The sequence below is a fragment of the Vibrio sp. 14N.309.X.WAT.E.F5 genome, assembly GCF_030397615.1.
In the GTDB taxonomy this organism is placed as follows: domain Bacteria; phylum Pseudomonadota; class Gammaproteobacteria; order Enterobacterales; family Vibrionaceae; genus Vibrio; species Vibrio lentus.
This window is the reverse complement of sequence record NZ_JAPNXR010000018.1, coordinates 1-57,671: the sequence shown is the minus strand read 5'-3', so window position 1 is coordinate 57,671 and position 57,671 is coordinate 1. Positions and strand designations below refer to the sequence as shown.

Below are 57,671 nucleotides of genomic sequence, written 5' to 3'. Positions count from 1 at the left end.
GATGAACTTTTTTCCGAGTGTTGGAATGGTGCTATCGTATCCGATCAATCACTCACGAATACAATCAGTACACTAAGGAAAGCACTCAATACGATTGGAATCGTCAATATTAAGCTGACAACCATCAGTAAAGCTGGCTATTTACTGGAAGATACAACCACGGATGAACAAGCCGATGAGTTAGGTCAGCTCAGAATAGAAAATCACGACTCGGCTGATTGCCAAACTCAAGAATTACAGTTCTCCGAAAAGCAGAATGCTAACAAAGACGTTTCGCCCGAACGCGACAAAAAGTATGCACGCCCAAAAAAGTTAATGATGCTAATGCTCGGCATTACTTCTCTATCGTTAATAAGAGGTTGCTACAACACGAACAGCATTGACAAGAGCATGAATCAACGTTCGGTATCAACTGAAAACATTTCATACAACCTTGTCGATTATACTGAAACCATAGATCTTGAAACTATTGAGGGAATAATAAGATTAAACTCATACAAAAACTGTAAGGCTAGCCATATTGATATCACGATAACTCAAAACAAAAATGGCATCTTCGAAACGGATTTTTCGATCATCTACAAAAATAAAGCGCGTAACTATTTACAGTCATACAAGGTAAGGAGTGACAGCTCCGAAGTTCGCATCGTACAGCTATCGAGAATACTTAGCTTATGCAAGCTCTCGTTTTAAATAGGTGTTATTTCTCCCTTATCCGTTGATATAAATGAATTAAATATTTTAGTTTGGTTTTCATTATCTATTTGTTTGAACAAAACCTTAAGGATCTAGCTAGAGTGCGCTCGGCTTAAACACAGGGCCGAATCAAACAAATTCAAGAGACTAAACATGAAAAAAACGCTAACTACGCTAGCTGCACTAATACTTACAATGACAACAACAGTTACCGCTGCGGACTACCTAACCACCAGCGAGACGGCTCCGACAGGCAAAGACAACACACTGACCCTGTTCCACGACACAACACTCAATCTAGTTGGTAACAATTTGGCTGTGGGTGATGACCTACCTTCGGTCACATTGATGACTAACCAAAATCAACCATACGACACCACGGCAAAAACAGACAAAGTTCGTATCTTTAGCGTTTTAGCATCCGTTGATACACCGGTATGTGACCAGCAAGCACAGGATCTATCTAACTTTGTAGAAGCGAACCCTGCATTAACAAATAACATTGAATTCATCGGTTTAAGTGCAGATACAACGTTCGCTCTAGATCGATTCAAGAAAGAGAAAGGCATTACCGACAAGCTCACTTTGCTTTCAGATGCAAAAGACCACGTATTTGGATTTGAGTCAGGCACGCAAATCAGCGAACTTGGCTTACTTGCTCGTACGACTTTCGTTGTCGACAAAAACAATAAAATTATTCATATTCAGCGAGTTCCGGAACTCACTATGGTTCCAGATCTGAACAAAGCGATTGAAGTAGCGAAAGAGCACTTTTAAACACTGCTCTTCAGTGGGCTGGCTGAGGCTGGCCCACTTAACCCTCTCTAGAGCAAAACATCGAACAATTGATAGAGATAATCAATTATCACGAGTTCATTTGTAAGCATTACCAATACACAACTTACAAAAGCTTACTAAGAGGCAATACCATTTCTTGTAACATGCAGGCTTTATTGCTTGCAGATAACTTGGTTCCCTATGGTATACAAACTCACTATTCCAACTCTTGTTCTGACTACGATGCTCACTGCGTGCGGTGGTGGCAGTAGCGGTGGCAAGACCGCTAACGCCTCAAAGGGTGTCATCGACGCATCAAGCGCAAGCTCCGTTGTTACCTTAGGGAGCAACTATTCTCTGCACTTGAGTGTTAAGTCGATTACCCCAGGTACGGACAAAAACGTGAACATTGATATTACTCAGTATGGTAATACACAGAAAGCGAACGGCAGTTTCGCGCAAGTTCACGGTATTCCTGAGCGCAATTATAAAACCCAAAGCGATGCAGATATCACCTTCTCCGTCACGGCAACAAACTCATCAGGCAAAACGTTCGACGTCGAAAACTTCAATATTTATTACGAAGACTTTAGATCAACAACAACACCTGAAGACCTTGCTATTGCTGAAGTTGAGAACAATATAAACAACGTTGTTTTATGGAAAAAAGATGACACCGTGCCCATCAATAAGCAATTCATTCTTGATGCTACTGGTGTCAAATTTAACATCGACCAAATGAGACCAATGAACCTCTATGTTCGAGTTGGTAGCACTTTGAGCAATGGGATTCAATTTGTTCCATCTTTCGCTCAAAGTAACTCCGAGACATTCGCCCGAGTCTCAACAAATGACTGTTCAGTTATCTCCAACACGACTGGTGACCTGCTCGCGAAAGGCATCAAACAACGCACATGCGTAGAAGCACACGGTTATAAGATCCCATTGTTGATTGAAGATAAAGCTGTAAACAATTCGGAAGCAAAGGTCGCGCATGTTAAGAACATCATGCAGTATTACCTTGATAGCTTCCCCGCTGAAGTGACTAAGGCAATTTACGACAGCAAGGCGACCATGGGTTTCTTTTACGATGAAGATTGGTCTGACAGAGATGGTGGTGACTTCTTAGATGAGAATTACCGTTTCCAAGATCTGTTCGCGACTGAAACTACAGACACGACAACAGGCGAGAACAAGCCGGACTTGGCAATGAAAAGAGACGCCGCGTTTGAAGAAATCATCCACTTTGTACACGATTACGGTGTGATGAATTTAGCGGTTCAGTCACCTTCATCAAAATGGGGCGTGATGCAAAAAGAGTTAGATGAACTGAATGAGAAAGCGATTCTTTCGGGCTCTTACTTTCCTAACGGCCAAGACTCGACGATTGTTGAAGCTGATCTAGACGCAGAGTCGTACGACCAAGAATACCTAGCCTACTCTCTTTATGCCTACTACGACCTCAACTTTAAGGGTTACAACGCGCAAGAGTTAAGCTCAGCGACGTTCACAGAGCTGCAAGCTAACGACCCTGAGATGGTTAAATTTATGGAGCAGTACTTCCCTACTCGCGCAGCACTTAAAGCTAAATTCCTAGGCTACCCGAACAACTAGTTTGGATTCATACCTCTAACTAGCACGCACAAAAAAGCCGAATGTGATAATCACATTCGGCTTTTAAATAACAAGTTAGCGCTTACAGCTTGAAGCGGCTAATTTCGCTTTCTAGCTCGTGAGACAGTTCAGACAGCTGCGCTGCTTGCTCTGCCGCTTGGTGTGCTTCGTCTGCTAGCTCGTTAGACACGTCACGGATTCCCTCAGTGTTACGAGTAATCTCAGACGTTACTGATGCTTGCTCTTCTGCAGCAGAAGCAATCTGTGTTGCCATGTCGCTAATGCGTTCAACGGCAGCATGAATTTGCGTTAGGCTTGCAGCCGCTGAGTTAGCGTCATCAACACTGGTTTCAGCAAGCGTACGGCTATCATTCATGATGTTAACCGCTTTGCCTGTAGTACCTTGCAGCAATTCGATAGTTTGTTGAATCTCTTGCGTTGAACCGTGTGTACGTTGGCTCAGAACACGAACTTCATCAGCAACAACCGCAAAGCCACGACCTTGCTCACCCGCACGTGCAGCTTCAATAGCGGCGTTTAGTGCAAGTAGGTTCGTTTGTTCAGCGATACCTTGAATGTTCGACAAAATAGCGTTGATGCTGTTGCCGTGCTCTTCAAGCTCAAGAATCACGTTCGTTGCGATTTGAACTTCTTGAGCAAGGTTTTGGATTGAGCTTTGAGTCTGTGTCACTTGACCAGTACCGTGCTCACACGCACCAACCGCTTCAGATGAGTTCTGTGCAGTGTGGTCAGCGTTACCCGCGATTTCTTGTGTTGCTGCAGCCATTTCGTTAACGGCTGTTGCGACCATGTTGATTTCGTCTTGTTGCATCTGGATGCGAGCACTACGCTCTTCAGCTTGTGATGCCGTTTGACGCGCTTGGTTACCCAACGCAGCAGACACTTCACTTAGCTTAATAACCATAGTGTGCATGTTGCCCACGAAACGGTTGAAGTTTGCAGCTAACTGACCAATCTCGTCATCGCTTTTAGGCTCAAGACGTTGAGTAAGATCACCTTCACCTGAAGCAATTTCTTCAAGTGCAGCAGAAACACGGTTTAGGTCGCGGAATAGGAAGCTCACTAACCAAGAAACTAATACGATCACGATAAGCGTAATTACAACAGCCGTCATGATTAGCTGAGTAAGCAGTGTTGAGTGGTTCGCTTCTTCAGTCGCTCGGTCCATCTGAACCGCGAAGATCCAGTTAGTGTTAGGAACTTTAGTGAAGTAAAGCAGCTTCTCAGCGCCACGCTCTTTGATGATCTCGATGCTACCAGTACGCACTGCGTTCTCAATGATAGGCATAGAGATGTCATTTGAAAGCTGGCTTACCGGCTTAAGGCTCAATGCTGAATCTGGGTGTGCTAGGAATGTGCCGTCAGAGGCATCAATTAGCATCGCGTTTGCGTTGTCACCAACATCTAGGCTGATTACATCGTTAACCAATTGATCGATCAGTACGTCTGCACCTACTACACCAACAAGTTTGCCGTTATGACGCACAGGTTCTGCAATTGTTACTAGCAATGCTTTAGTGATCGCATCTTGGTAAGCAGTCGTGATGATTTGCTTACCCGCTGCGTTTGCTTCTTGGTACCAAGGACGTTGACGAGGATCGTAACCTGCGCGATTACGTTCAGGATGTGAACGGTACATTCCGCCTTCTGGAGTACCTAAAAAGATATCGTCAAAACCACCCGCTACACGAGCTTGTTTAAGGAAAGGAACAACATCATCCTCTCGTGAAAAGTCATTAAATGCTGATGCGATATCGGTACGGATATCAATCCAGTTTTTAATACCTTCAGATGCTGCTTCTGATACGCTTTCAGCTCGTAGGTATACGCCATTACGAGTCTGTTCAAATAATTGGTTTGCTGACAACCAAGTCAACGCTGTAGCCATAACGACAACAGCAGATAGGCTAGCACCTATCAACTTCTGCTTTAGTGTTAGTTTCATGTCAAAGTTTCACGAGTGGTGGGAAATCTCGCGCATACTACCCAATATCAGTATTAAATTCGAGCGATTTCACAATTTAATATTGGAATATATTTTTATGTAAACCATGGCCTTAGCTTATGCCAATTCCTTGGCTTTTCGCCAAATTCACGGCGCTATTAAGTGTATGGTTATTAGAAAATATGTCAGCTTCAATACGGTAAAATAGGTATTGGAATAGATAGAAAAATAGATGTAAAAAAGGCAGGAGAGTTTCCTCACCTGCCTTCTTATTATTTAGCATTCGACCGTCTATAAATCGCGGTCAACTTTAGCTTTAAAGGTTAGCGTTTTTCTGTACGCATACCCATTAGCAAGCTCACACACATCAGTAATAGAATGATGGTGAATGGCAATGCTGTCGAGATAGCACCTGCTTGCAGAGCTTGTACTGCTTCTGTACCGCCAACCCACAATAGAGCCACAGCGATCGCACCTTCAAGGAACGCCCAGAACACACGTTGAGGCACTGGCGTATCAACTTTACCACCTGCGGTGATGCTGTCGATTACTAGAGAGCCTGAGTCAGACGATGTAATGAAGAATACTAGAACCAAGATAACCGCAATGATTGATAGCAACGTACCGAACGGTAGAGCATCAAACATCTGGAACATCGCTAGTGATACATCAGTCAAACCATCTTGACCAAGAATACCCACGTTATTCACGATTTGGTCAATCGCCATGCCGCCAAATACTGACATCCAAATGATAGTAACAGTCGTTGGAACAATCAGAACCGCTGTGATGAACTCACGAACAGTACGACCTTTAGAAACACGAGCGATAAACATACCTACGAATGGTGACCATGAAATCCACCAAGCCCAGTAGAATACCGTCCAACCGTGCATCCACGCTTCATCTTCACGACCATGAGGGTTACTCAGCGGAATGATGTTTTCAACGTATGCCATAAAGGTTGTTGGGATAGAACCTAAACTCACCGCATAGCCAATTAGAGCCACTAAGATAAGCAGTAGGAAAGCAACCAACATGTTGATGTTACTGATAACTTTAACGCCACCATCAATACCGCGAAGCACTGATACGACCGCTAATAAGGTTACTACGGTAATAACAACAACTTGTAGCCCTAAGCCAGCCTCGATTCCGAAGACATGTTGGATACCACTTGCTGCTTGTTGCGCACCTAAGCCCAGCGACGTCGCCAAACCAAACAGCGTTGCAAGAACCGCTAGAATATCAACAATGTGACCAGCCCAACCCCACGCTCTATCACCCAAGATTGGGTAGAAAATAGAACGAATAGAAAGAGGCAAACCTTTATTGTAAGAGAAGAAAGCAAGTGACAACGCTACAACACCATAAATAGCCCAAGGGTGCAGTCCCCAGTGATACATGGTTGCACCTAGTGCTAGCTTAGCCGCTTCTGGTGTATTCGCTTCAACACCTAACGGAGTCTCATACAAACCGGTGTAATATGCTGCTGGCTCTGCCACACTCCAGAACATCAAGCCGATACCCATACCTGCGGCAAACAGCATCGATAGCCAAGACATAAAAGAATAATCTGCGGTTGCATCAACGCCACCAAGGCGGATTTTACCGTATGGCGAAACAATCAGGCCTAAACAGAAAATAACAAAGATGTTACCAGACCAGATGAACAACCAATCAAACGAGTTGATGATTTGGCCTTTAACACCATCAAGTGCTGCTTTTGCTGATGCGGTATCTGTAATAAGAATACCGATCAAAAACAAAGTAATTAGGCCTGCGCTAATACCAAATACAGGGTTATGAACATCAAAGCCCCATTTTTGGACGTTATCTTGACCGACAGTGTAATCCGTACTGTCGATACTGTATTTATCTATACCTTTAGTCATTATCCCTCTCTACGGAATACTAATACGGTCTGTTGACCTCATATCCCTTACTTACCTGCGACTTAATTACAAACTCGAACCTACAATCCAAGTAGTACAAGTTGTTGTCACAATAATTCAAATACTTGGATGTCTGAAGTTTAGCAGGTTAACTTATTGTTTTCAGTAAACCTGAATCAGTTCGATGGGTTTTCATCCAATATTCACGTAATTACTCAAATTGCTGGCGAAAAAAAAGGCCGAACAAGTCGGCCGTTGTTTCAATAATACTTTTAACTCAAAGCATTTTGGTGCTTAACCAATTGATTTTCAGTTCGTAAACCAAGCAATAAGCTTAGGCACATAAGCAATAATATGAATGCAAATGGCAGCGCCATAGAGACCGTTCCAGCTTGTAGTGCTTGAATAGATTCCGTGCCACCAACCCACAGTAGAACCGCTGCAATTGCACCGCCCATCAACGCCCAAAATACACGTTGTGGTACTGGCGCATCGACTTTACCGCCCGAGGTGATGCTATCGATAACTAACGAACCTGAATCCGAAGAAGTGATGAAGAACACCATAATCAGACCAATCGAAACGACTGAAAGCACAGAGCTCATTGGCAGCGCATCATAAGTGTGGAAAAGAGAAAGTGTAATATCTTGCAGACCATTGACACCGATCTCGCCCACCTTGTTCGCCACTTGATCAATCGCGATGCCACCGAAAATAGCCATCCAGATGATGATTACAGTCGTTGGGATGAACAATACAGCAACGATGAATTCACGAATCGTACGACCTTTAGAGATACGAGCGATGAACATGCCTACGAATGGAGACCAAGACATCCACCACGCCCAGTAGAATACTGTCCAACCTTGCATCCACGTTTCATCGTCACGACCATGAGGATTACTTAAAGGAATGAAGTTTTCAATGTAGCCCATCAATGCCGTTGGGATAGCTTTAATGCCCGCCATGCCACCAGCGATGGTAACGAAGATAAGTAAGCCCAAAGCAACCAGCATGTTCACATTACTCAGAAGCTTTACGCCACCGTTGATACCACGAACCACTGACATTGTTGCTAAGAAAGTAACCACTGCGATAACAATCAGCTGCATGCCAATACCGCCATCGGTACCAAATACATGGTTAATACCACTGGTAGCTTGTTGAGCACCTAAGCCCAATGAAGTTGCAAGGCCAAATAGCGTTGCAAGCACAGCGACGATATCAACGATATGACCAAACCAACCCCAAGTTCTATCACCCAAGATAGGGTAGAAAATAGAGCGGATTGATAGAGGTAAACCTTTATTGAAGGTGAAGAAGGCAAGCGCTAGAGCAACAACCGCGTAAATCGCCCAACCGTGAAGACCCCAGTTGTAGATGGTTGCACCAAGAGCCAACTTCGCCGCTTCAGGAGAGTAAGCTTCAACACCTAATGGCGTTTCATACCAGCCTGTGAAGTAAGCCACTGGCTCAGCCACACCCCAGAACATTAAACCAATACCCATTCCCGCGGCGAATAACATCGACATCCAAGATAGGTTTGAGTGCTCTGCTTTGGCATCATTGCCACCAATACGTATCTTGCCATACGGGGAGACAATGAGGGCAAAACAGAAAATTACGAAGATGTTTGCTGCCCACATGAAGAAACCATCGAAGTTACCGATGACTTTCCATTTAATTCCATCAAGTGCTGATTTTGCGGTTTCAGGGTCTGCGACTAAAAGTGCGACTAGGAAGAGAATAATCGCTCCAGCGCTGATTCCAAATACTGGGTTATGAACATCAAAACCCCATTTCTGAACGTTATCTTGTCCTACTGTATAATCGGTATTATCAATACTATACCTATCTTTTACAGGCTCCATGCTTCCTCTCTAATTTGTAGCGCACAGTTTGCAACATTGCATTCGGCGCTTAAATTTCGAAAAGAAGAATATCAACCTGTCGCAAAAATACTAAAAAAACCTCCAAAAAGTAGGCATAAATGGCAAAGTTAGTAATTCAATTACACTTTTCATGTAATTTAGCGTAAGATCAGTCCACAAGCCCCAAATTGATAGCATACTTAGCCAACTCTGCAGTTGAGTGAATATCAAGCTTATGCTTAATGTTTTGTCTGTGTGTTTCTACCGTTCGGTAACTGATATTTAATCCCTTCGCGATCTCTTTACTGCTCTCCCCTTTTGCCACCAATTTCAACACCGCTTCTTCACGTCTGCTCAATGGATTCTTGACAGATTGAGTCGGAGTAATCGGTTGAGTAAACAAATTCTGCGTCACTTTTTCACAGAAATAGGTCGAGCCTTGATTGACCGTTTTGATCGCCTGCACCATTTTTTCAGCGGAAATCTCTTTCAACATATAGCCGACTGCGCCCGACTGCATCACCTTCATGATGTATTCACGGTTGTTATGCATGGTCAGCATCAGCACCTTCGCATCAGGGTCTTCTTCTTTAATCAGGTGGGTGGCGTCAATGCCGTTCATAATAGGCATGCTAATGTCCATCAAGACCACATCGGGACGTAAAGACTTAACAACCTCTACCGCTTCTAAACCATTACTGGCGGTACCTATCACACAAATATCTGGCTCGAGTTCCAATCTCGCCATAAAGCCATCCAGTACCACTTGGTGATCGTCAGCGATCACAACTCGAATAACTTCACTCATTCATTAATCCCTCTAGTGTCAGTAACACTGTAATTTCCGTTCCGAGGCCAATCTCACTCATCAGTTCAAAATCACCACCGATGAACTCCACTCGCTCTCTCATATTACGCAGACCGATCCCTCGTTTTTCCATCGCTTTATAAGTGTTGAAACCGACACCGTCGTCTTGGATCAGCAGTTGCAATACATTGCCAATTTGCTGCGCGATAACCGTCACTTTGGTCGCTTGTGCGTGCTTTTCTATGTTGTTCAAAGATTCTTGCACCACTCGATACAAGGTCGTTGCGGCTTCTGATTTGAGCTTGCCGGGTTGAGTGCTGAACAAAGTCTCGACCTCAATACCCGAGTGAGCCTGAAAATCCAACAACAACGAAGACAATGCCGCTTCTAAGCCGATATCATCCAGTGAACTTGGGCGAAGTTGATGGGAGATGTGCCTCACCTCTTCGATTGCCCGCATCAGTGAATGCTGCGACTTATTCAAGTGCGCCTTGAGATCTTCATTTTGTAACTTATTACCAAGCAGTTCTAAATGGCAACGACTTGATACTAATAATTGATTAATACCGTCATGTAGCTCTCGCGCTAAATGCTTCTTCTCGTCTTCCTGAAACATCACCGTTTTATGGGCGAGCTCTTTTAAGTTGTTATCCGCGATTCGATGCTCGTGCATGTTGATGGCTAAGGTCAACACGATGATCACCGCCACGGTCACGCTTAAAATGACCACAATGGAAAAGAACGTGGTTTCAATATTTTTGTTGATCGCGGCCTGCATCGAAGCCACTTCTTGATGCACGTCTTCAATATACAAACCCGTGCCAATCATCCAATCCCAACGTTCTAACCAAGCCGCATAGCTCAGCTTAGAGACCACTTCGCCGGTTGAAGGCTTTTGCCACAGGTATTGGTGAAACCCTCCTCCGGTTTGCGCTTCTTTCAACAACGCTTCGATTAGGAAATCGCCATCTTCATCTTGCAGTTGAAGTAGGTTTTGCCCTATCAACTCTGGCTGAATTGGATGAACCAAATTGGTTCCGTGGCGATCATATGCAAAGAAGTAACCGTCAGAGCCATACCTAAGTTTAGACAATATGGTTCGAACTTCTCTTTTGGCTTGGGCTTCTTGGATATCGGGATCGTTGTAGATATGTTCGATGGCATCAAATGCGAGATCGACGGTGTCTTTGAGGGCGTTTTCACGCGACTTGATTAAGCTGTCTCTGAAGATCTCGACCTCTTTCGCACCCAACGTCTTGGTTTGATGCAACGAGATCCAACTAATGCTCGCCGTTACTAGCAGCAACGGGAGTAACGTCAGCAAAATCAGCTTAGCTTTTAGAGGCATTCCTTTCCCTCACAAAAAACGGCTTACTGAACATCAATAAGCCGTTTTACTTTATCAATTTATAGATAGCCGTTGAAACATATCATTCACATTCTAGGCTTCACTCACATTCCATAGAAAGATGGGAAAGCGAGAAGTGATCCAAGTACGAGGATTTGAATCAGAATGAACGGCATCACGCCTCGGTAGATGTCCTTTGTGGTGACGCCTTTCGGTGCTACCCCTTTCAAATAGAACAAACTGAAGCCAAATGGCGGCGTTAAGAATGAGGTTTGCAGGTTCATTGCAATAAGGATAGCAAACCAAGTCATGTTGATGCCCATCAATTCAGCCACTGGCGCAATGATTGGGACTATGATGAAACAGATCTCTACGAAGTCGATGAAGAAACCCAAAATCAAAATAACCAACATGGTGATGATCAAGAAGCCCCACTTCTCACCTGGCAGCTGCAACATCCACTCTTCAACCAGATAATCACCGCCCGTGTAAGTGAACGCCATCGAGAATGCCGTCGCACCAAGCAAGATAGCAAAGACCATCGCGGTCACTTTAACGGTCTCTTTCGACGCAGCAAACACCATCGACCAACTAAATTGACCGTATAACAGTGCAAGAACCAATGCACCTGCACCACCTAGCGCTGCCGACTCGGTCGGAGTTGCCACACCAGCAAAGATAGAGCCCAGTACAACAATGATCAGCGCTAAAGGTGGAAGAATCGCTTTAAGCGCATTAAACACTTCTTGCTTACGGCTAATAGAATCATCACGCTCAATAGGTTGAGCCGATTCAGGGTTGAGCTTTGCGTATATCAAGATATAAACAATGTAAGCACCCACTAGCATTACGCCCGGCCAAATTGCCGCTTGGAACAAGTCCCCAACCGGTACACCCAATACATCACCTAATAAAATCAGGACGATGGATGGCGGAATGATTTGCCCTAACGTACCAGATGCACAGATGGTGCCGCAGGCTAAGCCTTTGTCGTAGTTGTACTTGAGCATAACAGGCAGAGAGATAAGCCCCATTGCCACCACAGAAGCACCCACTACACCCGTTGATGCGGCAAGTAGTGAGCCCACCAGCACGGTCGAGATAGCAATACCACCTCGAACACCACCAAACAATCGACCCATTGACTCAAGTAACTGCTCAGCAAGCTTGGTCTTTTGTAGAACAAGCCCCATGAAAACGAACAATGGAACGGCCATCAGCACCGTATTTTCCATGATCGATTGAATTCGATATGGCATGAAGGCGAACATTTCGATGCCTTCAGCCCAAACACCAAAGATTAACGCGATACCACCAAAGGTGAACGCAACCGGGAAGCCAAGTAAAAGTGCAAACAAGGCTACGAAAAACATTACTATTCCAATCATGTTCAGCCTCTACTTATTCTTTGTATGAGTATTGTTTGCATGGATAAGGTGTGGATTAAAGATCTTGTTCAGTGAATGCAGGATTAAACCGACGCCACTGAGTGCCATTAAGAAGAACGACAGCGGGATCATGGCTTTGATGATCCAGCGATATGGCAAGCCACCCGGGTCACCTGAGGTTTCGCCAAGGTTATAACTTTCTTTCGCAACATCGATTCCAAACCAAGCCACTAGCAAACAAAAAGGAAGCAGGAAGACAACGGTACCTATTAGGTCAATAATCGCTTGTGCCTTGAAACTGAGTTGTTCGTAAAAAACATCAACTCGTACGTGGCCACCCGCTTTGATGGCATAAGGAACACCTAGCAAGAATACGGCTGAGAAAAGGTGCCATTCCATCTCTTGGAAGGCGATAGACACATCGTTAAAGGCATATCGCATCACAACGTCATACACAACGTTCGCAACAAGAAGGATAAACAACATACTGGAAAGCCATCCCAGTGCATCACCGATACGATTAAATAGGCGTTCAATATAAATTAGACTTCGCATTCCCGACTCCATGGAATTTGAAAAGACATCGCGCAGTAAAACGAGTAACAACGAAAACTAAAACGAGTACCACTCATAAAACGATTCAGTTTCTTATTAGCTACACGCACGACGTAGAAAGGGTTCTTAGACGTATTACAGGATTTATCCTGCTTAATTATTATGGTTAAAATGAACCCGCTGCTTATCTGCTTATCTGCTTATCTGCATAGATACTCAGATACTTAAGCCCTTAGGCACAAGTGATGTAACAGTGCGTTTGCTTTGGGTTCATTTAACTTTTAGGTCAACCGCTGTTGACTATTTCGCTTGGCTATTTAAATAAGCTCTGTGTGAAATATCCGTCCATGAACGCACTTGCTCTAGGTAGCTTGCTTGTGAAGCTTGGATTTCTTTTGCCAGTGCATCTTTCTCAGCATGTGCCGCAAGTAGGCGATCGTTCGCTTCTTTCAGTGCCGACATGACTTCTGGTGGGAAATCTTTCACTTGAACGTCTGGGTATTCTGTTTTCATTGAAACCCAGTTTTTGCCGCTTTCATGCGTTGCTTGTGTATACATGTCGTAAGCCGCTGTACGCATTGCAACACGCAAGATTTCTTGTAGATCTTCAGGCAGCTTGTTCCAAGTACGTTTGTTTACTAGGAATTGAAGCTCTGAACCCGGCTCATGCCAACCTGTGTAGTAGTAAGGCGCGATCTTGTGGAAACCCATTCGTAAATCAAGAGATGGACCCACCCACTCTAGTGCATCGATCGTGCGACGCTCTAGAGACGTGTAAAGCTCACCTGGGGCAATATTGGTAGGTTTAGCGCCTAGCTCCGCTAGAATCTCACCAGCAAAGCCAGGGATACGCATTTTCAGACCTTGTAGGTCTTCAACGCTGTTGATCTCTTTTTGAAACCAACCGCCCATCTGGATATCCGTGTTACCACCTGGGAATGACATTAAGTTGTGTGGAGAGTAAACCTGCTCCATCAACTCCATACCACCACCGTGATAGAACCACGCGTATTGTTCTGCAGGCGTCATACCGAAAGGCATAGAAGTGAAGTAAAGAGTGTTTGGAACTTTACCTTTCCAGTAATAAGAGCCTGAGTGACCCATGTCGTATTGACCAGACTTAACCATGTCAAAAACGCCAAGTGGTGCTTTATGTTTGTTTGCTGAATCGATTCTGATTTGCAGTCGACCATTCGACATTTTTTCAGCCATCGCAGCCATGTTCTTCGTCGCGTCACCGAATACAGGGAAGTTTGGTCCCCATGTTTCCGCCAGCTTCAAGCGATAAACCTTATCAGCAGCAGTTGCACCAGTAGCGACCAAAGCTAAACAAGCCGCTGCAGTTATCGCAACGTTTTTAAAAACTCGTGTGAGGGAGTTAGAAATGAGACTCATGTTCACGTCCTTTTGTTGGGTTAACACTCTTTCTTTGAGTATTTTTTATGATTCAACATAAGAGTGCACCTTGATGAGGCAACTAGATATCAGGGAGAGCACGCACGACGGACCCACACAAACTGCGTATTAGACCAAAGGATTACGTAGAACTACGTAGGAGATAATTGAGCAATGTCGATTTTAAAGGACTTAGATTATTCACCTGAAGAATACTTGTTGATAAATACCTAAGTATTAATAATTAAACATCGTTAACAATTGATTGCCATCTCGTGATGGAGACCTATTTCATTATGCACCAAATATGCACCCAAGCGCATTAATCTATAAAAATCAAGGTTTCAGAGAATCAGACGCCCTACTTTGGGGCTTAATAAATATTGGAATGAAGAAGCTGGAAACTAGAGAAGAAAAAGAAGAAAGAAGATGTAATCCAGACCACGAGCTAAAAGGCACAAGATGAAGTATTTACCGTCAACCACAGATCAAACGTCAGACATAAAAAAAGCCTCGATAATCGAGGCTTAAAAACTTTAACGAAGCGAATATAATCCCGCGGGATTAGATAGCTTTGTAGATAACCTTGTTACCTGCAAGTTGCTCTTTCGCTACTAGGTTTTCTTCAAGAAGTTTTTTCAATGCGCCTGTTGCCCATGAAGCTGCTTTCGCGTCTTCTTGACCAGCTGCTAGGCCGATACCTTTAGGGTTAATGCCTTCAGCATTGCTAACAACGATGTCTAGAACTTGTTGTTGCTTAGGAGTCAGTGCTACTGCAACTTCTTTTGTTGCTGCTACTGCTTTCTCTACCGCTGGTTTTGCTGCTACAGTTTTTTCTGCTACAACTTTCTCTGCGACAGGCTTCGCTTTTTTCGGCGTTGCCACTGCTTTAACTACAGCCGCTTTAGTGCGTTTCTGCAGTTTAGCCTGCACCTTACGCTTATGAGCAAGTCTCATTGAATATTTCTCCAGTTCACTGCTCTTTTCGCAGTGGTGAAAATTTGAAGCGCGATTTATACCAAAAAACGGGAGCTATTTGTAGAGTGAAGCGTCGAAAGTCGACGAAAAATACCGATATTGTCTACTACCGTCTATTATTTAAACATAGACTTATCAATTTAGGGTCATATACACTGGTTATCCATCCAGACAAAAATATGAAAACTTGGTGTTGCCTATGGACACTCGTCACCTTACAAATTTCTCTTTGCCTGCATTTACGCAATCATATCGAATTATTGCCATCATTTTAGGATTCGCTTGTCTAATCATGGCGTTATACATTGATAACTCAAAATTACTGATCGTGGGTGCATTTTGTATTAGCGCGCTTTTGGGCACGGGCTATTATTTGATGCTTCGTAGCAGAGTGATGTTCACACTCACCCCCACTCACTTTCAACAGCATTTTTATAAAGGTGGCTGGGTTTTAAAGTGGAGCAATATTGAAAAGATTGGCATGTGTACCTACGAACAAGAGGGGTGGCATCAACCTCTCCCTTGGGTGGGCATTAAAATGAAAGATTACTCGCCCTACCTTGACTCTATCTGCCCCAAAATAACCTGCGAATTATTGCTGAGCCAGCGAGCACTTTTGTATCTGGGCGCCAAGCAAGCGGGTAAAGAATCACACTTTGAAGATATGGTGCTCGACTCATCGCATTACCATGCACGTTGCACAGAAAGCGGCTGTGTTGAATTGAGCCAATATAAAGAGTCAGAGAATATCGACGACGATAACGTCAGTGATTACCAGCCACAGACTGCCCTTGATTCAACCATTGAATCGAACACTCAAAACGCGTTGATTAAAGATTATTCAGGGTTACAGGCGATGCTTGCGAATAGAATGAAATATCAAAGAGGATTTCACGGCTACGATATTTTCATATCAACCCATGATCTGAATATCAGTGGAGAGGAGTTTATTGGACTGGCTCGACGCTACTTGGCAGCGGCTGAGCGTCTTTCTGATTAAAAATAAACAAGTTTAGAAATAAACTCGCTCGCAATAAAAAAGCCTAGCTTTCATAAGAAAAGCTAAGCTTCATTTTCAATCGTTCTTCTATTAAATCAGAGACCTAGTACAGAGGCATTTCATCCGCTACGAACGGGTTTGATGCGCGCTCACGACCAAATGTAGATTCAGGACCATGACCCGGTACGAATGTCACGTCACTGCCTAGTGGCCAAAGCTTAGTCTTGATTGAAGAGATAAGCGTGTTGAAATCACCTTGAGGGAAATCCGTACGACCAATAGCACCGTTAAATAAAACGTCACCAACAAACGCCATGCGCGCTTGCTCGCTGAATAGCACGACGTGACCCGGCGTATGGCCCGGTGTATGAATCACATCAATCACCTGGTTACCAAAAGTGACTTTGTCGCCCTCTTCTAACCAAGTATTCGGTTCAAAAGCTTTGCACAGCGGGAAACCAAACATCTGGCTTTGGTTCTCTAAACCTTGAAGCCAAAAGTTGTCTGCCTTATGTGGGCCAACAATGTTCACGTTCAAGATTTCAGCAAGCGGTACTGTTCCGCCAACATGGTCTAGGTGACCGTGAGTCAATACCAAGTTCACCACTTTAACACCTAACTCTTCGATGATAGCAGCCAGTTGCTGAACATCACCGCCTGGATCGACAACGACGCCTTCCATTGTCTCATCACACCACACAATTGAGCAGTTTTGAGAGAAAGAGGTAACAGGGACAACTTGATACTTAAGAGACATATACAAACCTTAGAGGGCAAACTGAAATTTGGGCAAACTATGACATTGGATGTCTACTTTGACAAGTACCAAGCATCCGCTCGCAAATTCAGCTTAACACTACCAACTACGTACTGGACCAGTATCAATATGGATAAAGTTGCTACGCGCATAATAACCGACACCACCCGCGTTCAGGCTTTTGGCTACGTCTCTTAATTCTTTTAGGTTAACACCATCAATACGGAAATCGATCGCTTTACCTAACATGTGGTAGCTCTTCTTGGCTACGCCACTCGACTTTGAGCGCAGTGCTTCATTGGTCGCTGGAGAACGGTAACCAGAGATGATTTGAACTTCTTTTTGAATGCCCAGTACATTTTGAATCTGAGTGATCTGATCAAACAGGTTCTTATCCATTGGATGAATCTCATTGCGGCGGAAGTCACGGCACAGTTTGCTTAGACGAGCCATTTCATCACCAACATAGTTAGTACCATCAAAATAACAGGTCTCTAATCGTTCACCGGTGTGAAGGTTGTTCATGCTAATCGTTCTTGGTTGATCAGGGTATGAAGCAAAAGCGATAGAAGGAGTGATTGAGGCGACAACAGCGGTACCACCAGCGTAAGTCAGAAACTGACGGCGTGAAAATAAACTTTGAGACATACAGCAAAAAAACCAATTAGATCGAACGAAAAATGCACGATACATAATGGAAATTGCTGCGTCAACGTACAAAAACCACCCAAAAGGTTAGTATTTGTAACCTTTGCACGGTTAGTTATTGATCCACATTATAATTTTATCAATAAAAGCTTGGTTGTCATTTTTTGGTCAAGATCACCCTTATTGGCTTCACTGATGGTTAACCACCCTCTTTATCATATTGGTAGATGTCACCACGATACTGTATGCCCCCTTCTTCAAACAGCACGGTTTGATAGATGATATGCACGGGGATTCGCTTCTTGAGGCGAACCTTAGTATTAGGAGCAAGGTCGTTACTTTGGTTAGGGACTTTCCTTACCTTAGTGGCAAACAACAATTCAGCCAATTCCTCGGCATGTTCGACACGTATACAACCTGAACTATAAGCTCGGAAGTCATCATTAAACAGGCCTTTACTTGGTGTATCGTGCAGGTAGATCGCTCGCTTGTTGGGTGTGTTGAACTTGTACAAACCTAGTGCATTACGTGAGCCCGCCTGTTGACGCATTCGATATGGGAACGAATTGAAATTGATGGTCTGCCAATCAATATCTGTGGTGTCGACGGTTTCCATGGTGCGCCAACCATCAATAACTTGGAAGTTGTGTGTTTCTAGGTAGCTTTCGTCCGCTTTTACTTTAGGCAAGATGTCTTTCACCATGATTTTCCATGGTACGTTCCAAGTTGGATTTAGGATGACCGAATCTAGGTTTATCTCTAAAAGCGGTGTTTTTCGCGACTTTCTACCCACTACGACTTTGGATTCAAATACCTCTTCACCATCTTCCCAATACTTCATATCAAAACTAGGGACATTGACTACGATGAGAGAGTCCCTGTCTCTTGGCCACAAACGAACACGTTCAGCATTCAGAGCTAATGACGTCAATCGATCATCAAAGCTCATGTTGATCCATTTGATCGTATTTGGCCCGACGATCCCATCAGCCGTAAGGCCGTGCATATGTTGGAAGGATTTAATTGCTGTTTGCAGATCTCGATCGAACTCTGGGAAATCAACCGCGATCATCGAGGTATCAACACCGACCAAAGCAATACGTTCAACGAGAGTCGCCTTGTCTGAAAGCGGGTCACCCAATCGCTTCAAACCTTTCTGTCTATAACGTTCAATATTGAGTTCAGAAGCGGTTTCTAGCACGGAATAGGTCGCCTTGAATTGGTCAAAATCCCCAACAGGCGGCGCATAGGACAATACCATCTCTAATAAGTAATCGTTGGTGACACTGCTTTTCAATCTCATCAGAATATGTGGAGAAGGCGCAGGTAATTTAGAATGCAGCTTGCCCGAGAAATACCACTCTTTACCGGCAAGTGGTGCATTCTCAATATAGCTTAGGTAATAGATAAAGGTGTCGGTTAACAAGATATCCAATTCTTGCCATTGACCACGAGATTGATACTGGCGGATTTGTTTTAACTGACGATCAAAAAGAGGCGCCATTTGTGCTTGTTCTAAAAGCGACAATTGGAATTCAAACGCCTTAACAAGTTCAGGCGAATCCCAAAGAATTGGAAGAGAAGAGTCTTGATAAATGCTCTGGGTAAGCTCTGGATAAATCAGCATAAAAGATAGCTCTGAATCAGCCGGAATAAATCGGCTCTCGTCAGAACTCGTATAGCCCCATGCATGCACAGAAACTAACACCAATAATCCACAGAAGTATTTCGCTAACATGCTTAACCCCGTCACCAATCATCTCATAAGTATGGCAAAGAAATAGGAGTAAGCATGTTATTTTTTAAGGAGTTTTATGAACTAGATTGCACTCCAGTGGTTATCCCACTGAACCGATGATTGCTGACTGGATTTCTCATAAGGTTTGCGTTGGCTCACCACACTGCCCGCTCCAGAGCTGAGTCGAAATTCACCATCAAGCAGCACGGCACCAGAAGCATCAGACAGCGCAGAGAGTTCTACCAATTCTTTGGTTTCTTTAGACCAAATACCGTAGCAGTTGCCTCTTGGCGAAGTCGCAATAATCCAATCATCTGACGCCGCAATACTGGCGATATAGTGATTAAATCTTGCCCATTGCTCTGGTTCCGCATTCAGTGATTCAAACTGTCCACCTTTAGTATGCATCGCCAACAGCGAAGGATACTCATCCGGCTCGCCACGATATTGCTGACCACAAAGTACAGTTTCAGCACCATCATGGGCTAAGTGTCGAATGCTCAGCTTCTTATCCAACAATTCAACCTGATCAAGCAGCGCACCTTCAGGAGAAACATAACTCAAGCTCGGCAGCATCGAATCGAGGTTTTTCGGTGTTCTACCATCAGTATGAACGCCACCAACGCCGATCGCGAGATTACCATCCGGCATGATGATCACTTCATGAGGCCCAATACCAAAACCGCTGAATTCCTCGACCTTACGATAACCTTGTGCGACATCGTAAACGCCAATCACACCTTGGCTGCTGTCCGTTTTCCCTTCAGTGGCATATAGTAACTTGCCATCTAATGAGTAAACGCCATGACCATAGAAGTGGCGATTGTTACCTTTCACGACCATCTTTATCTGCTGACCATTTTTATAGTCAAACACCATAAAATAGTCACCAGGACGACGAGCAAAAACCGCCGCATGTGATGATGTTGGGCAAATAGCAACACCGTGACCACGAGCGGGAATCGGCAATTGACTCAATGGCATTCCATATTCGTCAGCCACAACTGCTGAATATTGGCCACGACCATTAAGCGCACAACCAATCAACTGGGGATCGTTCGACGCACTCGCCCCATCCTTTCGACTCGCACAGCCAAATGGAAGCACAGGAACAGCTGCACAACCCAGTGCAGCCTTGAGTAGCGTTCTTCGCGTAGTATCAGTCACCATCGGTAGCATTAAATCCTATTACCACGCCAAGCTCTATCGCCACTTCTTCATGAATCAGGTACTTCAAACGTTCTAGTTTGTTGTATTGAGTCAACACATCTCGGTAGCCCTCTTTGCTCTGCAATAACTCAAACAAGCTTGAGTCTGTAGGCCAAGTATCTAGCGTCAATGTGAACTGGTCAGCAACGCGGTCAGCAAGGTCGTTTAAGCCCTTCTCTCTTAACAAGCCATCAAGACCATTGCCATCAGCCAGATAAAGCTTTTGAAGTGCTGCTACATTCGCTTTTAGTTGAGTCATCGAAGTTTGTGCACGCCATGATTCTGAGAAGTAAGGACGCGGATGACCGATTTTCGCCATCGGACGACTCAGCTTTTTCATGCTGTAATCAAGTTGGTTGGTCAATAAAGCGATGTATTCAGACTCCCAACGAGTGTCGTCTAACGCTAACCAAGGGTTAACCTGCCATGCCTGTGCAATCGAAGATGACTTGATCGCTAGGTTTTCAGTAATCGCTTGCGACGATTGGCAACCTAACGCTTTGTCTTGAAGCAATGGTGATTGCTCGTCATAAAGCGACCACTCTAACGCGCCTAGCCCTTGCACTGTCACACTCTGCTGAGCAATTTCGTCTTGAGACCAAACTTTATCTTGCTGAGTCAGCTGGCGCATTTTTAGGCCTGTGGTGTTCTTTTTGTCTGGCCAGAATTGAACATTCCAGCTCTCTTCAAGCGCCGCTGTTGGACCTCTTTCTTGGCCTTGCAGTGCCATCCAACTGTTCATGGTGAGCTGCCACTGATTTTTCAAGGTATCTAACTCAACATCATTGGTTTGGCAGTAGCCCTGCATCAAGACTTCTAGCTCATTGGCTTGCTTGGCGAATAGAACGGCTGAATCAAACTCTTGTTGATAAACACTACGACTGATGTGATCGGTCGTGTCTGCTTGATAAGACACACCGTTAACCTCAGATGAAGCGGCTTGCTCACCCGATGATTGGCAGCCTGCCATGATTAATACCGACAAAGGCATTAACAAAAATTTATGTGTCATGCTGTTACCTTACTTCCTAATTTTTCTTTTAATTATATGAGTTCATTAAATACGAAACGACCGCTGACCTCGTATTCCTACAAGTTCAGCGGTTGTGTGCTTTAGGTTAACTTATTCTTCGGGTTAACTTATTCTTTGGGTTAACTCGCTCGTTGAACGACTGAATCTCAGACCGACTATAGCGAATTCAAAAACGCCAGTAGTGCTTCACGCTCAGTGGCATTCAAAGACAGAACGTTTTGTTTCGCCATTTCTGCTTCACCACCGTGCCAAAGTACCGCTTCCATAACGTTTCTTGCTCGACCGTCATGAAGCAGGAACGTATGGCCATTCACTTCTTTGGTATAGCCTAATCCCCATAAAGGTGTTGTGCGCCATTCTTGGCCATTGGCAAGATACTCAGGTCGATTATCGGCTAAACCTTCACCCATATCGTGCAACAACATATCTGTATATGGGCTAATTAGCTGATTAGACAATGCAGGCAGACCTTCACGCTCTGCCGTGCGGAATTCCGCTTGGTGGCAACTTTGACAACCAATGTCTTTAAACAGCTTTTTACCTTGCACAACAGCAGGGTTATCGACGTTGCGACGAATAGGCACGGCCAAATGCTGCGAATAAAACTCAACAAAATCTAAGATGTTGTCGCTGACTTCTGGCTCGCCGCCATTCGGAAAATCGTCACAGGTTGACTGTGCTGATGTGCAGTTCTCATTCGGGAACAAGCGACTGGTTAAGCCTAAATCACCATTAAATGCCGCCGCGTTTTGCTGCATTAGATTTGGTTGTCCGGCTTTCCAACCGAAACGACCGAGCGTCATCTCATTGGTTTGAACATCAAGAACATGATTAGCTTTACCTGAAATACCTTGCTTGTCCGCTAATTGCTGCTCAGCAAATCCAAGAATCGTTTCTTTTGAAATGCTCTCAAGTAAGCCAAGGCCAATCATTGGCGGCGCAACACGAGCTGAGAATTCAGTTTTAGGATGCATCTCACCGAACGCAAGCTCAGTGATTTTTAAAGTGGGTTTACGCAGAGTAACGACGGTGCCGTCTTTGAATTCAACAGGAACATCGGTGTAACTGATGTTCACTTTACCCTCAGGTTTAACACCTTGAAGTGCGAAATCTTGTAACTGGCCGCCGTATGTCGGTTCTGGAATGCCACCGTCACGAATGAAGGCTTGTCGCTGCTCAGGTGTTTCAGCAGGAATACTCAAGCGAACCAACATTGAAACCGCGTTCTCATCGCCTTTTTCAGGTGCGTGACCACGACCATCTTTGATGTGACAGTTTTGACAACCGTTAGTATTGAACAATGGACCTAATCCATCACGCGCATCGGTTGATGATGGCGCAGGTACCCAAGGGTTTCTAAAGAAGCTGTTACCTACGCTGAAATCCAAGCGCTTGCTCATTGGCAAGTTGGCGGCTGGAAGAGAAAAAGCGTTCGCGCCCTCTTTCTTTACTGTGGTTTTGCCACCAGAGTAGGTTTCATGGGCGTGTAATGGAGATAAGAAAAACAGTGCGGTTAATAGTGAGGCTGAGAGATACGACTTCATACATTGCCTTGCTGTGTTTTGATTTTAGTTTTTATGTGGGTGTCACTTTCTTGAGTAGCAAACAATTAAGGGCTCCATAAGAGCCCTTATATTGATTTGGTCTCGGGTTCTTAGAACTCGTGATCCGCTGTGTCTGGGTTTAGGCTATCAATGCCAATAACACCCGCAGCGCGCTCGATTGCAGCAGTTTGAGACACTAGAGCAACAATTGTTTTGTTTACTAGTGCATTACCTGCAGCGTTGTCAGCAGCAATTAGCTGATCGAAGTGCTGGTTGTTTTTCTCTGCAGAAACAACAAGCTGACCAACTTGTGCACGTGCTAGATCAAACTGCTTTTGAATCTCTTTCGCAGCTTGCTCGTCTTTTTGTTCAACTAGGTCAAACAGGCTAGGGCCTGAAAGTAGAGAACCATCTTCACGCTTGTACAAGCCAGTGTATACGTTGTAGATACCTTGCTCGTTGTAGTAGTGAGAGTTGTGCGTGTTATCAGAGAAACAGTCGTGCTCATCTTCAGTAGAGTTTGCTTCTAGTGCAACCTTCATACGCTCACCCGCTAGTTCACCTAGAGACAGTGAACCCATGCCAAATAGCATTTTACGTAGGCCGTTCTCGCTAGATTCAGAAAGAAGCTCTTGACGGTAGTTGCCCTTCTCGCCTTCAGCCCACTGCTTTTCCATCCATTCTAGGTCTTGGATAAGAAGTTCAGCTGATGCTTTTAGGTATGCGCCACGACGGTCACAGTTGCCATTAGTACACTCTGCGCCAACAACGAAATCAGTGTAAGCACGCTCACCTGCACCGCTGTTTGTGCCGTTTAAATCTTGGCCCCAAAGTAGGAATTCAATCGCATGGTAACCAGATGCTACGTTTGCTTCAGAACCGCCGATCTCATTAAGGTCTGCGATTAACTCAGGAGTGATGTTGGTTGCGTCTACTGTTGTTTGACCAATCTGGAATGTTTTGTTCGCAACGATGTTTGCGCTAGCGCCTTCGTTACCAAGCTCATATTGGTAATCAGAAGAAACGTAATCGATAAGGCCTTCATCTAGTGGCCATGCGTTCAATTGGCCTTCCCAGTCATCAACAACAACGTTACCAAAGCGGAATACTTCAGACTGTTGGTAAGGTACGCGAGACTCAAGCCAAGCTTGTTTTACTTGTTCGAAATTGCCAGCAGAAGGAGAAGCTAAGAAGGTATCAATAGAAGAGTTCAACGCTTTTGCTGTAATTACTGAATCTGCAAACACTGCATGAGCAATATCTGCGTAATGTTCTACAACTTGATCTTGAGTTACTGCTGCGAAAGAAGAAGCAGAGGCAAAAATGAGTGACGAAGTTACGGCTTTGGTCACTAAAGATTTAATGGTCATGAAGCATCCTTGTTGAGCTTTAAATTATTATTCGTAGTAATAGTGCAAACCATTATCATTTGCACTACGGATTGGAATAATACAAAGTTACAATTTTATTGCAAGATAAATACAAAAAAACCTCACAATTGTGAGGTCTTTAAACATTTTTGTGTTAAGCACAACAATGGCAACTAATCAGATGTCCAGATTATGCTTACCGTGTGAGACTTTGGCTTTCAAGTAGCTTTCGTTACCCGATTTAATGTGAGCAGAGGTGTTCACTACTTCTGCAATCTCAATACCAAACTCTTTAAGTTCGTTGATTTTCTTAGGATTGTTGGTCACCAAGCGGATTTTTGTGGTACCCAGCGCGCGTAACATTTCTGCCGCCTCTGTGAAATCACGTAAGTCATCACCAAAACCCAAGTGATTGTTTGCTTCGTAGGTGTTCATACCTTCACTTTGCAAACGATACGCATCAATTTTATTGTATAAACCAATACCACGACCTTCTTGGCGTAGATAAAGAATCACACCGCCAGTTTCACCCATGATTTGAATGGTTTCGTCTAACTGCTCGCCACAATCACAGCGAGATGAATGAAAAACATCACCAGTAAGACATTCAGAGTGCATACGAACAAGAGGTATGTCTTGTGTCTTATCGGCTGATTTAAATATCACAGCAACATGCTCTTTATCTGTTTTCAATCCATGAAAAGACAGAAGCTCAGCATCAATACTGCTTGTTACCCCTACTTTGAAATCTATTCTGGCACGTACTTCCGCCATATGTATACTCACTTGAAAATTCGATGTATTTAAAAACACTACATTATTTGTCTAAACAAGTTTTTGTAGCCAACTATCTAATGATAGACACTATGGGGCTGTTAACAATTTTTTTCAAGGTCGACTACGCACAAAGTGTTACATTATAACAATTAATCATCGAACAAGAAAAAACCCCACATTGGTGATACCAACATGGGGTTATAAATTAATCAGTTGCGGCTGAGGCTCTACTTTTTACAGAACGATCAACTTACTTGAGTTTGCTTCCAAATGACGAGTTGAACCCAAGCATTCTCCAACTCTGTCAGTTCTTCTTGTGTGAGCGTAGAAATACTCGACTTGGCACTGTATTTTTCTCCCCACTTGTCCGATTGGACATGGGTATGGAATTCTTTTTTCAAATTTGAGATTAGGTTATCCACAAATACATCCTTATATAACAGTGCTCAGCCTTTATAATCTCTTAATGTTACAAAATACAGGTTAATTGGTAAACAGTAATACGTAATTTTTATGAGCTCTTTCTAACACTTTTTACTGATAAATATATAAATAAGAGAAAAAGAACGACCGGTAAGAGCCAAAGTAATAACGTTGAAGCACTCATTGCGGGCTTGTAGAGCACAAATTCACCAAACCTTTCCGTCATGTATTGAGTGATTTCGTTATTACTCTTCCCTGCTTTCACCATATTAAATACAACAAGACGCAAGTCTTTTGCTATTGGAGAGTTCGATTCAATCAGATTTTGATTCTGACATTGTGGGCAGCGCAGCGATTTTGCCAAACTAATAGCACGCTGTTGTTGATTAGGGCTTTCAAACTCAAATAACTCTACCTGAATGCTTGTATCTTTATCACCCGCCGTAAACAAATCTTCAGCTAATACAGGGAAGTTGACGACAATAGCAGCGCTAAGTATGAGCACTATGTTGAGCAGGAACTTCATCATCCATTTGTACCTTTAAAATAGTGAGCGAGTTCTTTGCGCCAAACCGATTCATTAATCACGCCTAGTAACTTCTTAACTATTTGGCCTTCAGCATCGACTAAATACGTCTCAGGAGTACCGATTACACCGAGTTCTAACGCCAACTTCCCTTGAGGATCGCTGATCACAGTTGAGTATGGGTTGCCGTCGTTGGACAATACATTAAGCGCAGCACCGGGGTTATCTCGATAATTGAGACCAACAATTGGAATACCTTCCTTTTGTAGTTCGAGTAAAAAAGCATGCTCGGTTTTACATATTCCGCACCATGAAGCCCATACATTGACCAGTTGGTAAGGATGTTGAGTAATATCAGCAAGCGTAAGCTTAGCCGTTTCATAGCTTAATATTTCAGAGCTTAATGCTTCAGAATCGAATGACTCATCAGTAACGAGCTTTGCTGCCGTAAATTCAGGGAAGGCCCTTTTTTGCTCTGAAACACTGGTCGTTTGTTGCTTACTGTCGAGCGCATATGAAAATGCAACGACCAAAGCAACAGCCACTGAAAATAGAGCAATGAGTTTATTACGAACGCTGGTATGCATACTGGGCAGCCTTAACGGTTTTCTTTTTACGATTGGTCAGTGAAAGCACAGCACCTAGAATTGAGAACAACCCACCAAACCATATCCAACGAGCATACGCTTTGTACTGAACTCGAAATGCATAAGCGGTAGCGTCAACTTTCTCACCCATGGTGATATACACATCGCCATGCCAAAACCATTTCATTGCGGGCTCGCTCATGTTCATCACTCGAACTTGGTAATGTCTTCTTTCAGGTGTAATGGAAAAATTTTGCTCGCCAGTATCTAGCTTAAGTATCGCCTTTTCAGCGGTAAAATTTGAGGCGACATAAAGCTCTGTATCTTCATGAGCAAGCGTCCAGTCCATAAACTCCACTTGTTCATCTGGGCTTAATTTATAACTGCGCTCAAACGAGTGGTAACTGTTCATTGCAGCGCCTACAGCCAAGACTGCAACACCAACATGGGCAAAGGTCATCACCCAGACTTTTCGTTGGAACTTGGAACTGCGCGTTACGGCTAAGCCATAAACATGAGTGAGCAAAACCCAAAATGCGAGTGACCATGTCATCAGAGCCATCACTTGTCGTTGGACTTGTTCCACTTGCCATGAATAACAAACGTAACCCAATGCCAACGACACCAAAGCTAACAATGAAATAACACCTTTGGTTGCTTGAGGTTTGATGCTGAGCAATGGGGCTAAGCCAACCACGCCAAGTGCGAGCAAAGCCAAAGGTGCAATCAACAGATTAAAGTATGGCGCACCGACCGATATGTTACCTAATCCAAGCAGTTCAAAGACCATTGGATAAAATGTACCAAACACCACAACAGCGGTCGCTAATACAAAAATGAGCACCGCAACTAGGCTTAAAAAGCTCTTACTGGCGAAGCTAGTAATTGGGTTAGATTCAAAAGACTCCCCTCTGATGATAAGAAGAGAGAAAGAGCTCACTAGCACCAACATCAATATAAGTAGTAGTGCGATACCTTTGGTCGGGTCGACAGCGAAAGCGTGTACCGATGTGAGTACACCAGAACGAACAATAAAGGTGCCTAAGATACTCAAACAAAATGTAATGAAAGCAAGGCTTAGAGACCACTTCAGAAGCTGTTGTTTACCCTTGGCAACACCTAAACAGTGCAGCAAGGCTGTCGAAGTGAGCCACGGCAACAAACTGGCATTTTCAACAGGATCCCAGAACCACCAGCCGCCCCAGCCTAATTCGTAATACGCCCACCAAGAGCCAAGAATGATCCCTGCAGTTAAAAAGATCCAAGCGACTAGACACCAACTGCGACAATGGGCAACCCAATCAAACTCAATAGGATCAACCAGCAAAGCGGCAACTGCAAATGCCAGCACCACAGAAAAGCCGACATAGCCAAGGTAAAGTAATGGAGGGTGAAAGATCAGGCCGACATCTTGCAACATTGGGTTAAGGTCACGCCCTTCTAGCGGCAAGATCGAATTCATTTCAAATGGGTTTGACGCGAATAAGGTGAACCAAGCAAATATCGCAAGCAGTAGATTCATTACCCACAACACACGGCTTTGGTATTCATTCGAATAGTGTTTTTGTAAGGCAATCACGCCAGACCAGACGCTGATCGTCAGTACCCAAAATAACAAGGAACCTTCATGGCCTGCCCATACGGCTGCTAGCTTAAAAAATGAGGGTAATTGAGTATTTGAATGTTCAGCGACATAGAGAATAGAGAAGTCATCACTGACAAAGGCGTAGCCAAGCAATGCGACAGAAGTGAGAGAAAACAATGCACTTGAAAGAGAGAAACTGCGGATTAAACTTATATTTTGCGTCCGTTTGTTTAGCATTTGATAAAACGAATGCACACCAATAATGCTACTGAGTACAGCAACCAACACTAAACTAAACAGCCCCAAAGAACCGACCATATCACCTCAATAAGGCTCCGCTAGAGCAGAGCCGATCTGAACACGCATCTCATGTTTACTAAAAGCATGTTCATTAATAAGCAGATGTCTAGTATCCAACATCTGCTCACTAATAAACTTGCGCGAAATTAAGCTATCGTTAACTGCCCTGCATAAAGGACAAAAGTTCGCAGCATTAATACGCCCATAAGGCTTAGCGAAGTCACGGAGAAAATATACACCGAGCTATGGCGGATTGAGGCTGGTGTCACTGCATTCAGCAACAACGGTAAAACCATACCAACACCGATGACGCCATACCAGAACCAACTCGCCCAGAAACCACTGCCAATTGCGTTCCATACTGCTTGTTCACTTTGACCACCAGCGAAGATAAGCCCAGTAAAGAAAGTGATAAGAACAAACAACTCAAACATCACTACCGGGCGTTCAAATCCGTGGATCCATGAAATACTCGGGCTATGAGGTGATTCTTTAAAGACCAACACACCAAATAAAATACACGCCGCCGCGCCCGAAGATAAACTCGAGAACAAGAACAAAATCGGCAGTACTGGGTTATTCAATAGTGGAAAGGTATTTAAAGCTGACAGCAAGAATCCGGTATAAGCGGCAAGCATCAGAGCAAGAACAGCTAAGAATATTTCCAGAGCATTCTCAAACACTTCTAATTTGCCAATCCAGTTCCCGACAAAGTCGAGTCGTCCTTTTAACCATGTTTGGTCATTCAAGAACACGACAATTTGATCTCTAAATATAATGCCGATCCAAAGAAACAAGATCACCATATACACTTGGAATAAGATCACACCCATCGACATCACAGACGTAGGATTATAGAAGATCATGATCTTCCAAAATGACAGTGGTTTTGTCAGGTGGAAAACCAAGATCAGCAAGCCTGAGATGATTCCAAATGGCGCAAGAAAAGCCGTAGCCTTTAACACACCATTATGAGCAGGATCGCCTTCAATAACCTTGCGCTTAAGGTAAATGGAGATCATTACGGCACCCGCCGACATCCCCGCGAGAAATAGATAGATTGCTATAATCCAGTCCCATACCACGGTACCAGACTGAAAAGCTGCGTCCCATGCACTCATAATCAAATCTCCCCTTTTTGGTGTGGCACTTTATAGAGTTTTGGTTGAGTGCCTAGATAGGCTTTATCTCTGTAAACCACCTCGGATTGAAGTACTTGGTTTATCTCACTCTTAGGGTCATTCAAATCGCCGAATGTCAGCGCTTTGGTTGGGCAAGATTCGACACAAGCAGGCAACTTCCCTTGTGCTAGATTGGTATCACGACAGAAGTTACATTTATCGGCTGACTTGTTCTCTGGATGGAAAAAGCGCACTTGATATGGACACGCTAACAAACAGTAACCACAACCGACACACTTCTCTTTGTGGACATCAACAATGCCCGTTTTTTCATCTTTGTAGGCTGCACCTGTTGGGCAAACCATGACACAGGGTGCGTTATCACAATGTTGGCAAGAGTTACGAGTAAAACGGTAATCAACATTTGGATATTCGCCTTGGGGTTCGCTCTTAATAATTTCTAAGCGCGACACGCCTTCAGGTACTTTATTCACTTCACGACATGCTTCTGTACAAGCAGTACAACCAATACACGCGGTTTCGTCATGAATCATTCCATAACGTTTAGCACCATCTTCTTGAACATTGGCCAACGTTTTACGACTTGTCACCGCCGCCGTTCCCGCTACACCCGTGGTAAAAATAACGGCACCAGCGCCTGCTAAAAAGTTTCTTCTTGAGCAGATCATAGATTACTCCCCTTCTTTCTTCTGGTTGAAGTCTGAATGGCAATCCACACACAGCTTAATGGTTTGCTTTTTATCTAAGCCCAACACCTTTGCTTCAGTCGCATGAACATCATGGCAGTTTGAACACGTTAAGTTTTGCGCGTGAACATCGTGGGTCCAGCTAGCTTCACGCAGATCATCAGGTTTGTGACAATCGATACATTGGCTATTGGCATCTAAAATTAAGCTAGGATCGAGGAAAACCTTTTCGGTTCCTGGTTGTGATTGAGCCGCGCGATACTTCACCACTTCAGGTGCACCTTCTCGGTGATCGGGGCTAATTGAACTATGACAATCGGTACAATTTACTTCACGGCCAAGTAAAGCGTGTGCACTTTCACCATGTGAACCCAATACCGTTTCTTTTGAATCTTTATGGCATTGAACACACTTGTAGTCTTTGTCGCGGATTAATTCGACTTCATGTCTTGTTGATTCTCCTACTGGCGTAACAGCAGGCTCAGCAACAGCATGAATGGAATAACCATAGAGGCAGAATGCTAGAAGGGATTTAAGCATTATGACTATGGCCAATTTAATATTGCCCATTTTATCCTTTCCTTATACCGGCATTATTTAACTCTCAACTAAATAATATTCCGGTTAAACAAAAGTACCCTTAAACGATATTATTACCGCTTAAATGATATCAATTCTTATTTTGGATAAGCCACAACGCTTTCTATAGTTAGAATATACCTCTAATTAGGTAATACGAAATTTGGATGGGTTAATCTGTGAACGCAATCACCCTATTTATATCATGGTCAATCTAGGTAATTGATTGTTATATATGATAATAATTCTCAATTGAATTTTAATTCCACTAACTACCAATACCTCTTTAGGGGTATATAAACTTCAACGTGATTGAAGTCACTACCGTTAATTGATCTAAGACAAGCTATATCCAACACGTAACAAAATGTGTTTGTTTATGAATTAATATAAACAGGAATTCTCCAGTTCTTAATTTGAATAGCAAACTCACAACGCTTGGTATAAGAATCAGTATATTGGAGATATCACTGTGAAAAAGCATTGGATACGTAATTCGGTCACAGCACTATTAATGGTTAGCGCATCACTAGCAAGCGCGACCAGTTTTGCTGCGTCTGAACAAAAAGAAATTGGCGACCCTCGTAACGACCAGTTCGAGCAAAACCACCCAGATCAATATCATTCATGGAGACAGACTTCAGAAAGCGAAGTTATTGAAGACGCACTAAAAGAAGATCCAAACATGGTCATCATGTGGGCTGGCTACGGCTTCGCAAAAGATTACAACAAAGCACGCGGCCACTTTTATGCCATTGACGATGTAAGACAAACACTTCGTACTGGCGGTCCAACGGACGAAAGCTCTGGCCCAATGCCAATGGCGTGTTGGAGTTGTAAGAGCCCAGATGTCGCTCGTGTTATCGAAGAGCGTGGTGAAGATGGTTACTTTGAAGGTAAATGGGCGCGTCTTGGCAACGAGATCATTAACCCTATTGGCTGTTCAGACTGTCACGACACCCAAAGCGAAGGCTTTAAGAATGGTGAGCCAGCACTGAAGGTAACTCGTCCTTACGTTGAACGAGCATTTGAAACGATTGGTAAAAAGTTTGATGAGCAAAGTCGTTTAGACCAACAAGCTTCTGTTTGTGCTCAGTGCCACGTGGAATACTACTTCACAGGGCCAACCAAAGGCGTGAAATTCCCTTGGGACCAAGGTACAACCGTTGGCGACATGGAACGTTACTATGATGCAATCAACTTTAAAGATTGGACGCATAAAGTATCGAAAGCACCCATGCTGAAAGCACAGCACCCAGGTTTCGAAACATGGCGCGAAGGCATCCACGGTAAGAACAAAGTCGTTTGTGCTGACTGTCATATGCCGAAAGTGACCAAAGAAGATGGCACCGTTTATACCGACCATAAAGTGGGGAACCCATTCGACCGCTTCGAAGATACGTGTGCAAACTGTCACACTCAATCGAAAGAAACTATGCGTAACATCGTTTCAAGCCGTAAAGCGCAAGTACTGAACATGAAGCTGACTGCTGAGAAACAAATCGTTGCTGCTCACTTTGAAGCAGGCGCGGCATGGGAAGCGGGTGCGACAGAGCAAGAGATGGAACCTATCCTACTGGATATCCGTCACGCTCAATGGCGTTGGGACTACGCTATCGCGTCTCACGGTATTCACATGCACGCACCTGAAATCGCTCTAGAAGTGCTAGGTACTGCCGTTGACCGCGCCGCGGATGCTCGTACTAAGATTGTTCGTCTACTGGCGAAGAAAGGCATCACCGATCCAATCGAGATTCCAGATATCTCGACAAAAGAAGCGGCTCAAAAAGCGCTTGGAATGGACATGGATAAGATGAACGCTGAGAAACAACACTTCTTAGACACGGTTGTTCCTAAATGGGAAGAGCAAGCTGAAAAGCGTGAAGCCAACTACGAATACTAGTTTCTTCAATTAGACCATTAAGTAAAAACCAGTCACACTATTGTTGTGTGGCTGGTTTTTTAGGTTTTGGGAAATACACATCAATATCGCATCCCCGATCCGCTCGCCAATTCAAGGAATAAACAATGAAAACCTTACTTTCGCTTTCGGCATTATGTATTGCACTACTCAGTTCAAGCGTTCACGCATCTGAGCGTGCTGAGACTGGGTGGGAATTAATAGAGAAAGGCGCGTTAGTGGTTGATGTCAGAACACCTGCAGAGTTCGAACAAGGGCATCTAGACAACGCCATCAACTACCCTCTTTCTGAAGTGGCTACTCACTTTGCTAAGATAGATAAAGACCAACCCATCGTATTGTATTGCCGCAGTGGCAATCGTTCAGGGCAAGCTTATCAATTCTTGCGTGCTCAAGGGTTTACTCAAATCCACAATGCTGGTGGCTTAATCGAAATGCAGGAAAACCAATAGTCTTAGAGATGAGAGCTTAAGTAAGGCCGCCTCTTTAGCAATTAGCCAAGCTTAACGGATCATCTGTTTGGCTTGGTTGATCGAATGGATAATAGAGACACGATCAATGCCCTTCTGATTGGAATCTAAGATTTGAGTCCACGCGTCGATCGCTTGTTGATAGCGCATGCTGATGAAGTGATCTGTCGCAATCAACATCAATGCCGTACGATCATTGGGATCAAGCTGCATGGAGTGCTCCAACAACGCATTAACATCATCACTCATCGCTTGAGAGCTAAGATAATAAAGTGCGGTTGCTTTGGCAGCATAGAGGCCAGAAGGCGCTTGAGGATCTAAGCGAATCGCATAATCGTAGCAAGTGAATGCCGCATCAAACTCCCCTTTCTGCATGTATACACCACCAAGCTTAAACCACAAGTCGGATTGATTCGGGTCTTGCTTGAGGCTTTGTTGAAGCTCATCTTCGAAATCTGTTGCCGTGTAGTTATTGCTATCATCCAAAGGAAGTTGAGGTAACTCTTGTTTCAGTTGAGACCAAACCAGCACGCTCAAAGCCACTGCAGTAAGAGAAATCACCACATTGCCTTTTAGATGGCTGCCATTGTTGCTCGCGGCAATAACGACCACAATCAAAAACAGACTCATTAGTACCAACGCAACCAACAACCAGATATCCATTCCACATCCCTTTTATTTAGATCTACCTCTACTCTATCGTTTTCGTACTGCCTCGTTATTGATCAAAGTTTAGCGTTCGAGATTTAGTGCTCAAACTTTTGCATAAAAGCGACGGGGTAAGGTTGGTGCTCAGACCTAAGCCATAAGCCATAAGCCATAAGCCATAAGCCATAAGCCAAATGAGAAGAGAAGAAAAGTGAAATGACAGGCAATAAAAAACCGAGCACTTAGGCTCGGTTTTTTCATTGGTAAGCTTAATTACTTAACGTAATCGAGATTACTCAGTGTCTTGCTCGCTATCACTTTCAGAGTCAGAAGCATCAGATGCTTGCTCTTCACTTGATTCAGAAACAACAGCCGTTTCAGCGTTTACTGCGTCAGCATTTGCTTCTTCAGTTTCTTCGCCTTCAACAATCTCCGCTTCTTCTACTTCGTCGATACGTTGTAGACCTACAACATTCTCGTCTTCAGCAGTACGAATCAGTGTTACACCTTGAGTGTTACGACCAACTTGGCTTACTTCCGCTACGCGAGTACGTACTAGTGTACCTGCGTCGGTGATCATCATCATTTCATCGCCTTCTTCAACCTGAACAGCACCAACTACTGGGCCATTACGATCAGAGACTTTGATAGATACTACACCTTGCGTTGCCCGGCCTTTCGTTGGGTATTCAGCCAGCTCAGTACGCTTACCGTAACCGTTTTGAGTCACAGTTAGGATATCGCCTTCGTTTGAAGGAACAATCAGTGAAACCACTTGATCGTCTTCTGGAAGCTTCATACCACGAACACCAGAGGCAGTACGACCCATTGGGCGTACTTTGTCCTCGTTAAAGCGAACAACTTTGCCCGACTTCGAGAACAGCATGATGTCGCTATTACCGTCAGTAATATCAACGCCAATCAGTGAATCATCGTCACGTAGGTTAACTGCGATTAGGCCGTTAGCACGTACGTTTGCGAATTGATCCAGTGATGTCTTCTTAACGGTACCGTCGCCTGTTGCCATGAAGATGAATTTCTCGTTTGAGAATTCAGAAACAGGCAGGATAGCCGTAATACGCTCACCTTCTTCTAGAGGAAGAATGTTAACGATAGGCTTACCACGAGCGGTACGGCTTGCTTGAGGCAGTTGGTAAACTTTCAGGCGGTACGTTTTACCACGAGTAGAGAAACATAAGATGTTATCGTGAGTATTAGCAACAAGCAGACGCTCAATGTAATCCTCATCTTTCATCTTAGTTGCACTCTTACCTTTACCACCACGACGCTGAGCTTCGTAGTCGCTTAGGATTTGGTACTTAACGTAACCTGCGTTAGAAAGCGTTACTACAACGTCTTCTTGAGCGATTAGCTCTTCCATGTCGATGTCATGAACCGCTGCTGTGATTTCTGTACGACGTTCATCGCCATAGATATCACGTACTGTTTCTAACTCTTCACGGATCACTTCCATCAAACGCTCAGTGCTTGCAAGAATATGCATTAGCTCAGCGATTTCTTCTAGAAGTGCTTTGTACTCGTCTAGAATCTTCTCGTGCTCAAGACCGGTTAAACGGTGTAAGCGAAGTTCTAGAATAGCTTGTGCTTGAGTTTCCGTTAGGAAGTATTGACCATCACGGATACCGTATTGATCTTCAAGCCAATCAGGACGAGCTGCATCAGTACCAGCACGTTCAAGCATTGCAGCAACATTGCCCAGTTCCCAACCACGAGCAACAAGACCTGCTTTCGCTTCAGCCGGTGTCGGTGCGTTTCGGATCAGTTCAATGATTTCATCAATGTTTGCAAGCGCTAAAGATAGAGCTTCCAAAATATGTGCACGATCACGCGCTTTCTTCAATTCGAAGATAGTACGACGTGTCACAACTTCACGACGGTGATCAACAAAACACTTCAACATATCTTTAATGTTGAAAAGTTGTGGTTGTCCGTTGTTCAGAGCAACCATGTTGATGCCGAAAGTTGTTTGCAGTTGAGTTTGTGAGTAAAGGTTGTTTAGTACAACTTCACCGACAGCGTCACGCTTACATTCAATAACAATACGCATACCATCTTTATCAGATTCGTCACGTAGAGCGCTAATGCCTTCAACTTTCTTATCTTTTACAAGTTCTGCAATCTTCTCGATCAGACGAGCTTTGTTCACTTGATATGGAATTTCAGTAACGATAATTGTTTCTTTACCGTTCTTTTCCATTTCAATGTTCGCGCGCGAGCGCATGTAAACTTTACCACGACCTGTCTTATAAGCATCTACGATGCCTTTACGACCACTAATCAGTGCTGCTGTCGGGAAATCAGGACCAGGGATGTAGTCCATTAGCTCATCAATAGTGATATCTTCATTATTGATAAATGCTAAACAGCCATCAACGACTTCACCTAGGTTATGAGGTGGAATGTTGGTAGCCATACCTACCGCGATACCAGAAGCACCGTTTACCAATAGGTTAGGAATTTTTGTCGGCAGAACCGCTGGAATTTGCTCTGTACCATCATAGTTAGGTACATAGTCCACAGTTTCTTTGTCAAGGTCAGCCAAAAGCTCGTGCGCAATTTTCGCCATACGGACTTCCGTATAACGCATTGCAGCTGCTGAGTCGCCATCGATAGAACCAAAGTTACCTTGGCCATCAACTAGCATGTAGCGTAGCGAGAACGGCTGAGCCATACGTACGATAGTATCGTACACTGCGCTATCACCATGTGGGTGATATTTACCGATTACATCGCCTACTACACGAGCAGACTTTTTATATGCTTTGTTCCAATCATTACCAAGTACATTCATCGCGAACAAAACGCGGCGGTGTACTGGTTTTAGGCCATCACGCACATCTGGAAGAGCACGACCAACGATGACGGACATCGCGTAGTCTAGGTATGAACCTCTAAGCTCATCTTCAATATTTACGGGCGTGATCTCTTTCGCTAGATCGCTCATAGAGCCATTTTCCCTCTATAGTCAGATCGTATTTTTGAATACGTATAAGACCGAAAAATATAACACAAATTTACCTACGGAGGCATCACTTTCCCTCTCCTTTTACCATCTTGTGACCTTTGTAGCCAATCTATTGATGAGAAATTGCACCTCAGCGTCATATCTTGCTGAAACATGGTCACTTTACATCCAATAAACTAGCAAAATTGTAGATCTTCTGGTCAGCAGGAAAAGGCAAGTTATAATGCCTGCAATTTCATGGATGCATTATTTAACTTGGAAATGCCGATTATGACTAAATCACAGAACGTAGACCCAGCAGAAATCAAAAAATTCGAAGACATGGCGTCGCGCTGGTGGGATCTAGAAGGCGAGTTTAAGCCACTACATCAAATCAATCCGCTGCGTTTAAATTACGTGCTAGAGAAAACCGAAGGCCTATTTGGCAAGAAAGTCCTCGATGTTGGCTGCGGTGGCGGTATTTTGGCTGAGAGCATGGCCGTAGAGGGTGCGGTAATTACTGGCCTGGACATGGGTAAAGAACCGCTAGAAGTCGCTCGTCTGCACGCATTAGAAACCGGCACCAAGCTCGATTACATCCAAAGCACCATTGAAGACCATGCTGAGCAAAACCCACAAACTTACGATGTGGTGACGTGCATGGAAATGCTTGAGCACGTACCAGACCCACAATCGGTTATCTCGGCTTGTTCAAAGTTGGTTAAACCGGGCGGCCATGTGTTCTTCTCGACATTGAACCGTAACTTTAAGTCTTACCTGTTCGCTATTGTTGGAGCAGAGAAGCTACTTAAGATTGTGCCAGAAGGTACTCACGACCACGAAAAGTTCATTCGACCTGCTGAACTCATCAAGATGATCGACAATACACCTCTGCAAGAATTAGGCATTACTGGGCTGCATTACAACCCACTAACAGATACGTATCGTTTAGGGTCGAATGTCGATGTGAATTACATCGTCCACACTCAAAATTTCGCCCAATAACTATTCGTATCTCTACCGTAAAATCTTTTATAAAAAAGCCCCATGAAAAGAGTTGCAATTAACATAAGATTGCGACTTTTTTCAGTCTAAATTTCGTGCGCCAGCTTCCATTTTGACCACCTCGATTTAAATTTAATCACCTAAAATCCATCGCCCATTTTGCCCAAAGATCAAGGGATTTTTTTTTATGGGAGTGCAAAAATAAAGCATCCTTAAAAGGCGGCTTTTATACAATCAAGTCACATCTAACCTCATCAGTTAGTGGTCACTTACAGTTTTTTTTAATCCACCACTTATCCACAAGCAACCCAATTTCTTTACCTTGAAAAATATCAGTTGTAGCACTATCTTGTAACCCAACAAACAAATGACCCCCATATGTTGTGTTTGAACTACAATGTATGGGTAGACCAAGATCACAAAGCCGAAACGTAATTTACAAAAATTACACAGAAATACACAAAAACACGGCCTTGTTCAGTTTTGTTAGGGAAATTAAGCAGAATGAACCAACAACTTACTGTTACCAAGCGTAACGGGCGCAAAGAAACGATCGATTTAGAGAAAATCCATCGAGTGATCACATGGGCAGCTGAAGGCTTGCACAATGTTTCTGTATCACAAGTAGAATTGAAAGCTCACATTCAGTTTTACGATGGCATTACCACGACTGACATTCATGAGACAATCATCAAGTCAGCAGCGGATTTAATCTCTGAAGAGACTCCTGATTACCAATATCTAGCAGCACGTCTGTCAGTGTTCCACCTACGTAAAAAAGCGTACGGTGAATACGAGCCGCCTGCTCTTTATGACCACGTTGCAAAACTGGTTGATATGGGTAAATACGATAGCCACCTTATGGAAGACTACACGAAAGCTGAATTCGAAGAGCTTGACGCGTACATCGACCACAAGCGTGACTTAAACTTTTCTTACGCGGCGGTTAAGCAGCTTGAAGGTAAATACTTCGTGCAGAACCGTGTAACAAAAGAAATCTACGAGAGTGCTCAGTTCCTTTACATCCTAGTTGCTGCGTGTTTATTCGGTAAATACCCGAAATCAACTCGTCTGGATTACATCAAACGTTTTTACGACGCCTCGTCTACGTTTAAGATTTCTCTACCTACACCAATTATGTCTGGTGTACGTACGCCTACTCGTCAATTCAGTTCATGTGTACTGATTGAGTGTGGTGACAGCCTTGATTCTATCAACGCAACAGCAAGCTCTATTGTTCGTTACGTGTCTCAACGTGCTGGTATTGGTATCAACGCAGGTCGTATCCGTGCGCTTGGTTCAGAAATCCGCAATGGTGAAGCGTTCCACACGGGCTGTATCCCTTTCTACAAATACTTCCAAACAGCAGTAAAATGTTGTTCTCAAGGTGGTGTTCGTGGCGGCGCAGCAACCGTGTTCTACCCACTATGGCACGGTGAAGTTCAGTCTCTATTAGTACTGAAAAACAACCGCGGCGTTGAAGAGAACCGTGTTCGTCACATGGACTACGGCGTACAGCTGAACAAGCTTATGTACTCTCGTCTTGTTCAAGGTGGCAACATCAGCCTGTTCTCACCTTCTGACGTACCTGGCCTTTACGACGCGTTCTTCGAAAACCAAGAGCGTTTTGAAGCACTTTACGTTAAGTACGAAAACGATCCTTCAGTGAAGCGTGAAACGGTTAAAGCCGTTGAGCTATTCTCTCTGCTGATGCAAGAGCGTGCTTCGACTGGTCGTATCTACATTCAGAACGTCGACCACTGTAATACACACAGCCCGTTTGATTCTGAAGTAGCACCTGTTCGTCAATCGAACCTATGTCTAGAAATCGCGCTACCAACTAAGCCGCTTTCTAACGTAGAAGATGACGAAGGTGAGATTGCACTATGTACGCTTTCAGCGTTTAACCTAGGCGCAATCAACGAGCTAGACGATCTGGCTGAACTTTCTGAACTGGTTGTTCGTGCTCTAGATGCACTACTTGATTACCAAGACTACCCGCTTCCAGCAGCACGTAAGTCGACAATGAACCGTCGTACTCTAGGTGTGGGTGTAATCAACTACGCATACTACCTGGCGAAGAATGGTGTTAAGTACTCTGATGGCAGCGCAAATGGCCTGACTCACCGTACTTTTGAAGCAATTCAATACCACTTGCTAAAAGCGTCTGTTGACCTAGCGAAAGAGCAAGGCCGTTGCCCATCTTTCCATGAAACCAACTACGCGAAAGGCCTACTGCCAATCGATACTTACAAAAAAGATATCGACTTAGTATGTGAAGAGCCACTGCACTACGATTGGGACACGCTACGTGAAGAGATCATGGAGCACGGCCTACGTAACTCTACACTGACAGCGCTTATGCCTTCTGAGACTTCGTCTCAAATCTCGAACGCGACTAATGGTATCGAGCCACCACGTGGTTATGTATCAGTTAAAGCGTCGAAAGATGGCATCCTGAAGCAAGTAGTTCCTGATTTCCTAAATCTTAAAGACAACTACGAGCTACTTTGGAACATTGGTACTAACGATGGTTACCTGCACTTAGTGGGTATCATGCAAAAATTCGTTGACCAAGCTATCTCTGCAAACACTAACTATGATCCAAGTGTTTACGACAGCGGTAAGGTACCAATGAAGCAACTGCTTAAAGACTTGCTAACAGCGTACAAGTACGGTGTTAAGACGCTTTACTACCATAACACTCGTGATGGTGCTAAAGACGACCAAGGCGATGCAGTTCAAGTGCCGGAAGAAGATTGTGAAGGCGGCGGTTGTAAGATCTAAACCGCAATAAACATTAAGACCCCAGAGAAGTTATCTTCTCTGGGTTTAAAGCATTAACAGGGTTCGTTTTATTACGGGTCCTTAAAGGATTTGAGGCATTTATGGCTTACAGTACTTTTTCTCAACAAAAAAACGACCAACTAAAAGAACCAATGTTCTTAGGTCAGTCGGTAAACGTTGCACGTTACGACCAACAGAAATTCGAAATCTTCGAAAAATTGATCGAAAAGCAGCTTTCTTTCTTCTGGCGTCCAGAAGAAGTAGACGTGTCTAGCGACCGTATCGACTACAACAAGCTTCCTGAGCATGAAAAGCACATCTTCATCTCTAACCTGAAGTACCAAACACTTCTAGATTCAATCCAAGGCCGCAGCCCTAACGTTGCCCTACTTCCTTTGGTATCACTGCCAGAAGTTGAAACTTGGATTGAGACATGGTCATTCTCTGAAACGATTCACTCTCGTTCATACACGCACATCATCCGTAACATCGTGAATGATCCAGGTGTAGTATTTGACGATATCGTTGAAAACGAAGAAATCCTGAAACGTGCGAAAGACATCGCGTTTTACTACGACGACCTAATCAAGCTGACGGCTGACTACCACCGCTACGGCGAAGGTAACCACAACATCAACGGCGAAGACGTTAAGATTTCACTTCACGACCTGAAGAAGAAACTTTACGTATGTCTAATGTCTGTAAACGCACTAGAAGCGATTCGTTTCTACGTGAGTTTTGCATGTTCATTCGCATTCGCTGAGCGTGAGCTAATGGAAGGTAACGCGAAGATCATCAAGCTAATCGCTCGTGATGAAGCACTTCACCTTACTGGTACACAGCACATGATCAATTTGCTGCGTAATGGCCAAGATGACTTCGAATTCATGCAGATCGCTGAAGAGTGTAAGCAAGAATGTTTCGACCTATTCAAAGAAGCAGCAGAGCAAGAAAAAGAATGGGCAGAATACCTATTCAAAGATGGCTCTATGATTGGTCTAAACAAAGACATTCTTTGCCAATACGTTGAGTACATTACCAACATCCGTATGCAGGCTGTTGGTCTAGGTACGGCTTACCCAGAAGCAACGTCGAACCCAATCCCATGGATCAACGCATGGTTATCTTCAGATAACGTACAAGTTGCTCCACAAGAAGCTGAAATCAGTTCTTACCTAGTTGGTCAAATCGACAACGAAGTAAAAGCTGACGACTTTGAAGGATTTGAGCTGTAATGCCAACAATCAAAATCAACAAGCTGACTTCGATTGAATCTAAACCGTCGAATACTCTATTGGAAACAATGGAGCAGGCGGGCTTAGAACCAGAATACAACTGCCGAGATGGGCACTGTGGCGCTTGTCGTTGCACGTTGGATTCGGGTGAAGTTGAGTACGTTGGTTTTGCTATGGCTTACACACAAGGCGATGAAATTTTGCCATGCATCTGCAAAGCAAAAACTGATTTGTCGCTGAGTAACGTAACTCACAGAAGTAAACAGAAGCGCGCCTAAGCTATTTCGCTAAAGTTCGATTTGCTTAGTTTTATTCTGTTTGGTTTCGCTTGAGATAGAGTCACGTAAGTTCAAACGCTTTATTTTTGAAACGCTTTAGGTTTAAAGCAACGCTTCTTCAAAGATGATAAGTATTGTAAAAAGGGTCCGCTTCCTCTTGGAATGCGGACCCTTTTTCTATTCATACCTTTAGGCCTCTGAGACGACTCTCCTATCACTCAAAGCCTTCTTGTTGGTTCCCACCAAGCAAAACCGGATGTTTACTGTTGAGTCAGGTTCAGAGTCACTGAACCAATGTAACAAGCGCTTCGGCACTCTCCGCAACCATTACACTTGTCTTTGTCTAAGGTAGGCAACTCCCCTACTTCGATTTGAATTGCACTTACTGAACAAGCGGTTTGGCACGCATTACAATCCATTTGCATGTAGTTGTTACAGCTATCCGCAAAGCTAGGCTTAAGGTCGATATAAGGCGTGACCGTTGGATGAAGTGCGCCAGTCAGGCACACTTCACTGCACTTATCACACAGCGAACAACTGTTGTAATCCAAATTCAGTAGCGCACTGCCCTCTAGCATCTCAATGACGCTATTTGGACACGCTTGCTCGCACAAACCACAACCATCGCAAAGACGCTCAAACAGCACCTCATCAACCGCTCTTGGCGGCCTTGCATGCACGCGCTGTGATTTCTCTTCATAACTTGCCGCAGCTTTAACCGGCTTAGAGAGTCGAGTTAAGAAACCACGCCTATTTGAATTTATTTGCTCAGGCATTAGTCGATATATAACTTTTTAGTGGCTACGTTTAAATTATATTCAGATGTTAATTGATTAAGCCAATTTATTACATCGCTTGATAGCTTCTTATAAAATGATAAATCTGATGCTGTATTTAATTTCTCTAAATAAACAGGAGACCAAGTCAATAAATGGGAAGTCAACAATTCACGCGCTGAATCAATATTATTCTTTTCTAACAAATACGCATGGGCGAATAGCATTAAACCAAATTGATCTTCTGGCTCTCTTAACCCCGTGTCTAACTCTATCTGATTCAATTCCAAGAATTTGCGATATTCTACAGTCGATGCGCCGAACACGACGCGGTCTTTATCTAGGTAAACAGAACCCCAAGGTGGCGCAGGCATGTCTCCAACGCCTTCAAAAAGGCGGCTAAACTCTGTAACTAGCGCATCTTCTTGTTCATTTTGAAGTGCTAGCAAGCACGCTTCTGATAGTACTTCACTCTCGACCAATGCTTCGACAATGGTTAACAACTGTTCTTTACTTGCCGCTTGATAAAATAGCGAACCCAATAATTTATGCGTATCGATAATCATTATTATTTATACCGTAATAGGTTTTAACGACAATTATATTAATTAAACCATTCCATTCTTTGATCTAATTTATACATTCAATTCATAAACTTTAAATTGAGCACTTATTTGATTCCTATCAATCAACATTTAAAAATTAAAAGACAAAAACAAAACTACCTATAAAGTGCTAGTCATCAATAACAAAAGGCATCTTAGAATGACGAATAAGAAAGAATCTGGGGTAATGAATCTTACTCGAAGAGGCTTCATGAAAGCTTCTTCTGCGGTAGGTAGCGCAGCAGCTCTCGCGGGCGGCATCGCTTTACCTTTCAAATCCAGACCAGTAGCGGCTGCGGTTGCTGAGAGTGTGGATGAGAAAATCGTATGGAGTGCATGTACGGTAAACTGTGGCTCTCGCTGCCCATTACGTATGCATGTGCAAAACGGTGAAATCAAATACGTAGAAACCGACAACACAGGTACTGACGAATACGGTCATCACCAAGTTCGTGCTTGTCTACGTGGACGCTCTATGCGCCGCCGTGTTTACAACCCAGATCGCCTGAAATACCCAATGAAACGTGTTGGTAAACGTGGTGAAGGTAAATTCAAACGTATTAGCTGGGAAGAAGCTTACGATGAAGTTGCTGGCACCATGCAACGCCTTATCAAAGACTACGGTAACGACACCATCTACCTAAACTACGGTACAGGTACGCTAGGTGGCACTGTCACAAAATCTTGGCCACCAGCACAAACGCTGATTGCTCGTCTAATGAACCTAAGTGGTGGTTACCTGAACCATTACGGTGACTACTCAACAGCGCAAATCGCGAAAGGTTTGAGCTACACCTACGGTGGTTGGGCAAACAACAACTCTTTCTCTGATTTAGAGAACACGAAACTTAACATCCAATTTGGTAACAACCCTGCTGAGACTCGTATGTCTGGCGGTGGTCTGATCCACCACTACGTAGAAAGCAAAAATAAATCGAACGCAAGAACGATCATCATCGACCCTCGCTACACCGATACTGCTGGTGGCCGTGAAGATCAATGGATTCCAATTCGTCCCTCTACCGATGCAGCATTGGTTGCTGGCCTTGCACACGTGATGATCACTGAAGACCTTGTCGACCAACCGTTCTTAGATAAATACTGTGTCGGTTACGATGAGAAGACGCTTCCAGCATCTGCACCAAAGAACAGCGACTACAAATCTTACATCCTAGGTTTAGGTGAAGACGGTGTAGAGAAGACGCCAGAGTGGGCTTCTAAGATCACAGGTATTCCCGTTGATACTATCGTCAAGCTTGGCCGTGAGATGGGCACTGCAAAACCATGTGCTATCCACCAAGGTTGGGGCTTACAACGCACTGCAAACGGTGAGCTAGCTTGTCGTGCAATCGCAATGCTGTCTCTACTAACTGGTTCTGTTGGTGTATCAGGTGGTTCTACTGGTGCTCGTGAAAGTGATATCAATATTCCATTTGTTCGCTTCCCGACTGTGCCAAACCCAGTTGAAACTTCTATCTCGATGTTCATGTGGACAGACGCGATTTACCGTCACGATGAAATGACCGACATCACTGATGGTGTTCGCGGTGCAGAGCGTCTTAAGAACCCAATCAAGATGATCTGGAACTATGCAGGTAACTGTATTATCAACCAGCACTCAGACATCAACAAAACACACGAGATCCTTCAAGATGACACTGCATGTGAAATGATTGTTGTGGTCGATAACCACATGACATCTTCTGCAAAATACGCCGATATCATCCTGCCTGACTTAACCACATCAGAGCAAGACGACTGGTGTATGGATGGTAAAGCAGCAAACATGCCTTACTTCATCTTCGCGCAAAAAGCGATCGAGCCTCAGTTCGAAGCGAAATCTATCTACGAGATGTGTTCTCAATTGGCGAAGCGTATGGGCGTGGAAAAAGAGTTCACAGAAGGCCGTACTCAAGAGCAATGGATTGAGCATCTTTACGCTGAAACTCGTAAGAACGATCCAACACTGCCAACCTTCGAAGAGATGAAAGAGCTGGGTATCTACAAGCGTAGCTATGACCACCACTACATCGCTTACGAAGATTTCCGCAAAGATCCTGAAGCGAATCCACTGACCACACCAAGTGGCAAGATCGAGATCTACTCAGAGCAACTGGCTGATATCGCGAAGACTTGGAAATTGAAAGAAGACGAAGTGATTCACCCTCTTCCGATTTACGCCGATTCTTTTGAAGGCCACAACGACCCATTAGCAGAGAAGTACCCACTTCAGCTAACTGGTTTCCACTACAAGGCTCGTACTCACTCGACTTACGGCAACGTTGCAGAAATCAAAGCAGCAGCACCGCAAGAGTTGTGGATCAACCCTATTGATGCGAAAGAACGTGGTATCGAAAACGGCGACATGGTGAGTATTTTTAACGACCGTGGCGAAGTTCATATTCCAGCGAAAGTGACACCTAGGATTCTTCCTCGAGTTGTCGCGCTAGGCGAAGGTGCATGGTACGCACCAGATGGTCAGAAGATCGACCATGCAGGCTCTATCAACGTGCTAACCACTCAGCGCCCGAGCCCACTTGCTAAGGGTAACCCTCAGCATACAAACCTAGTTCAAATCAAAGCGCTAAAGAAAGCATAAGGTAGGTTGGAATGAAACAATACGGCTTTTACATTGATTCAAGTAAATGCACGGGTTGTAAAACCTGTCAGCTTGCTTGTAAAGATTATAACGATCTAGACATCAAAACGAACTACCGTCGCGTGTACGAATACGCAGGTGGTGGCTTCACTCAAGATGGCGACACCTGGGTTCAGAAAGATGTCTTTTCTTACTACCTGTCTATCGCTTGTAACCACTGTACTAACCCTGCGTGTGTGAAAGTATGTCCTTCAGGCGCAATGCACAAGCGTGACGAAGACGGCTTGGTTGTGGTTGACGAGAGTGTGTGTATAGGTTGTCAGCACTGTAGCAATGCGTGCCCTTACGGTGCACCGCAATACAATGCGAAGAAAGGTCACATGACCAAATGCGATGGTTGTTACCAACGTGTTTCTGAAGGCAAGCAACCTATCTGTGTTGAGTCTTGCCCACTTCGTGCATTGGAGTTTGGTGAAATCAATACACTTCGCGAGAAGTACGGTTCTGGTGCAGATGTAGCACCACTGCCATCTTCAAGTGAAACACTGCCAAACATCGTGATTAAACTGAACAAAAATGCGAAGCCTACTGGCGATACCAGTGGTCACCTAGCAAACCCGAAGGAGGTGTAAGATGATTTTTCATGAGTGGTCTTTGATTTTCTTTACGGTACTGGCTCAAACAGCCGTGGGTGGTTACTTACTTATTAGCGCACGTGCACTGGTACTTGGTCATGACGAAGATAAGCTGAACAGCTACAAGGTTCCAATGTTCATTCTATGGGCACTGATGGGGCTTGGCTTCATGTTCTCGACAACGCACCTTGGTTCTCCACTGCGCGCGTTTAATGCCTTTAACCAGCTAGGCTCAGCTTGGTTGTCTAACGAGGTATTCTTCGGTGCGGCATTCTTCGCAGTAGGCGGCCTGCAATGGTTACTGTCGGTAGTTAAGAAAGGCGGCATAGCTATCCAGAAAGCACTGATGGTTGGCGCGATGGTGCTGGGTGTTATCTTCATGTACGCGATGATCAACGTATACATGATCAACACTGTACCGACTTGGGACAACATCTACACGCCACTGAGCTTCATCATGACCATGGTTGTGGGTGGCTTGCTGCTGTCTCAGTTCGTGATTGTATTCGCCAACGACAGTCGCTTTACGGTTGACCGCAACATCACGATGCTGGCTGTGATTGCCGTTGCTATTAGCTTGATTGTGACAGTAGGAAAACTGAACCTAATCGGTGACATCCAAACTTCAGTAGCTAAAGCGTCTGAGTTGGTTGACGGTTTAGGCAGCTATGTGATTCTTCAAGTGGCATTGCTGATGGCAAGCTTGCTAGTTTGGATTCTACCTATGCTGAACAAAGCAAAAGTGAACCCAGTAAACCTAGGCTTAGCATTAGTACTATTCTTAGCTTCAGAACTCATTGGCCGTGGTTTGTTCTACAGCCTACATATGACAAGCGGTTTGTAATCACAGCCCTCTTGTTTAGTTATCTAGAAGGCTAGATAAACTAAAGGCCCAACACCTATTTGGATGTTGGGCCTTTTTATTTGTTCTGATTTAACCTTAGTTGCAGAGGTCTTGGCTCAAGAAAACTTGGTTAGCGAAAATAGCTGCTTACTTGATGATAGCTGAAGGAATAAACATGTCTTTCAATCGCTTAACCGAAGAGTAAGTGCCAAACATAGGTTTGTTGTCTAGGTGTCTTCTCAGCATATCTGCCGCAACGGTTTTGATGATAGTGCGCGCATCTTCACGATTGTACTGGCGGTAAAACTCAAGCACTTGGCCCCACTCACCCGCTTCGCTCGACAGTGCAATACTGAATGTGTTGCCTTCTAATTTACCTGTCACTAAAGCTAATTCAGTACCGCATTTCTCTCTAGTTGCGCCAGCCAGTGCAAAGGTTGCGGCTAGTGGGTCGCTTTTTTCGAGTTCACCTTCTTTTGGTTCAGCCATGACCCAAGAGTGACCAAAGCAATCTTCAACCTGCTCATTCGATTGCAACCAAGCCGACAATGCACCTTTAGTCGACACTTCAGACACAGACAAGGTTTTCTTTCTCTCTGCCATGATGTGGCCAATATGATCAATCATCGGCTCATCAACACTGACTACATTGCTCTCTAACAGCTTGTACACCATTTGCAGCAGTTTAACGCGGGTTTCTAAACCAGACTTAGGCCCAAACAATTTCACCTCAATGAACGGCAGATAAGAGCGATAACCCAACTCATAACCTTCAGGCAGTTTCAATTGGTCCAACACATCAGAGATACCCGACTCAGATAAACCAAAGGTAAATAGACGACTGCACTCAGAAGCAACCACTTGTGGATAAGCACGCGACAAATCAGGCAGGATTTCAAAGGTCACCATGCGCTTGAATTCACTCGGTACACCCGGCGTGAAATAGAACGTCGCGCCATTGATTTTCAGCTTGAAGCCGCACGCCGTGCCTACTGGGTTATCGACGACCTCTGAACTTGCTGGCAACAAGGCTTGTTTAAGGTTGCTGTCAGGCATCGGCATACCACGTCCAGCAAACATCTCTTCTATACGATCTAACCATTCGGGGAACATGACTAGTTTCTGTTCTGACGCTGCTGCAGCGGCAGCCGCACTCATGTCATCCGTTGTTGGCCCTAAACCGCCATTGACGATAACCACATCATAGTTAAAGCTCAGCATCAGCAGTTCTTCAATGAGAGCATTCATTTGGTCACCCACAGTAGAACGTTTGGCGAGAGCAAAGCCGTGTTGGTAGAACTCTCCAGACATCCAAGCTGCGTTTGTGTCTACAATGTCTCCATGAAGAACTTCTTCACCTGTGCTTAACATTGCGATTTTCGTCATATTTCTATCCCTTGTGGTCATAAAAAGACACTGCATTATTCATAAACTGGTCTATGGTTGAATTTGAGACATTCCAGCTTTTCACAAATATTATTAATGTTAAATCTAAGGTTTTCTTAGGAAAAGCGACAAATTATTAGTTCCCTAAATCAGGCATTTAATAGATAATTGTGACTCTGATCAATTCTTAACTTCTCATGGAGACCCTTGTGGCCAAATCACCGTTACTAGCGAAGGTTACTGCTGCATTTTCAATGCTAATGTCAGTTAACTCGGTTGCAAGCCAATACGACTTCGACCAGCCAATCAACCTTTCTTATTCGGATGAATGTGCTCAAGACTACTGTGTTAATGATAGCTTGTACACCTACAAGCCAAGTGCTAATTACGCACTGAGCGAATCAAGTGACGAGTACGACTTCTCAATCCAACAACCAAAACATATGTTGGTGAGTCAAGAGAAAGATTGGGATTATCTAATGGGTCAAACCTACACTATTCTGGGTTTAAGTGTTGCTACAGTGGGTCTAATGACTCTGCTACCTGAAAGTATCACTAAGTGGGATGATGACCAACGTGATATCAGCTCATTAGGTAAAAAGTGGAAAGATAACGTGTCTGAAGGCCCAGTCTGGGACCGCGATGAACACTTCCTAAACTACGTGATGCACCCATATTTTGGTGGTGTTTACTACACTGCAGCTCGACACGCGGGTTACGATGAGTTTGAGTCTTTCTTATACTCTTGGACCATGTCGACATTCTTCTGGGAGTACGGTGTAGAAGCGTTTGCAGAAGTGCCTTCTTGGCAAGATCTGTTCATCACACCATTCTTTGGTGCGGTTGTCGGTGAATTGATGCTAGAAGCTGAGCAAGACATTGTGGCTTCAGGTGGCGAAGTGATGGGTTCTCAAACCATGGGTGATGTTTCTCTATTCTTCCTAAACCCTGTTGGCCATATCCACTACTGGGTAAGTGACGCTTGGGGCGGTGATGCAGAAGTTAACCTGAACACCAACCCTTGGTGGGATAACCAAGATGCAGCAAGATTCGCATACGATGCAGGCGCACCTTATGACTCTCAGTTTGTTGGTATGAACTTTAAAGTTACGTTCTAAAATAGCTTTCAGTCTCTGAACTCTAAGTTGCTGCATTCCCAGTAACAACAACGACTCTTCTAAAAAGCGGCTCTCTAGCCGCTTTTTTTGTGCCCTACTCTCCATTCTCTTTTTTTGCATCACAGCTTAGTTTCAAAAATTGACGCAGGTCAAACATTGTTCGATGTAAACTTCTACACTGAAATTAACGAACTTTATCGCGTGATATCAAACATTTAATTAGCAACGATTAATTGAGACTTTGGGGGCTGATATGAACAGTACATTTATCGTAAACTTTATCGGAAAAGCATCACCAGCAACAATCAAGCAACTTGCTGCGGTTACTCACGAAAACGACGGGAAATGGCTCATTAGTAAAGTTAACTTTATTGAAGACCAAGTCGCAGGCGTACTCAAGGTTCAACTTCCAGCCATCAACGAATCAATTGTGAAAGAAGCTTTCAGCGCCAATGCTGATCTTATCGTGCAGTTTGTTGATTCAGACCATACTCACAACGCACAAGATACGATCCATCATCTACGACTCGACTCTAACGACCGAGCTGGCATCGTGAATGAAGTAACACACGTGTTAGACAGACAAGGCATCAGCATTCTAGATATGGATTGTCACCGCGTGTTTATCGCCGGAGGCGGTGGTGTTAGCTCTAGTTTATTTACTTCCAAGATTGCCGTTAAGCTACCAATCGAAGTTTTGATTGATGATGTGGTCAACGAATTGGAAACGCTAAGCGAAGATACTCGCGTGATCATTGAAAGCTAACTGGTAACGGCTGATTGTTATAGCTAATAGCTATATCAAAAAATAAAAAAGAGCAGCTCATCGGCTGCTCTTTTTATTGTTCTGAAGTAAGATTTCGCTACTTAACCGACCATTGCGACAATGAGCGTTTGAAGTCTTCATAGCCAAATTCATTTAGCTTCTGAACTTCGCCACTGCTACGTTCGCAATAGATTGATGGCATTTTTAGGCCATTGAACCAGTTCAGTTTCACCATGGTGTAACCCGCACTGTCTAACAGATGCAGTCTTTGACCAATTTTCAGTGGCTCTTCAAAGCTTGCTTCACAGAACTGATCGCCAGCAAGGCATGAACATGAACCAATCACGTAGTCATGGTTACCGTTTTCAGAGGCTTCTAATACCGACGCTGGTTCATTGTAGATAAGCGTATCAAGGCGATGAGCTTCGGTTGCCGAATCGACAATTGCCGTTTTCTTCACGTTCTCAACAATATCAACCACTGTCACAACTAAGTCGGTTGTTTTAGTGATGATAGCTTCACCCGGCTCTAGGTACATCTGCACGCCGTGTTTTTCAGAGAAGGCTTTTAGCGCAAGACCCAGTCTCTCGATGTCATAACCCAGCCATGTGAAGAACACACCTCCGCCCATGCTCACCCAATCCAACTTATCTAAGTGCTCGCCAAACTGTTCTGAGATTGAATCAAGCAGGCCGATAAATGCATCGACGTCTTTGTTCTCACAGTTCATGTGGAACATCACACCATTAATCTCATCGAAGATCTCTGGTTTGATGTGATCTGCTTGAACACCCAAACGAGAGAATTGACGCGCTGGGTTTGCCAGATCTTGTCCTGCGTAGCTCACACCTGGATTTAAACGTAAACCCAGCGAAGCCTTACCTTCAACGATGTGTCGGTAAGCAGCAAGTTGGCTTTGAGAGTTGAAGATCATCTTATCGCAGATATCCGCAACTTCTCTCACGTCATCTTCGCTGTAACCGACACTGTAAGCGTGCGTCTCACCACCAAAAGTTTCGTGGCCAAGCTTCACTTCGTATGGGCCAGAGCTTGTCGTGCCATCGAGGTAAGGCTTGATGATGTCAAACACACCCCATGTCGAAAAACACTTAAGTGCCAATACCAACTTAACACCTGAAATCTCTTTCAGCTGCTTAGCTATCTCTAAATTCGCAATCAACTTGTCTTCGTTGATCATGAAATAAGGCGTTTTTAGTTCGTTGTTTTGCATGTTAATACCTTGCGGCCCTCGAGTTCACGAAGGCACATGATAATCGAACAAAGCCGACGCAACAGCATCGGCTTGTAATTATACGTTCTCGTCAATCATATGACTTTGAATGGAATTCGCAGAGCTTTGACCTTATCGCTAGGACAACGCGACGAGGGCAAAGAGCCAGAAATTACTTCAAAGTGTGGATCAGAGGTAAACCAGCTGTCGGCTCTAGCTCTTGAACGTGCCAATCTAGACCGATTTCAGGCATGGTTGCTAGGAACGGGTCTGGGTTTAGCTGTTCCATGTTGAATACGCCTTTATCAGCCCATTCGCCACGGAAGAACTGAAGTGCAGCCGTAATCGCTGGAACACCCGTAGTGTAAGAGATTGCTTGGTGTTCTACGTCTTCGTAAGCCACTTCGTGGTCTGCGTTATTGTAGATGAATACGCTGCGCTCTTTACCGTCTTTCTTACCTTGAACCCACGTACCGATACACGTTAAACCTGTGTAACCCGGAGCTAGAGATGTTGGATCTGGCAGTAGTGCTTTAAGAACATGTAGAGGCTGAACCACAGTGCCGTCATGTAGCGTTAGTGGATCAGGGCTAAGAAGACCGATGTCACGCATGCAGTTGAAGTAGTTCAGGTATGCATCACCAAAGCCCATCCAGAATTCAATACGCTTAGCTGGGATGAACTCTTTCATTGAACGCACTTCATCGTGCGCCATTGAGTACACTTTGTGAGAACCACAGTTCGGGAATTCAAACTCAAGCATACGAGAGTGACAAGGTACTTGCTTCCACTCTTCATTTTCCCAGTAAAAAGAATCGCCTTGGATCTCAAGCATGTTGGTTTCTGGGTCAAAGTTCGTCGCAAACTTCTTGCCGTGGTCGCCAGCATTCACGTCCATTACATCAATTGAGTCAATCTCATCGAACAAGTGCTTAACCGCGTACGCTGCAAAGATTGATACCACACCTGGATCGAAACCCGCGCCAAGAATACCTGTGATGCCCGCTTCAGCGAACTTCTCACGGTAGCCCCACTGCCAATCGTAAGCTTGTGGTACTTGTTGGCCTTCAGAACATAGATCAACCGCTACCGATGTATCTAGGTAAGAGACTTTAGATTGGTAACACGCTTCCATGATCGCCATGTTTACCCAAGGAGGACCAGCGTTGATCACAAGATCCGGCTTAACTTCTTTAATCAAAGCAACAAGTGCATCAACATCGTCAGCGTCTACTGAACGAGCTTCTAGTTTCTTAGTAGAATCTTTAAGGTTGTTTTTACCCTTGATAGATTCGATGATTTTTTCACACTTCGCGATTGTGCGAGAAGCGATTGTGATATCACCCAGTACTTCGTTATTTTGTGCTGCTTTGTGTGCAACAACCCAACCAACGCCGCCTGCACCAATTTGTAGAATAGCCATAGTTTTAATTACCCTTGTTGTTCTGCTAGCTCAATGGCTAGAGTTTGAATTTTGTTAATTAAAGATTTGAAATCTGATGTCGTTAAGCACGGATTCAAGATAGTGAATTTCAGCGCGCTTTTACCATCAACGACCGTTTCGCCAAGTACTGCAACGCCACGAGTCAGCGCCTCCAGTCTTAACGTCTGATTCAGTTTGTCTAAATCTAGCTCACCGTTTGCTGACGGCTTAGATCGGAACAGCACTGTTGATAGTGAAGGCTCAGCAAGCAGCTCAAAATCGTCATGCTTCTGAATCAAATCGGCAACCTCAAGCGTCTGCTCTAGAAGATGGTCATACATATCACCCAGTTGCTTTGGTCCAACGCTTTGCATCGTCATGAAGACTTTCAGTGCATCGAAACGCTTGGTGGTAGCGATAGACTTATCGACTAGATTTGGCAGCTCATCGTGCTCGCGATTCAAGTAATCTGCGTGATGCAGTAGGTACTTAAAGTTCGCTTTGTCTTTCAGAAGCACAGCACCACAACTGATGGTTTGGAAGAACAACTTGTGGAAGTCGACACTCACTGAGTCCGCTTTTTCGATGCCTTTCAGACGAGCTTTATGGCTACTTAAGATAAGCGCGCCACCGTAAGCACTGTCGACATGGAACCAAAGGCCTTGTTGGTTGGCGATATTAGCAATCGCTTCTAGGTCATCAATAGCACCGTGATCGGTTGTGCCCGCCGTACCAACCACAGCAAAAGGAATCAGACCTTGAGCTTTAAGTGCTTTCACTTCTGCGTCTAGCAAATCTGGCTTGATAGTGCCATTTGCATTCGTATCAACGCAGCATACTGCCGCTTCGCCTAGCCCTAGTAGAGAGGCTGACTTTTGAACCGTGAAGTGAGATTTCTTTGAACATAAGATACGAAGCTTGCTTGCGTAGTCTGGTAAGCCAAGCTTTTGGATTGAGTGGCCATTGTGCTTATCTGCAACCCAGTCTCTCGCAAGCAATAAGCCCATTAGGTTACTTTGCGTGCCACCGCTTGTGAAAACACCGTCAGCTTGTGCACCAAGTTGGTATTTGTCACACATCCAATCCACCACACGCTGCTCAACATAAGTCGCAGCAGATGCTTGGTCCCATGAATCCATTGATTGATTCAACGCCGCGATAATCGATTCCGCAGCTACCGAAGCCATAAGAGGAGGAGTGTGAAGGTGTGCAATGCAGTCTGGGTGTTGCACGAAGATGGAGTTTGCAGCGACAAGGTCTGCAGTGCTATCTACAACATCAACCAAAGCGTGTTGATTGTTATCGAGATCAACAGCATTGATAGCTGCTTCTAGCACTTTTGGATCTAAACCCGAATAAGGGGTTTCAACTTGTTCAAAAACGGCTTTCATCGCTTGAGTGGTTTGGTTCATCACGCTAGCAAATTCGTCGCTACCGCCTAAACCTGTCTGGATGAAATGCTTATTCCATTCTTGGTGAGTTTGTTCGCTTGAAGCTGGGGCTTGTTGTAAACCACCACCCGCTGCGATGATCGCTTCTTCCATGACGCGCAGTGCAAAGTCGATCTGCTCAAAAGAGATAATCATTGGCGGAAGGAAACGAATTACCGAACCATCACGACCACCCTTTTCAACCATCAAGCCGCGCTCTAATGCCGCTCGCTGAATAGCTAATGTAAGTTCACCGTCTGATTTCGGCTCGCCAAATTTGTTGAGCTCACCGTTTGGTTGCTTGATCTCAGCGCCAAGCATCAGGCCTTTGCCACGAACTTCAGCAATACAGTTCACACGCGATTGAATCTTCTCAAGCCCATGACGTAAATATTGGCCTGCGATGTTAGCGTGCTCAACCAAACCATCACGTTCGATGATCTCTAACGCCTTAGCGCCAGATACCATTGCCAACTGATTACCACGGAATGTGCCGGTGTGCTCACCCGCTTTCCAAGTATCGATGCTCTTATCGAACACAAGCAGCGACATAGGCAGTCCGCCACCAATCGCTTTAGATAAACATAAGATATCAGGGTTAACGCCTGACTCTTCAAACGCGAATCGATGACCCGTTTTACCCACACCACACTGAATTTCATCAAAAATCAGTAGGATGCCATGCTCATCACAGATGCGACGTAGGCCTTGTAGCCAAGATGCAGGAGCTGGAATCACACCGCCCTCACCTTGTACAGGCTCGACGATCATCGCTGCAGGTTTCATGATGCCAGATTCATCGTCATTCAACATACGCTCGATGTAACGAATGCTCGCGTTAGCACCCGCTTCACCGCCAATGCCAAACGGGCAACGAAGGTTGTATGGGAAAGGCATGAAATGTACGTCAGACATTAAGCCACTACGACGTTCTTTAGTGCCAAGGTTACCCATCATGCCCATGGTGCCGTTAGTCATGCCGTGGTAAGCACCACGAAAAGCAAACATGGTGTTGCGACCTGTAGTTTGCTTGGCTAGCTTGATCGCGGCTTCCACAGCATCAGCGCCAGACGGGCCACAGAATTGAAGAACCGAGTTCGTTGAAAAGTCTTGAGGGAGAAAAGCTTTAACTCGCTTGATAAACGTCTCTTTTGCTTGAGTCGTAATATCAAGAGTCTGGTATGGCAAACCTGAATCGAGTTGGTCTTTAAGTGCTTGGTTAATCTCAGGGTGGTTGTAACCCAGAGAAAGTGTACCTGCACCGGCTAAGCAATCGAGAAAGAGTTGGCCACGAGTATCTTCAACTAAAACACCACATGCTCTTTTAATAGCAATCGGTAGGCGTCTTGGGTATGAACGAACATCCGATTCATGCTGTTCTTGCTCTAGCAAAATAGCGTCGGGTGTTAGGTCGTAAGTTCCCTCTACGATAGGAACCATAGTTGAAAATGAATTTGCGATAGTATTAATATCGACTTCAAAGGCGGTAGTCATAAAAGTCCCCTTGAATGTGTTCATACTCACCTCCATCAGACGCAATTGCACACCGTCCCTCTATTGATTTAGAGAGAATTCATAGTGAAACACGCGTATTGTCTAGAAATGAGATATAGCTGTACGCTCGCATAAGTCAAATGACGAATACGAAATTAGGCCGTCTTAGGACAGCAAAAATTAGTTAGCGTGAGCTCAAGGTTCAGTAATGCTACTGTTTTGAAGAATTGGACATTTGTGCAGTATCGGACAGCTATGAAGAACTGGCCCTTTTGGAAATGCAGAGCTGATTAGCAATGTTGTTATTAGTGTGTTCAATGTTGGGTTTCCCATTAGCATGGCGAATTGCGCCATAAGTATCCCGTCTATCAGCTAAAGGCTAGCTGATACCTACCCTACGTAATGTCCCAATCAGCAAGAATGGTCATTACGCGTATCCCCCAGAAGCAATCATTGCTCATCTTGAACATTGTTCATTCCGAGATTGCGCGGGAAAGTAACATAAAGTGAAATGAACGATCAATAGTTTTTAATAATCGCTTGATAAATAGGAGCGGTGACTGACAAATTGCTGAAAATATCGTCAACACTATCGTTGGGGAAAGAGATCCCCGGTTCATTCGTTCCTCATGCCCGAGGATGACGACGTGGGTATACAAACGTTGCTAGTGAGGCTTTGAGATAGACATGAAATTTGAGTGCGGGTTCGAACAAGAAGAGTACTGACATGTAAAAGCTAAAAGCCAGAAGCCAGAAGCCAGAAACCAGAAACCAAAAAGCCCGAACATTTCTGTTCGGGCTTTTTAATTTGGAGCGATACATCGGGTTCGAACCGATGACCTCAACCTTGGCAAGGTTGC

Annotated in this window: 48 protein-coding genes (1 of these 48 running past the window's edge); 15 read left to right on the top strand and 33 right to left on the bottom strand. The window is 44.3% G+C overall.

Annotated elements, in window-relative coordinates:
• From OW495_RS17550 to OW495_RS17540, 3 genes are all read left to right on the top strand, one after another.
• Positions 1 to 693, top strand: partial view of a winged helix-turn-helix domain-containing protein gene (locus tag OW495_RS17550; RefSeq protein WP_102512638.1) — the 3' portion only. It extends 162 nt beyond the left edge of the window; 693 of the gene's 855 nt are visible here — the last part of the coding sequence; the start codon falls outside the window, past its left edge; it ends in the stop codon at positions 691 to 693.
• A gap of 156 nt (positions 694 to 849) precedes the next feature.
• Complete coding sequence (locus OW495_RS17545; RefSeq protein WP_102512639.1) at positions 850 to 1,473, top strand: redoxin family protein; 624 nt, start codon at positions 850 to 852, stop codon at positions 1,471 to 1,473.
• 201 nt (positions 1,474 to 1,674) lie between these two features.
• On the top strand, positions 1,675 to 3,087 hold the full coding sequence (locus OW495_RS17540) for a hypothetical protein (protein WP_102512640.1): 1,413 nt from the start codon (positions 1,675 to 1,677) through the stop codon (positions 3,085 to 3,087).
• Between the two features lie 82 nt (positions 3,088 to 3,169).
• On the opposite strand, the gene OW495_RS17535 is transcribed toward OW495_RS17540, so the two are convergent.
• The 9 genes from OW495_RS17535 to OW495_RS17495 form a co-directional block, all read right to left on the bottom strand.
• On the bottom strand, positions 3,170 to 5,053 hold the full coding sequence (locus tag OW495_RS17535; RefSeq protein ID WP_017110946.1) for a methyl-accepting chemotaxis protein: 1,884 nt from the start codon (positions 5,051 to 5,053) through the stop codon (positions 3,170 to 3,172).
• A 323-nt stretch (positions 5,054 to 5,376) separates the two neighbouring features.
• Positions 5,377 to 6,948: a BCCT family transporter gene (locus OW495_RS17530; RefSeq protein ID WP_099165416.1), complete on the bottom strand. Its 1,572-nt coding sequence runs from the start codon at positions 6,946 to 6,948 to the stop codon at positions 5,377 to 5,379.
• 272 nt (positions 6,949 to 7,220) lie between these two features.
• Entirely contained in the window at positions 7,221 to 8,819 is a 1,599-nt protein-coding gene (locus OW495_RS17525; protein WP_289887588.1) for a BCCT family transporter, read from the bottom strand.
• Between the two features lie 169 nt (positions 8,820 to 8,988).
• Positions 8,989 to 9,627, bottom strand: a complete 639-nt coding sequence (locus OW495_RS17520) for a response regulator transcription factor (RefSeq protein WP_017110950.1) — start codon at positions 9,625 to 9,627, stop codon at positions 8,989 to 8,991.
• Positions 9,620 to 10,975: a cache domain-containing protein gene (locus OW495_RS17515; protein WP_017110951.1), complete on the bottom strand. Its 1,356-nt coding sequence runs from the start codon at positions 10,973 to 10,975 to the stop codon at positions 9,620 to 9,622. Before OW495_RS17515 ends, OW495_RS17520 begins: the two co-directional genes overlap by 8 nt.
• 104 nt (positions 10,976 to 11,079) lie before the next feature.
• The gene (locus tag OW495_RS17510) at positions 11,080 to 12,363 is read right to left on the bottom strand and encodes a TRAP transporter large permease subunit (protein WP_017078694.1); all 1,284 of its coding nucleotides are present in this window, start codon (positions 12,361 to 12,363) and stop codon (positions 11,080 to 11,082) included.
• 9 nt (positions 12,364 to 12,372) lie between these two features.
• Positions 12,373 to 12,918: a TRAP transporter small permease subunit gene (locus tag OW495_RS17505; protein WP_032500429.1), complete on the bottom strand. Its 546-nt coding sequence runs from the start codon at positions 12,916 to 12,918 to the stop codon at positions 12,373 to 12,375.
• A 300-nt stretch (positions 12,919 to 13,218) separates the two neighbouring features.
• Entirely contained in the window at positions 13,219 to 14,313 is a 1,095-nt protein-coding gene (locus tag OW495_RS17500) for a TRAP transporter substrate-binding protein (protein ID WP_102296626.1), read from the bottom strand.
• Between the two features lie 564 nt (positions 14,314 to 14,877).
• Entirely contained in the window at positions 14,878 to 15,270 is a 393-nt protein-coding gene (locus tag OW495_RS17495; RefSeq protein WP_004733388.1) for a hypothetical protein, read from the bottom strand.
• 220 nt (positions 15,271 to 15,490) lie between these two features.
• Here OW495_RS17495 and OW495_RS17490 point away from each other — a divergent pair, with 220 nt between their 5' ends.
• Positions 15,491 to 16,291 carry a DUF2982 domain-containing protein gene (locus tag OW495_RS17490; RefSeq protein WP_289887587.1) on the top strand — a complete coding sequence of 267 codons (801 nt, stop codon included), beginning with the start codon at positions 15,491 to 15,493 and terminating at the stop codon, positions 16,289 to 16,291.
• A 103-nt stretch (positions 16,292 to 16,394) separates the two neighbouring features.
• Here the strand turns inward: OW495_RS17490 and OW495_RS17485 are convergent, their stop codons facing one another.
• From OW495_RS17485 to nrfB, 15 genes are all read right to left on the bottom strand, one after another.
• Positions 16,395 to 17,048, bottom strand: a complete 654-nt coding sequence (locus tag OW495_RS17485; protein WP_289887586.1) for an MBL fold metallo-hydrolase — start codon at positions 17,046 to 17,048, stop codon at positions 16,395 to 16,397.
• 99 nt (positions 17,049 to 17,147) lie between these two features.
• Positions 17,148 to 17,696 (bottom strand): YcbK family protein, encoded by a 549-nt coding sequence (locus OW495_RS17480; RefSeq protein ID WP_004733385.1) that lies wholly within the window; start codon positions 17,694 to 17,696, stop codon positions 17,148 to 17,150.
• Between the two features lie 199 nt (positions 17,697 to 17,895).
• Complete coding sequence (locus OW495_RS17475) at positions 17,896 to 19,434, bottom strand: L,D-transpeptidase family protein (protein ID WP_029223546.1); 1,539 nt, start codon at positions 19,432 to 19,434, stop codon at positions 17,896 to 17,898.
• Positions 19,435 to 19,515: 81 nt separating this feature from the next.
• Positions 19,516 to 20,604, bottom strand: coding sequence for a DUF1513 domain-containing protein (locus tag OW495_RS17470; protein WP_102544012.1), 1,089 nt, complete (start codon positions 20,602 to 20,604; stop codon positions 19,516 to 19,518).
• Positions 20,594 to 21,655, bottom strand: a complete 1,062-nt coding sequence (locus tag OW495_RS17465) for an imelysin family protein (RefSeq protein ID WP_289887585.1) — start codon at positions 21,653 to 21,655, stop codon at positions 20,594 to 20,596. Before OW495_RS17465 ends, OW495_RS17470 begins: the two co-directional genes overlap by 11 nt.
• Before the next feature lie 176 nt (positions 21,656 to 21,831).
• Complete coding sequence (locus OW495_RS17460) at positions 21,832 to 23,220, bottom strand: di-heme oxidoredictase family protein (protein ID WP_289887584.1); 1,389 nt, start codon at positions 23,218 to 23,220, stop codon at positions 21,832 to 21,834.
• Positions 23,221 to 23,330: 110 nt separating this feature from the next.
• Complete coding sequence (locus tag OW495_RS17455; protein WP_017110962.1) at positions 23,331 to 24,590, bottom strand: imelysin family protein; 1,260 nt, start codon at positions 24,588 to 24,590, stop codon at positions 23,331 to 23,333.
• Positions 24,591 to 24,767: 177 nt separating this feature from the next.
• On the bottom strand, positions 24,768 to 25,403 hold the full coding sequence (gene ribA, locus OW495_RS17450) for a GTP cyclohydrolase II (protein WP_354669432.1): 636 nt from the start codon (positions 25,401 to 25,403) through the stop codon (positions 24,768 to 24,770).
• 209 nt (positions 25,404 to 25,612) lie between these two features.
• Positions 25,613 to 25,789: a hypothetical protein gene (locus OW495_RS17445; protein ID WP_017106656.1), complete on the bottom strand. Its 177-nt coding sequence runs from the start codon at positions 25,787 to 25,789 to the stop codon at positions 25,613 to 25,615.
• An 89-nt stretch (positions 25,790 to 25,878) separates the two neighbouring features.
• Positions 25,879 to 26,319: a heme lyase NrfEFG subunit NrfF gene (nrfF, locus tag OW495_RS17440; RefSeq protein WP_065103352.1), complete on the bottom strand. Its 441-nt coding sequence runs from the start codon at positions 26,317 to 26,319 to the stop codon at positions 25,879 to 25,881.
• Positions 26,316 to 26,903, bottom strand: a complete 588-nt coding sequence (locus OW495_RS17435) for a DsbE family thiol:disulfide interchange protein (protein WP_102544009.1) — start codon at positions 26,901 to 26,903, stop codon at positions 26,316 to 26,318. Before OW495_RS17435 ends, nrfF begins: the two co-directional genes overlap by 4 nt.
• On the bottom strand, positions 26,884 to 28,806 hold the full coding sequence (locus tag OW495_RS17430; RefSeq protein ID WP_289887583.1) for a heme lyase CcmF/NrfE family subunit: 1,923 nt from the start codon (positions 28,804 to 28,806) through the stop codon (positions 26,884 to 26,886). The genes OW495_RS17435 and OW495_RS17430 overlap by 20 nt, the downstream gene beginning before the upstream one ends.
• Before the next feature lie 128 nt (positions 28,807 to 28,934).
• A complete protein-coding gene (gene nrfD / locus OW495_RS17425; protein ID WP_102512649.1) occupies positions 28,935 to 29,909 on the bottom strand; it encodes a cytochrome c nitrite reductase subunit NrfD in 975 nt (324 codons plus the stop codon).
• Between the two features lie 2 nt (positions 29,910 to 29,911).
• Entirely contained in the window at positions 29,912 to 30,598 is a 687-nt protein-coding gene (gene nrfC / locus OW495_RS17420) for a cytochrome c nitrite reductase Fe-S protein (protein WP_077680270.1), read from the bottom strand.
• 3 nt (positions 30,599 to 30,601) lie between these two features.
• Positions 30,602 to 31,186, bottom strand: a complete 585-nt coding sequence (gene nrfB, locus OW495_RS17415) for a cytochrome c nitrite reductase pentaheme subunit (protein WP_009848843.1) — start codon at positions 31,184 to 31,186, stop codon at positions 30,602 to 30,604.
• A 481-nt stretch (positions 31,187 to 31,667) separates the two neighbouring features.
• Here nrfB and nrfA point away from each other — a divergent pair, with 481 nt between their 5' ends.
• Together nrfA and OW495_RS17405 are read left to right on the top strand one after the other, a co-directional pair.
• Positions 31,668 to 33,098 (top strand): ammonia-forming nitrite reductase cytochrome c552 subunit, encoded by a 1,431-nt coding sequence (nrfA, locus tag OW495_RS17410; protein ID WP_017101428.1) that lies wholly within the window; start codon positions 31,668 to 31,670, stop codon positions 33,096 to 33,098.
• A 125-nt stretch (positions 33,099 to 33,223) separates the two neighbouring features.
• Entirely contained in the window at positions 33,224 to 33,568 is a 345-nt protein-coding gene (locus OW495_RS17405; protein WP_065111118.1) for a rhodanese-like domain-containing protein, read from the top strand.
• Between the two features lie 51 nt (positions 33,569 to 33,619).
• Here the strand turns inward: OW495_RS17405 and OW495_RS17400 are convergent, their stop codons facing one another.
• Together OW495_RS17400 and gyrA are read right to left on the bottom strand one after the other, a co-directional pair.
• Entirely contained in the window at positions 33,620 to 34,249 is a 630-nt protein-coding gene (locus OW495_RS17400; RefSeq protein WP_102278073.1) for a tetratricopeptide repeat protein, read from the bottom strand.
• Positions 34,250 to 34,526: 277 nt separating this feature from the next.
• Positions 34,527 to 37,199 carry a DNA topoisomerase (ATP-hydrolyzing) subunit A gene (gyrA, locus tag OW495_RS17395; protein WP_102512650.1) on the bottom strand — a complete coding sequence of 891 codons (2,673 nt, stop codon included), beginning with the start codon at positions 37,197 to 37,199 and terminating at the stop codon, positions 34,527 to 34,529.
• 258 nt (positions 37,200 to 37,457) lie between these two features.
• On the opposite strand from gyrA, the gene ubiG reads away from it, so the two are divergent.
• From ubiG to yfaE, 4 genes are all read left to right on the top strand, one after another.
• The gene (ubiG, locus tag OW495_RS17390; RefSeq protein WP_102512651.1) at positions 37,458 to 38,204 is read left to right on the top strand and encodes a bifunctional 2-polyprenyl-6-hydroxyphenol methylase/3-demethylubiquinol 3-O-methyltransferase UbiG; all 747 of its coding nucleotides are present in this window, start codon (positions 37,458 to 37,460) and stop codon (positions 38,202 to 38,204) included.
• Between the two features lie 504 nt (positions 38,205 to 38,708).
• Positions 38,709 to 40,991: a class 1a ribonucleoside-diphosphate reductase subunit alpha gene (gene nrdA, locus OW495_RS17385; RefSeq protein ID WP_017110974.1), complete on the top strand. Its 2,283-nt coding sequence runs from the start codon at positions 38,709 to 38,711 to the stop codon at positions 40,989 to 40,991.
• A 101-nt stretch (positions 40,992 to 41,092) separates the two neighbouring features.
• Positions 41,093 to 42,226 (top strand): class Ia ribonucleoside-diphosphate reductase subunit beta, encoded by a 1,134-nt coding sequence (gene nrdB / locus OW495_RS17380; RefSeq protein WP_004733365.1) that lies wholly within the window; start codon positions 41,093 to 41,095, stop codon positions 42,224 to 42,226.
• Positions 42,226 to 42,504 carry a class I ribonucleotide reductase maintenance protein YfaE gene (gene yfaE, locus OW495_RS17375; RefSeq protein ID WP_102512652.1) on the top strand — a complete coding sequence of 93 codons (279 nt, stop codon included), beginning with the start codon at positions 42,226 to 42,228 and terminating at the stop codon, positions 42,502 to 42,504. Before nrdB ends, yfaE begins: the two co-directional genes overlap by 1 nt.
• Before the next feature lie 260 nt (positions 42,505 to 42,764).
• Here yfaE and napF read toward each other — a convergent pair whose 3' ends face one another.
• Positions 42,765 to 43,280, bottom strand: a complete 516-nt coding sequence (gene napF / locus OW495_RS17370) for a ferredoxin-type protein NapF (protein ID WP_102512653.1) — start codon at positions 43,278 to 43,280, stop codon at positions 42,765 to 42,767.
• On the bottom strand, positions 43,280 to 43,846 hold the full coding sequence (locus OW495_RS17365; RefSeq protein WP_102512654.1) for a molecular chaperone TorD family protein: 567 nt from the start codon (positions 43,844 to 43,846) through the stop codon (positions 43,280 to 43,282). The genes napF and OW495_RS17365 overlap by 1 nt, the downstream gene beginning before the upstream one ends.
• Before the next feature lie 199 nt (positions 43,847 to 44,045).
• On the opposite strand from OW495_RS17365, the gene OW495_RS17360 reads away from it, so the two are divergent.
• From OW495_RS17360 to OW495_RS17350, 3 genes are read left to right on the top strand one after another with little or no spacing between them, the layout of a single operon-like run.
• Positions 44,046 to 46,484, top strand: coding sequence for a DmsA/YnfE/YnfF family dimethyl sulfoxide reductase (locus OW495_RS17360; protein ID WP_102512655.1), 2,439 nt, complete (start codon positions 44,046 to 44,048; stop codon positions 46,482 to 46,484).
• A gap of 11 nt (positions 46,485 to 46,495) precedes the next feature.
• Positions 46,496 to 47,116: a DMSO/selenate family reductase complex B subunit gene (locus tag OW495_RS17355; RefSeq protein ID WP_017106644.1), complete on the top strand. Its 621-nt coding sequence runs from the start codon at positions 46,496 to 46,498 to the stop codon at positions 47,114 to 47,116.
• 1 nt (position 47,117) lies between these two features.
• The gene (locus OW495_RS17350) at positions 47,118 to 47,963 is read left to right on the top strand and encodes a DmsC/YnfH family molybdoenzyme membrane anchor subunit (RefSeq protein WP_102512656.1); all 846 of its coding nucleotides are present in this window, start codon (positions 47,118 to 47,120) and stop codon (positions 47,961 to 47,963) included.
• A 147-nt stretch (positions 47,964 to 48,110) separates the two neighbouring features.
• On the opposite strand, the gene OW495_RS17345 is transcribed toward OW495_RS17350, so the two are convergent.
• On the bottom strand, positions 48,111 to 49,349 hold the full coding sequence (locus OW495_RS17345; protein ID WP_102512657.1) for a CinA family nicotinamide mononucleotide deamidase-related protein: 1,239 nt from the start codon (positions 49,347 to 49,349) through the stop codon (positions 48,111 to 48,113).
• Positions 49,350 to 49,558: 209 nt separating this feature from the next.
• On the opposite strand from OW495_RS17345, the gene OW495_RS17340 reads away from it, so the two are divergent.
• The gene (locus tag OW495_RS17340) at positions 49,559 to 50,467 is read left to right on the top strand and encodes a DUF3943 domain-containing protein (protein ID WP_017110981.1); all 909 of its coding nucleotides are present in this window, start codon (positions 49,559 to 49,561) and stop codon (positions 50,465 to 50,467) included.
• Between the two features lie 253 nt (positions 50,468 to 50,720).
• On the top strand, positions 50,721 to 51,233 hold the full coding sequence (locus tag OW495_RS17335) for an ACT domain-containing protein (RefSeq protein ID WP_017110982.1): 513 nt from the start codon (positions 50,721 to 50,723) through the stop codon (positions 51,231 to 51,233).
• Positions 51,234 to 51,330: 97 nt separating this feature from the next.
• Here OW495_RS17335 and nspC read toward each other — a convergent pair whose 3' ends face one another.
• The 4 genes from nspC to OW495_RS17315 all read right to left on the bottom strand — a co-directional run.
• Complete coding sequence (gene nspC / locus OW495_RS17330) at positions 51,331 to 52,464, bottom strand: carboxynorspermidine decarboxylase (RefSeq protein WP_102512658.1); 1,134 nt, start codon at positions 52,462 to 52,464, stop codon at positions 51,331 to 51,333.
• Between the two features lie 172 nt (positions 52,465 to 52,636).
• On the bottom strand, positions 52,637 to 53,887 hold the full coding sequence (locus tag OW495_RS17325; protein ID WP_004733354.1) for a carboxynorspermidine synthase: 1,251 nt from the start codon (positions 53,885 to 53,887) through the stop codon (positions 52,637 to 52,639).
• A gap of 8 nt (positions 53,888 to 53,895) precedes the next feature.
• A complete protein-coding gene (locus OW495_RS17320) occupies positions 53,896 to 56,835 on the bottom strand; it encodes a pyridoxal phosphate-dependent class III aminotransferase (protein ID WP_198599761.1) in 2,940 nt (979 codons plus the stop codon).
• A gap of 603 nt (positions 56,836 to 57,438) precedes the next feature.
• Positions 57,439 to 57,671: hypothetical protein (locus tag OW495_RS17315; RefSeq protein ID WP_289887582.1), on the bottom strand; the 233-nt coding region annotated here is incomplete at its 5' end.

What these genes read in the sequence shown, in the direction of transcription:
- OW495_RS17350 (WP_102512656.1), top strand. Translation starts at nt 47,118, where the DNA reads ATGATTTTTCATGAGTGGTCTTTGATTTTCTTTACGGTACTGGCTCAA.
- OW495_RS17520 (WP_017110950.1), bottom strand. Translation starts at nt 9,627, where the DNA reads ATGAGTGAAGTTATTCGAGTTGTGATCGCTGACGATCACCAAGTGGTA.
- OW495_RS17540 (WP_102512640.1), top strand. Translation starts at nt 1,675, where the DNA reads ATGGTATACAAACTCACTATTCCAACTCTTGTTCTGACTACGATGCTC.
- OW495_RS17455 (WP_017110962.1), bottom strand. Translation starts at nt 24,590, where the DNA reads ATGACCATTAAATCTTTAGTGACCAAAGCCGTAACTTCGTCACTCATT.
- OW495_RS17355 (WP_017106644.1), top strand. Translation starts at nt 46,496, where the DNA reads ATGAAACAATACGGCTTTTACATTGATTCAAGTAAATGCACGGGTTGT.
- nrfC (WP_077680270.1), bottom strand. Translation starts at nt 30,598, where the DNA reads ATGATCTGCTCAAGAAGAAACTTTTTAGCAGGCGCTGGTGCCGTTATT.
- yfaE (WP_102512652.1), top strand. Translation starts at nt 42,226, where the DNA reads ATGCCAACAATCAAAATCAACAAGCTGACTTCGATTGAATCTAAACCG.
- OW495_RS17335 (WP_017110982.1), top strand. Translation starts at nt 50,721, where the DNA reads ATGAACAGTACATTTATCGTAAACTTTATCGGAAAAGCATCACCAGCA.
- nrdB (WP_004733365.1), top strand. Translation starts at nt 41,093, where the DNA reads ATGGCTTACAGTACTTTTTCTCAACAAAAAAACGACCAACTAAAAGAA.
- OW495_RS17465 (WP_289887585.1), bottom strand. Translation starts at nt 21,655, where the DNA reads ATGACACATAAATTTTTGTTAATGCCTTTGTCGGTATTAATCATGGCA.
- OW495_RS17525 (WP_289887588.1), bottom strand. Translation starts at nt 8,819, where the DNA reads ATGGAGCCTGTAAAAGATAGGTATAGTATTGATAATACCGATTATACA.
- nrfF (WP_065103352.1), bottom strand. Translation starts at nt 26,319, where the DNA reads ATGATGAAGTTCCTGCTCAACATAGTGCTCATACTTAGCGCTGCTATT.
- OW495_RS17460 (WP_289887584.1), bottom strand. Translation starts at nt 23,220, where the DNA reads ATGAAGTCGTATCTCTCAGCCTCACTATTAACCGCACTGTTTTTCTTA.
- OW495_RS17505 (WP_032500429.1), bottom strand. Translation starts at nt 12,918, where the DNA reads ATGCGAAGTCTAATTTATATTGAACGCCTATTTAATCGTATCGGTGAT.
- ubiG (WP_102512651.1), top strand. Translation starts at nt 37,458, where the DNA reads ATGGATGCATTATTTAACTTGGAAATGCCGATTATGACTAAATCACAG.
- OW495_RS17365 (WP_102512654.1), bottom strand. Translation starts at nt 43,846, where the DNA reads ATGATTATCGATACGCATAAATTATTGGGTTCGCTATTTTATCAAGCG.
- OW495_RS17545 (WP_102512639.1), top strand. Translation starts at nt 850, where the DNA reads ATGAAAAAAACGCTAACTACGCTAGCTGCACTAATACTTACAATGACA.
- gyrA (WP_102512650.1), bottom strand. Translation starts at nt 37,199, where the DNA reads ATGAGCGATCTAGCGAAAGAGATCACGCCCGTAAATATTGAAGATGAG.
- OW495_RS17345 (WP_102512657.1), bottom strand. Translation starts at nt 49,349, where the DNA reads ATGACGAAAATCGCAATGTTAAGCACAGGTGAAGAAGTTCTTCATGGA.
- OW495_RS17435 (WP_102544009.1), bottom strand. Translation starts at nt 26,903, where the DNA reads ATGCATACCAGCGTTCGTAATAAACTCATTGCTCTATTTTCAGTGGCT.
- OW495_RS17495 (WP_004733388.1), bottom strand. Translation starts at nt 15,270, where the DNA reads ATGAGACTTGCTCATAAGCGTAAGGTGCAGGCTAAACTGCAGAAACGC.
- OW495_RS17430 (WP_289887583.1), bottom strand. Translation starts at nt 28,806, where the DNA reads ATGGTCGGTTCTTTGGGGCTGTTTAGTTTAGTGTTGGTTGCTGTACTC.
- OW495_RS17475 (WP_029223546.1), bottom strand. Translation starts at nt 19,434, where the DNA reads ATGTTAGCGAAATACTTCTGTGGATTATTGGTGTTAGTTTCTGTGCAT.
- nrdA (WP_017110974.1), top strand. Translation starts at nt 38,709, where the DNA reads ATGAACCAACAACTTACTGTTACCAAGCGTAACGGGCGCAAAGAAACG.
- OW495_RS17490 (WP_289887587.1), top strand. Translation starts at nt 15,491, where the DNA reads ATGGACACTCGTCACCTTACAAATTTCTCTTTGCCTGCATTTACGCAA.
- OW495_RS17320 (WP_198599761.1), bottom strand. Translation starts at nt 56,835, where the DNA reads ATGAACACATTCAAGGGGACTTTTATGACTACCGCCTTTGAAGTCGAT.
- OW495_RS17400 (WP_102278073.1), bottom strand. Translation starts at nt 34,249, where the DNA reads ATGGATATCTGGTTGTTGGTTGCGTTGGTACTAATGAGTCTGTTTTTG.
- nrfB (WP_009848843.1), bottom strand. Translation starts at nt 31,186, where the DNA reads ATGGGCAATATTAAATTGGCCATAGTCATAATGCTTAAATCCCTTCTA.
- OW495_RS17360 (WP_102512655.1), top strand. Translation starts at nt 44,046, where the DNA reads ATGACGAATAAGAAAGAATCTGGGGTAATGAATCTTACTCGAAGAGGC.
- OW495_RS17470 (WP_102544012.1), bottom strand. Translation starts at nt 20,604, where the DNA reads ATGGTGACTGATACTACGCGAAGAACGCTACTCAAGGCTGCACTGGGT.
- nrfD (WP_102512649.1), bottom strand. Translation starts at nt 29,909, where the DNA reads ATGAGTGCATGGGACGCAGCTTTTCAGTCTGGTACCGTGGTATGGGAC.
- OW495_RS17325 (WP_004733354.1), bottom strand. Translation starts at nt 53,887, where the DNA reads ATGGCTATTCTACAAATTGGTGCAGGCGGCGTTGGTTGGGTTGTTGCA.
- OW495_RS17510 (WP_017078694.1), bottom strand. Translation starts at nt 12,363, where the DNA reads ATGATTGGAATAGTAATGTTTTTCGTAGCCTTGTTTGCACTTTTACTT.
- nspC (WP_102512658.1), bottom strand. Translation starts at nt 52,464, where the DNA reads ATGCAAAACAACGAACTAAAAACGCCTTATTTCATGATCAACGAAGAC.
- OW495_RS17530 (WP_099165416.1), bottom strand. Translation starts at nt 6,948, where the DNA reads ATGACTAAAGGTATAGATAAATACAGTATCGACAGTACGGATTACACT.
- OW495_RS17500 (WP_102296626.1), bottom strand. Translation starts at nt 14,313, where the DNA reads ATGAGTCTCATTTCTAACTCCCTCACACGAGTTTTTAAAAACGTTGCG.
- OW495_RS17485 (WP_289887586.1), bottom strand. Translation starts at nt 17,048, where the DNA reads ATGTCTCTTAAGTATCAAGTTGTCCCTGTTACCTCTTTCTCTCAAAAC.
- OW495_RS17515 (WP_017110951.1), bottom strand. Translation starts at nt 10,975, where the DNA reads ATGCCTCTAAAAGCTAAGCTGATTTTGCTGACGTTACTCCCGTTGCTG.
- OW495_RS17535 (WP_017110946.1), bottom strand. Translation starts at nt 5,053, where the DNA reads ATGAAACTAACACTAAAGCAGAAGTTGATAGGTGCTAGCCTATCTGCT.
- OW495_RS17480 (WP_004733385.1), bottom strand. Translation starts at nt 17,696, where the DNA reads ATGTCTCAAAGTTTATTTTCACGCCGTCAGTTTCTGACTTACGCTGGT.
- OW495_RS17405 (WP_065111118.1), top strand. Translation starts at nt 33,224, where the DNA reads ATGAAAACCTTACTTTCGCTTTCGGCATTATGTATTGCACTACTCAGT.
- napF (WP_102512653.1), bottom strand. Translation starts at nt 43,280, where the DNA reads ATGCCTGAGCAAATAAATTCAAATAGGCGTGGTTTCTTAACTCGACTC.